This is a genomic window from Actinotignum stranguriae (genome assembly GCF_051265215.1).
In the GTDB taxonomy this organism is placed as follows: Bacteria; Actinomycetota; Actinomycetes; order Actinomycetales; family Actinomycetaceae; genus Actinotignum; species Actinotignum schaalii_C.
Genome location: NZ_JBOZCJ010000009.1, coordinates 1 through 57671 on the forward strand (window position 1 = coordinate 1; position 57671 = coordinate 57671).

General features: G+C 58.3%; 48 protein-coding genes and 2 tRNA genes. 13 read left to right on the forward strand and 37 right to left on the reverse strand.

Annotated features, from left to right (window positions below):
- From ACRQEG_RS04515 to ACRQEG_RS04525, 3 genes are all read right to left on the reverse strand, one after another.
- Positions 1–832 (reverse strand): MFS transporter (locus tag ACRQEG_RS04515; protein WP_435733793.1); only part of this gene is annotated, 832 nt, incomplete at its 3' end.
- Between the two features lie 269 nt (positions 833–1101).
- Positions 1102–3258, reverse strand: a complete 2157-nt coding sequence (gene malQ / locus ACRQEG_RS04520) for a 4-alpha-glucanotransferase (RefSeq protein ID WP_016442400.1) — start codon at positions 3256–3258, stop codon at positions 1102–1104.
- Between the two features lie 243 nt (positions 3259–3501).
- A complete protein-coding gene (locus ACRQEG_RS04525) occupies positions 3502–4854 on the reverse strand; it encodes an MFS transporter (protein WP_320757890.1) in 1353 nt (450 codons plus the stop codon).
- 337 nt (positions 4855–5191) lie between these two features.
- On the opposite strand from ACRQEG_RS04525, the gene ACRQEG_RS04530 reads away from it, so the two are divergent.
- Positions 5192–6847 (forward strand): SulP family inorganic anion transporter, encoded by a 1656-nt coding sequence (locus tag ACRQEG_RS04530; RefSeq protein WP_435731008.1) that lies wholly within the window; start codon positions 5192–5194, stop codon positions 6845–6847.
- 23 nt (positions 6848–6870) lie between these two features.
- Here the strand turns inward: ACRQEG_RS04530 and ACRQEG_RS04535 are convergent, their stop codons facing one another.
- Complete coding sequence (locus ACRQEG_RS04535; protein WP_320757888.1) at positions 6871–8124, reverse strand: MFS transporter; 1254 nt, start codon at positions 8122–8124, stop codon at positions 6871–6873.
- A gap of 90 nt (positions 8125–8214) precedes the next feature.
- Here ACRQEG_RS04535 and ACRQEG_RS04540 point away from each other — a divergent pair, with 90 nt between their 5' ends.
- A complete protein-coding gene (locus tag ACRQEG_RS04540; RefSeq protein ID WP_320757887.1) occupies positions 8215–8913 on the forward strand; it encodes a TetR/AcrR family transcriptional regulator in 699 nt (232 codons plus the stop codon).
- On the opposite strand, the gene ACRQEG_RS04545 is transcribed toward ACRQEG_RS04540, so the two are convergent.
- Positions 8910–9887 (reverse strand): LPXTG cell wall anchor domain-containing protein, encoded by a 978-nt coding sequence (locus ACRQEG_RS04545; RefSeq protein ID WP_435731009.1) that lies wholly within the window; start codon positions 9885–9887, stop codon positions 8910–8912. The two genes, ACRQEG_RS04540 and ACRQEG_RS04545, sit on opposite strands and share 4 nt — an antisense overlap.
- On the opposite strand from ACRQEG_RS04545, the gene ACRQEG_RS04550 reads away from it, so the two are divergent.
- The 3 genes from ACRQEG_RS04550 to ACRQEG_RS04560 all read left to right on the forward strand — a co-directional run bounded on the left by ACRQEG_RS04550 (position 9768) and on the right by ACRQEG_RS04560 (position 14246).
- Positions 9768–10061, forward strand: a complete 294-nt coding sequence (locus ACRQEG_RS04550; protein WP_320757886.1) for a hypothetical protein — start codon at positions 9768–9770, stop codon at positions 10059–10061. The genes ACRQEG_RS04545 and ACRQEG_RS04550 overlap by 120 nt on opposite strands.
- A gap of 488 nt (positions 10062–10549) precedes the next feature.
- Positions 10550–13300 carry a class I SAM-dependent DNA methyltransferase gene (locus ACRQEG_RS04555; protein ID WP_320757885.1) on the forward strand — a complete coding sequence of 917 codons (2751 nt, stop codon included), beginning with the start codon at positions 10550–10552 and terminating at the stop codon, positions 13298–13300.
- A gap of 1 nt (position 13301) precedes the next feature.
- Positions 13302–14246 (forward strand): acyl-CoA thioesterase, encoded by a 945-nt coding sequence (locus tag ACRQEG_RS04560; protein WP_016442392.1) that lies wholly within the window; start codon positions 13302–13304, stop codon positions 14244–14246.
- A 290-nt stretch (positions 14247–14536) separates the two neighbouring features.
- Here the strand turns inward: ACRQEG_RS04560 and istB are convergent, their stop codons facing one another.
- From istB to ACRQEG_RS04575, 3 genes are read right to left on the reverse strand one after another with little or no spacing between them, the layout of a single operon-like run.
- Entirely contained in the window at positions 14537–15319 is a 783-nt protein-coding gene (gene istB / locus ACRQEG_RS04565; RefSeq protein ID WP_435730871.1) for an IS21-like element helper ATPase IstB, read from the reverse strand.
- 10 nt (positions 15320–15329) lie between these two features.
- Positions 15330–15890 carry a Mu transposase domain-containing protein gene (locus ACRQEG_RS04570; protein ID WP_320758249.1) on the reverse strand — a complete coding sequence of 187 codons (561 nt, stop codon included), beginning with the start codon at positions 15888–15890 and terminating at the stop codon, positions 15330–15332.
- A gap of 41 nt (positions 15891–15931) precedes the next feature.
- The gene (locus tag ACRQEG_RS04575) at positions 15932–16498 is read right to left on the reverse strand and encodes a hypothetical protein (RefSeq protein ID WP_435730885.1); all 567 of its coding nucleotides are present in this window, start codon (positions 16496–16498) and stop codon (positions 15932–15934) included.
- Between ACRQEG_RS04575 and ACRQEG_RS04580 the strand changes: the two genes are divergently transcribed.
- From ACRQEG_RS04580 to ACRQEG_RS04590, 3 genes are read left to right on the forward strand one after another with little or no spacing between them, the layout of a single operon-like run.
- Complete coding sequence (locus tag ACRQEG_RS04580) at positions 16401–16628, forward strand: hypothetical protein (protein ID WP_320758247.1); 228 nt, start codon at positions 16401–16403, stop codon at positions 16626–16628. The genes ACRQEG_RS04575 and ACRQEG_RS04580 overlap by 98 nt on opposite strands.
- 35 nt (positions 16629–16663) lie before the next feature.
- Complete coding sequence (locus tag ACRQEG_RS04585; RefSeq protein WP_016442391.1) at positions 16664–16894, forward strand: hypothetical protein; 231 nt, start codon at positions 16664–16666, stop codon at positions 16892–16894.
- Entirely contained in the window at positions 16872–17513 is a 642-nt protein-coding gene (locus ACRQEG_RS04590) for a hypothetical protein (protein WP_016442390.1), read from the forward strand. Before ACRQEG_RS04585 ends, ACRQEG_RS04590 begins: the two co-directional genes overlap by 23 nt.
- Before the next feature lie 226 nt (positions 17514–17739).
- Here the strand turns inward: ACRQEG_RS04590 and ettA are convergent, their stop codons facing one another.
- The 6 genes from ettA to ACRQEG_RS04620 form a co-directional block, all read right to left on the reverse strand.
- Positions 17740–19419: an energy-dependent translational throttle protein EttA gene (ettA, locus tag ACRQEG_RS04595; RefSeq protein WP_016442389.1), complete on the reverse strand. Its 1680-nt coding sequence runs from the start codon at positions 19417–19419 to the stop codon at positions 17740–17742.
- A 133-nt stretch (positions 19420–19552) separates the two neighbouring features.
- The gene (locus ACRQEG_RS04600) at positions 19553–20122 is read right to left on the reverse strand and encodes a single-stranded DNA-binding protein (RefSeq protein WP_320758245.1); all 570 of its coding nucleotides are present in this window, start codon (positions 20120–20122) and stop codon (positions 19553–19555) included.
- 187 nt (positions 20123–20309) lie between these two features.
- Positions 20310–24032 (reverse strand): YobI family P-loop NTPase, encoded by a 3723-nt coding sequence (locus ACRQEG_RS04605; protein ID WP_320758244.1) that lies wholly within the window; start codon positions 24030–24032, stop codon positions 20310–20312.
- Between the two features lie 257 nt (positions 24033–24289).
- Positions 24290–24490 (reverse strand): hypothetical protein, encoded by a 201-nt coding sequence (locus ACRQEG_RS04610; protein ID WP_320758243.1) that lies wholly within the window; start codon positions 24488–24490, stop codon positions 24290–24292.
- Positions 24491–24550: 60 nt separating this feature from the next.
- Positions 24551–25966 carry a GTP-binding protein gene (locus ACRQEG_RS04615; protein WP_435730874.1) on the reverse strand — a complete coding sequence of 472 codons (1416 nt, stop codon included), beginning with the start codon at positions 25964–25966 and terminating at the stop codon, positions 24551–24553.
- Positions 25967–25986: 20 nt separating this feature from the next.
- Positions 25987–27531, reverse strand: coding sequence for a GTPase domain-containing protein (locus tag ACRQEG_RS04620; protein WP_320757947.1), 1545 nt, complete (start codon positions 27529–27531; stop codon positions 25987–25989).
- Between the two features lie 102 nt (positions 27532–27633).
- Here ACRQEG_RS04620 and ACRQEG_RS04625 point away from each other — a divergent pair.
- Both ACRQEG_RS04625 and orn read left to right on the forward strand, forming a co-directional pair.
- Positions 27634–27706, forward strand: a tRNA-Arg gene (locus ACRQEG_RS04625).
- A gap of 173 nt (positions 27707–27879) precedes the next feature.
- Positions 27880–28545 carry an oligoribonuclease gene (gene orn, locus ACRQEG_RS04630; protein ID WP_320757946.1) on the forward strand — a complete coding sequence of 222 codons (666 nt, stop codon included), beginning with the start codon at positions 27880–27882 and terminating at the stop codon, positions 28543–28545.
- On the opposite strand, the gene ACRQEG_RS04635 is transcribed toward orn, so the two are convergent.
- The 18 genes from ACRQEG_RS04635 to ACRQEG_RS04720 all read right to left on the reverse strand — a co-directional run bounded on the left by ACRQEG_RS04635 (position 28546) and on the right by ACRQEG_RS04720 (position 48776).
- Positions 28546–29814, reverse strand: coding sequence for a ferrochelatase (locus ACRQEG_RS04635; protein ID WP_320757945.1), 1269 nt, complete (start codon positions 29812–29814; stop codon positions 28546–28548).
- Between the two features lie 74 nt (positions 29815–29888).
- Positions 29889–30617 carry a hydrogen peroxide-dependent heme synthase gene (gene hemQ / locus ACRQEG_RS04640; RefSeq protein WP_155875828.1) on the reverse strand — a complete coding sequence of 243 codons (729 nt, stop codon included), beginning with the start codon at positions 30615–30617 and terminating at the stop codon, positions 29889–29891.
- A gap of 289 nt (positions 30618–30906) precedes the next feature.
- Complete coding sequence (locus tag ACRQEG_RS04645) at positions 30907–32082, reverse strand: hydroxymethylglutaryl-CoA synthase (protein WP_320757944.1); 1176 nt, start codon at positions 32080–32082, stop codon at positions 30907–30909.
- Positions 32083–33186, reverse strand: a complete 1104-nt coding sequence (locus ACRQEG_RS04650; protein WP_274735112.1) for a hydroxymethylglutaryl-coenzyme A reductase family protein — start codon at positions 33184–33186, stop codon at positions 32083–32085.
- A gap of 5 nt (positions 33187–33191) precedes the next feature.
- Positions 33192–34085 (reverse strand): amino acid ABC transporter ATP-binding protein, encoded by an 894-nt coding sequence (locus ACRQEG_RS04655; RefSeq protein ID WP_320757943.1) that lies wholly within the window; start codon positions 34083–34085, stop codon positions 33192–33194.
- Positions 34082–34879 carry an amino acid ABC transporter permease gene (locus ACRQEG_RS04660; RefSeq protein WP_320757942.1) on the reverse strand — a complete coding sequence of 266 codons (798 nt, stop codon included), beginning with the start codon at positions 34877–34879 and terminating at the stop codon, positions 34082–34084. Before ACRQEG_RS04660 ends, ACRQEG_RS04655 begins: the two co-directional genes overlap by 4 nt.
- A complete protein-coding gene (locus ACRQEG_RS04665; RefSeq protein WP_320757941.1) occupies positions 34863–35522 on the reverse strand; it encodes an amino acid ABC transporter permease in 660 nt (219 codons plus the stop codon). The genes ACRQEG_RS04660 and ACRQEG_RS04665 overlap by 17 nt, the downstream gene beginning before the upstream one ends.
- Before the next feature lie 95 nt (positions 35523–35617).
- Complete coding sequence (locus ACRQEG_RS04670) at positions 35618–36541, reverse strand: transporter substrate-binding domain-containing protein (RefSeq protein ID WP_016442376.1); 924 nt, start codon at positions 36539–36541, stop codon at positions 35618–35620.
- A gap of 1336 nt (positions 36542–37877) precedes the next feature.
- Positions 37878–39023, reverse strand: a complete 1146-nt coding sequence (gene fni, locus ACRQEG_RS04675) for a type 2 isopentenyl-diphosphate Delta-isomerase (protein ID WP_320757940.1) — start codon at positions 39021–39023, stop codon at positions 37878–37880.
- Positions 39020–40123 carry a phosphomevalonate kinase gene (locus ACRQEG_RS04680; protein ID WP_320757939.1) on the reverse strand — a complete coding sequence of 368 codons (1104 nt, stop codon included), beginning with the start codon at positions 40121–40123 and terminating at the stop codon, positions 39020–39022. The genes fni and ACRQEG_RS04680 overlap by 4 nt, the downstream gene beginning before the upstream one ends.
- Positions 40120–41094, reverse strand: coding sequence for a diphosphomevalonate decarboxylase (gene mvaD / locus ACRQEG_RS04685; RefSeq protein WP_320755940.1), 975 nt, complete (start codon positions 41092–41094; stop codon positions 40120–40122). Before mvaD ends, ACRQEG_RS04680 begins: the two co-directional genes overlap by 4 nt.
- Positions 41091–42071, reverse strand: coding sequence for a mevalonate kinase (mvk, locus tag ACRQEG_RS04690; RefSeq protein WP_016442369.1), 981 nt, complete (start codon positions 42069–42071; stop codon positions 41091–41093). Before mvk ends, mvaD begins: the two co-directional genes overlap by 4 nt.
- Before the next feature lie 289 nt (positions 42072–42360).
- Positions 42361–43008 carry a DAK2 domain-containing protein gene (locus ACRQEG_RS04695; RefSeq protein WP_435733794.1) on the reverse strand — a complete coding sequence of 216 codons (648 nt, stop codon included), beginning with the start codon at positions 43006–43008 and terminating at the stop codon, positions 42361–42363.
- Positions 43008–44015 (reverse strand): dihydroxyacetone kinase subunit DhaK, encoded by a 1008-nt coding sequence (locus ACRQEG_RS04700; protein WP_026428449.1) that lies wholly within the window; start codon positions 44013–44015, stop codon positions 43008–43010. The genes ACRQEG_RS04695 and ACRQEG_RS04700 overlap by 1 nt, the downstream gene beginning before the upstream one ends.
- 26 nt (positions 44016–44041) lie before the next feature.
- Positions 44042–45112: an ABC transporter permease gene (locus tag ACRQEG_RS04705; RefSeq protein ID WP_320757938.1), complete on the reverse strand. Its 1071-nt coding sequence runs from the start codon at positions 45110–45112 to the stop codon at positions 44042–44044.
- Entirely contained in the window at positions 45109–46158 is a 1050-nt protein-coding gene (locus ACRQEG_RS04710; RefSeq protein WP_274733482.1) for an ABC transporter permease, read from the reverse strand. Before ACRQEG_RS04710 ends, ACRQEG_RS04705 begins: the two co-directional genes overlap by 4 nt.
- Positions 46155–47663, reverse strand: coding sequence for a sugar ABC transporter ATP-binding protein (locus ACRQEG_RS04715; protein ID WP_320757937.1), 1509 nt, complete (start codon positions 47661–47663; stop codon positions 46155–46157). The genes ACRQEG_RS04710 and ACRQEG_RS04715 overlap by 4 nt, the downstream gene beginning before the upstream one ends.
- 78 nt (positions 47664–47741) lie before the next feature.
- Positions 47742–48776 carry an autoinducer 2 ABC transporter substrate-binding protein gene (locus tag ACRQEG_RS04720; RefSeq protein ID WP_320755944.1) on the reverse strand — a complete coding sequence of 345 codons (1035 nt, stop codon included), beginning with the start codon at positions 48774–48776 and terminating at the stop codon, positions 47742–47744.
- Positions 48777–49109: 333 nt separating this feature from the next.
- Between ACRQEG_RS04720 and ACRQEG_RS04725 the strand changes: the two genes are divergently transcribed.
- Positions 49110–49883, forward strand: a complete 774-nt coding sequence (locus tag ACRQEG_RS04725; RefSeq protein ID WP_435733795.1) for a DeoR/GlpR family DNA-binding transcription regulator — start codon at positions 49110–49112, stop codon at positions 49881–49883.
- 238 nt (positions 49884–50121) lie between these two features.
- On the opposite strand, the gene araA is transcribed toward ACRQEG_RS04725, so the two are convergent.
- From araA to ACRQEG_RS04740, 3 genes are all read right to left on the reverse strand, one after another.
- Positions 50122–51636, reverse strand: a complete 1515-nt coding sequence (araA, locus tag ACRQEG_RS04730; protein ID WP_320755946.1) for an L-arabinose isomerase — start codon at positions 51634–51636, stop codon at positions 50122–50124.
- A 75-nt stretch (positions 51637–51711) separates the two neighbouring features.
- A complete protein-coding gene (locus ACRQEG_RS04735) occupies positions 51712–52407 on the reverse strand; it encodes an L-ribulose-5-phosphate 4-epimerase (RefSeq protein WP_320755947.1) in 696 nt (231 codons plus the stop codon).
- The gene (locus ACRQEG_RS04740; RefSeq protein ID WP_320755955.1) at positions 52404–54062 is read right to left on the reverse strand and encodes a xylulokinase; all 1659 of its coding nucleotides are present in this window, start codon (positions 54060–54062) and stop codon (positions 52404–52406) included. Before ACRQEG_RS04740 ends, ACRQEG_RS04735 begins: the two co-directional genes overlap by 4 nt.
- A gap of 314 nt (positions 54063–54376) precedes the next feature.
- Between ACRQEG_RS04740 and ACRQEG_RS04745 the strand changes: the two genes are divergently transcribed.
- On the forward strand, positions 54377–55405 hold the full coding sequence (locus ACRQEG_RS04745) for a LacI family DNA-binding transcriptional regulator (RefSeq protein WP_320755948.1): 1029 nt from the start codon (positions 54377–54379) through the stop codon (positions 55403–55405).
- Between the two features lie 212 nt (positions 55406–55617).
- Positions 55618–56997: a sugar porter family MFS transporter gene (locus ACRQEG_RS04750; RefSeq protein WP_320755949.1), complete on the forward strand. Its 1380-nt coding sequence runs from the start codon at positions 55618–55620 to the stop codon at positions 56995–56997.
- Positions 56998–57170: 173 nt separating this feature from the next.
- Here ACRQEG_RS04750 and ACRQEG_RS04755 read toward each other — a convergent pair whose 3' ends face one another.
- A complete protein-coding gene (locus ACRQEG_RS04755) occupies positions 57171–57395 on the reverse strand; it encodes a hypothetical protein (protein ID WP_320755950.1) in 225 nt (74 codons plus the stop codon).
- A 132-nt stretch (positions 57396–57527) separates the two neighbouring features.
- Positions 57528–57603, reverse strand: a tRNA-His gene (locus tag ACRQEG_RS04760).
- Between the last annotated feature and the right edge of the window lie 68 nt (positions 57604–57671).

The window sequence follows — 57671 nt, forward strand, 5'->3', positions numbered from 1 at the left end:
CGCCGGCGATGCCGGCCGACTGGAGCAAGGACGGTGCGTAGTAGAGCACCGCGTTGGTACCCGCGAACTGGGAGAAGAAGGCGATGAGGATCGCCATGGTGATGGGGCGGGCGGTGCGCTTGGAGAAGAAAGGCTCGGTTGCCGCGGCGTGCGGGGCAGCATTGTGCATATTTTCCATCACCTGGGCGGCTTCGTTCTTACCCCACAGGTCTTCCATGACGCGCAGTGATTCGGAGTCGCGCCCGCGGGTGTAGAGCCAGCGCGGGCTTTCCGGGATGAAGTAGCACACCGCGAGGAAGATAAGGGAGGGTACCGCCTGAATACCGAGCATCCAGCGCCAGCCCAGTTCCACCGGCATCATCTTGACGATGATGTAATTGGAGAAGTAGGACACCACGATGCCGATCACGATATTAAGCTGCACCGTGGCCACCAGTTTTCCGCGCCGTGCCGCCGGGGAAATCTCCGCTGTATACAGCGGGGCGATCACCGAGGATGCCCCCACCGCGATTCCGCCGAGCATGCGGAAGATGAGGAAGAATACCCAGCTATTGGCCACCGCCACGCATACAGAGGTGATGAGGTAGAGGGCCGCCACACCCTTGAGGACGGGGCGCCGGCCCCATTTATCGGCCGGGATGCCACCGAAAAGCGCCCCGATAATGGTGCCGATAAGGGCGCAGGAAACTGTGAAGCCCAACTGCCCGGCGCTCAAATCCCATTTATCTTGGAGGGCTGCCGTGGTTCCGGAAATCACCGCGGTATCGAAACCGAAGAGGAAGCCACCGAGTGACGCGGCGGTGGCCGAAAATGGTACGAGATGTTTTTTCATGTTCTCTCCTCACCGTTGAGAATGCTGATCGTGGCTGGCGCTGCGATGGCGGGAACGGTGCGCTTCCGTTGCGCGCCGTACTCCTTGCCCCGCGCCCCGTTTCCAGTTCAGGAAAGGGGCAGACCGGCCGGTGCATTCACTCTAAGAAGAAGCGCTGGGCAACAGGTAGGCCTGTCTCCTAAAATTTGCGCAAATTTTAGGAGACAGGCCTACCTGCGTCGTCGTACCTTTAAAAACAGCCGCGAAGCCGCTTGTTCCCGCAAGCCACCTTAGCCGTGCGGATGGCAGCGCTCGTATTCCGCCGTGTATGCGGCGATAAGGGAGCGCAGCCGGGGGTGCTCACCCAGATCCTCAGTGAGGACCACGGATTCGGTGCCGTCGGCCAGCGGGATCTTCCAATTCGGGTACTCGGTATCGGTACCGGGCTGGTTTTGGGTGCGTCGCTCACCCACCGCGTCCACCAGGGCAATGGCCTGGAGCTGGGCAGGAGTGCGGGCAATATAGCAGTGCATCGCCTCGATGAGCTCACGTTCGGTGGGATCGTGGCTCTCCAACAAACCGCAGCCGCACAGGGTATCAATAAGCACGCTACGCTCGCGGCGGGCTTCTTCGCGCACCTGCTCCACCGGCTCCACCAAGATATTCAAGGAGGCGCGCAGGTCCACATGTTCGCCGGCCAGGTAGCCGGCCAGCGGGGGCAGGTCGTGGGTATCCACCGTGACCAGGGAAGCGCTGCGGTAGTGTTCGGGGGCCCGGAAAGCTTCCCCTTCTTTTTCGAAGAGCATGACGGAGGTGCCGAAAATCCCGCGTTCGGTGAGGAAATCACGCACCCAGGGTTCCACGTTGCCCAGGTCTTCCCCGATGAGGAAGGTGCCCGAGCGCACCGCTTCCAGCATGAGCACGCCGATGAGGGCTTCGTGGTTGTAATAGACGTAGGTGCCGTCCACCGGCTTATTGCCCGCCGGGATCCACCACAGCCGGAAGAATCCCATGACGTGGTCGATGCGCAGCGCGCCGGCGTGGCGCATGACGGTGCGGGCCATATCGCGCACCGGTGCGTAGTGCTGGCGGTCCAGCTCCACCGGGTTGAAAGGCGGCGGGGACCAGTCTTGGCCGAGCTGGTTGTACATATCCGGCGGGGAGCCCACGCTCACTCCGCTGGCGAAGGCATCCGGATTGGCCCAGGCATCCGCCCCGCAGGCCTGCACCCCCACCGCGAGATCGTGCACCACGCCGATGCCCATACCGGCATCGCGGGCCACCTTCTGGGCGGCTTCCAGCTGCTGATCCATGACCCACTGGCACCAGCAGTAGAAATCAATGCGTTCGCTTAGCTCAGCGCGTTCGCGGCGCGAGGCGAGAGTATCGGGCCGTTCGCATGCGGCGGGGAAATGCTTGCCGTAGCGCTCGTACATCGCGCACCAGAACGCGAAATCTTCCAGGCCCTGCCCTTCGGCGGCGCGGAACGCATCGAAATCGGCCTGGCGGGCGTGACTGCGCGGTTCGCGGTAGATCACTTCGAGGGCGCTGCGTTTAGCTTCCCAGCAGGCGCTGCGGTCCAGCAGGGTATTGTGCAGCGAGGATTCCTTGGGGGCCTGCCCCGCCCACGTGACCATGGAGCGCTTGCCAGAGTCCATATAGGCGACTTCGCGGATGTCTTCCGGGCGAATGTAGAGAGGGTTGAAGAAGCGGCGCGACGTCGGCAAATACGGCGAATTCGTGAGCTGCCCGCACGGTTCAGCGGCATGCAGCGGGTTAATGAGCACGAATTGCGCCCCCAGCCCGCCGAAAAGCGAGCCGAGTTCGGCCAGATCCGCGGTGTCCCCCGTCCCCCAGGAGTCGCGCGAGCGCACCGAGTAGAGCTGGCTCATCACGCCCCAGCCGGCCACGCCTTTTTCTGCCGGGGCGGGCAGGCGCGCCGGCACCACGATAAGCGCCCCGCTATGCCAGGTGGCGGCCTCCTCCCCCACTGCCGGCGGGGTGACCTTGGCGCGCACCGTATGGTAGCCCAGCGGTAGATTGCCCGGGATAATAAAGGCGGCGCGGCCGATCATGGCACCGTCGATGAGGCGCGGCAGTTCAAAATCTTCGGCCTGCACGGCGCGGAGTTCCCCGCCGTCTTCTAGTTCGTAAGTAAGGGCCACGGCCGCGCCGTGGGGCACGTGCACGCGGATAATCTGCTCATTACCTTCGCGCACCACCGTGGTGGCGGGCAGCACGTGGCGCCATTCGCGGCTATCCACCGTCTCCAGCGCCGCCTGCGCCGCTTCCGGAGTGGAGGTGTCAATTCCCATGGCCGCGAGCACCGCGACGAGCGTATCGGCGTCAACCGTCACGTATTCGCCCGCGAAACTCCAATAATGCGTTGCCACTCCGTATGCATCAGCGATGCGGTTGAGCATATCCTGCGGTGGTGAACCCGCCATGGTTCCCTCCTTGTTTCTCCCCGTGTATCCCCGGTTGCTCGCCTCCGGTGGCAAGCCCGGTTACTAGAATATCTGCTCCGCTGCCTTTGCGTGGAATCCGGCGCCGTGGCGGAAATGGTACGACGACGACGGCGCAGCTGGAGGGGGCTGCCCCGCCACGCGCCGTTGGCACCGGGCCGAGCACCGTTACCACCCCACAGCTGCGGAAATTCACTCCGTGGCTAGATATGCCCTTCGCGTGGGCTACGCGGTATGCGCGGGATGCGTGTGCCGGAGGTAACCGAAAGAGACAAAAATGCTCACCGCGATAAGCAGCCACGTTATTCCGTAGGGCAGCGCAGAAATGCCATCTCCCGATGTGAAAGCCAAGGCCACGATGGAGGTGGTGAGCGGAATAAACATTGTGGATGCCAGGGATTCCACGATCACAGCAGAACTTGCCATAGTTTCAATGGTGATGCCGTCGGGTTCATCCGGGTCGTCGAAGAAAATATTGAGAGTGTCCAGGTACGCGATGCCTATGCCTATCCCGGCAAGGGTCCACGCGATGCAGAAGACAGGCGTAGCTGATGCCGGGCGCCACCCGGAGATAATCCATGCCGCGAAGAAGAGCGCCGCGAGCGCGATGAAACCGAGGCCGAAAATAACACGGAGCTGATATCCGCGCCGGGTGGTGGCCGGTTTAATACCGCAGACCACGCCCACAACGGCCCATCCGAGGCCACCGCCCATAATAATGACGCCCAGGGCATCCGGGCCTGCCTGGTAGAGGTCGTGCGCGGTGAGGGAGACCAGTTCATTTCCCGCAAAATAGCCGCCGGTCAGGAAGAGCATTCCCACCAGTGCGGCGCGGCGGGGTGTTTTTTGGGTGAAGGTGCCCTGCGGCATAAGGAGCACCGCCACGCGGCCCAGTACCGCCACCCCGGTGCCCATGAGCACGATCTTGAGCGCACCCGCCGCGGGGATAATCGTTATTCCCACCCCCGCCACGATGAGGAAAAGTGCCGTGTAGGAGAAAGGCGATTCTTTGCGTTCCCCTGCGGTTGTGAGGTTGAGGGCGATAACGAAACGGGCTACCAGAAGCAGCGGGAGGTAGAGAAGCATGGCCCAGCGCCAGGACAGCAGATGCGTCACCCACGCCGCGTAAGCCGGGCCCACCACGGAGGAAACCACCCAGCTCGCGGAGGAAAAAGCTAGGGTGAGGCGCCGGGCGCGCCCGGAAAGGCCGAGTGCCACCGCACCGATGGAGGTCATCGCCAGGGTGGAGCCGGCCAGGCCTCGGATCACCGCCCCGAGAAGATATATCGAGATATGGGGCGCCGCGGCGCTGGTGCAGGCACCCAGCACTAGAAATACGGTGGCACCCATGAGGAGGCGCGGTAGCCGCACCCGGTTCATTAGCGCCGCGCCGATAGGCAGCCCCGCCATGGAGGCAATCGCGGATACTCCCATAATCACGCCGTAGAGGTTTTGCGCGTGCAGGTCCTTCGCCAGGATCGGCAAAATCAACTGGTTGAGATAGGTCTGCATTCCCCCGATAAGTTCGAGGATAATCACGGCAATCGCGATAACCAGCCCGGCGCTTCGTTTTTTCATGGTTTTACTGTAGCCGGGCCGGAAGTCCCAAAAAATACCGAATCCTTCAGAAGGCGCCACCTCAAAAATGCCGCGTCAAAATACCACTTCCACAAGCTACCCCACAGCGCCCTCCCACACTACCGTCTCAAAATATGGACAAATATGCTAAGGTGGCTTCGTTCGACCAAGCACGCATCTTGACGCCCACCGCTATACAACAGCGCGATCCGGTGCGAAACAGCACTATCAGCTGAAAAACAGCACGAACCCGTGTTAAATAGCACTATTTGAGCGCCAAAATCTCCACATATGCGCGATACGGCCTGTTCAGATGCTGAGATTGTGAAAGGTTTCTGTGCCCACTTTTGTCACGCATCTGCGTTCGCTGCTGCCCTGCGCCACCGATCTGCGCGCCATCAAGAAGTATTGGCGCCAGGATATTGCCGCGGGAGTCACGGTGGGGATCGTGGCCCTCCCCCTCGCCCTCGCTTTCGCTATTTCCAGTGGCTTGAGCGCGGAGGCCGGCCTCATTACCGCGATCGTGGCGGGAATCATCGCGGCAATTTTCGGCGGCTCCAATTACCAAATATCCGGACCGACCGGCGCCATGGCGGTCATCCTAGCTCCCATCGTCGCCGTGCACGGTGCACGGGTGGTGCCGCTCCTGTGCCTCATGGCGGGGCTCATAATTCTGCTAGCCGGGGTGCTGGGCCTGGGGCGCGCCGTCTCCCTCATCCCCTGGCCGGTGATCGAAGGTTTCACGGTGGGTATCGCCGCCATTCTTTTCTTCCAGCAGGTCCCGAATATTATCGGCGTGGAGGCCCGCGCCGGGCTGAGCACCCTGCCGGCCGCTTTCGACTCACTCACCCGCATAGCTCCCGCAACGGCGCTCACCACGGGGCTGCTCTGCCTGGCCGCCATCGTCATTATTGCGGCGTGCACGAAGATGTCGAAGAAACTCCCCGGTTCCCTCATCGCGGTACTGGTGGTGAGTATCATCGCCTGGGCCGCCGGCCTCACGGTGCCCACCATCGGCGCGATTCCCTCCGCTCTCCCCGCCCCGGTCGTTCCCGAAATCTCCGTGGGCCTGCTCAGTGCGCTGGCGCCGGGCGCGCTCGCGGTGGCGGCCCTGGCGGGTATTGAGTCGCTGATCTCCGCGCGGATCGCGGCGGGGATGGTGCGCGGCGGCAGCTATTCTCCGGATCGGGAGCTGGTGGGCCAGGGCCTGGCTTCGGTGGGCTGCGGGCTGTTCGGCGGGATGCCCGCCACTGGCGCCATTGTTCGCACCGCCGTGAATGTGCGCTCGGGCGGGCGCTCGCGCCTGGCCGCGATTATTCATTCCTTGGTGCTCATCGCCGTCGTGTATCTGGCCTCCGCCGCGGTCTCGGTTATTCCGCTCTCGGTTCTTGCCGGCGTGCTGGTGGTGACCTGCTACCGCATGATTAATCCCGATACGGTGCGTCAGGTCATGCGTTCCAATCGCTCGGACGCTTCCGTTTTCGTTATCACGGCGATTATCACGGTGGGTCTAGATATTATTTGGGCAATTACCGTGGGAATTATTATTTCTGGGATTTTGGTGTTGCGGCGCATGGCGAACCGTTCAGGTATTTTCCGTGAGGATCTTCCCTCCGATCCGAAAATTGCTATTTTGCGGGTGGACGGCACCATGTTCTTCGGTGTGGGTGACCGGATCGAGCGTGAAATCCCGCGCCTGGCGGGCGTGGACGTGGTGATCTTGCGGCTTTCCCGCGTCGGAATCGTGGACGCCACCGGGGTGCGAGCCCTGGCGCAGGTGGTGGATCGCCTGGTCGATGCGGGCAATACCGTGCTGGTCAAGGGCCTACCCAAGCAGGTGCAGGAGATGGCCCAGCGCATGGAACTGGGCCAACTCAGCATCGACGATTATCTTTTCGCGGATATGGACAGCGCGATGGCGCAGGCCCGCCATATCGTGGCCGCGAACGGTAGTTCCGGCGCCACCGGCCGTTTCCGTGCGGTGGAAGAATAGGTACGACGACGCCGCCTCCCCCGCTACCGCCTAAACGAGGGATGCACCGCACTCATGAGAATGCCCAATGCCAGCAGCACCACGCACACCGCAATCGGTAGCCACGGTGCGATGCCGTAGAGCGCCGTGGAGGCAACGGGGGCCAGCACATAGGCCATACCGTTATTGGCGTTGATGAGCCCGGCCATGCCGCCTTGCTCATGCGGCTCCATTTTCAAGGTGGGCGCAGTGTTATAGCCGGGCATTGCTAAGCCGGAACCGAGCCCCGCCAAAACGCAGGCCAGCACGAAAATCCACAGCTGGGTTGGGTAGAGCAGCAGCGCCATTGCCACGAAGAAAATCACGAGGCCGCGGCGGAAGAGCTGCACCGCGCTCCAGCTGAGCCGCGGTGCCAGAGCGGCCTGGGCGATAATCATGACCACTCCCATAATGGACATGCATAACGCCGTAAACCCGGCGGTGGCGGCCGCTTCCAGTCCCAAGGCATCTTGGAGCAGGAAGCCAAATACTGTCGTCAGGGTGGAAAATACGGTGAACATGAGGAAGCCGCAGGCCAGGAAGGCGAATGCCCGCGGGTCGAAGTAGCTGACTTTGGCGGGTTTCTCCACCCGCTTGTCACCCCGGGTGGGTTTGAAGGTCACCAGCAGCACCACAACCCCGGCCAGGATCATGAGCGGCATGACCACCAGCGGCAGCATAAAGCCGCCGAGGGCCGCCAGGCTCCCACCTACCAGCGCGCCGAGGATGGTGGCAAAGCCTTGTGCGGCGCCCAGCATTCCCACGCCTTTAACTCGCTGCGCCTCGCTGTAGGTGTGGGTGATGATATAGGTCTGGGCGGCGGGCGTGATGGCGGCAATGGATCCTCCGTACAGTAGGCCCCGGGTGAACACCACGCCGATAACCAAGGCGCTTCCCACCAGTGCGCCCTGCAAGCCAAACCAGGCCACTACCGCGAAGGCCGCGAGCGCCGTAGCTGCACCCAGCATGCCGGTCACCAGGATGGGGCGGGTGCCCCGCCGCAGGGATACTCTCCCCCACGTGGTTGAGCTGAGCGAGAGCACAATGGCTGCCAGGGAGATCGTCGCCCCGATATGCCATTCTTGCAGGCCAATTTCGCGCGAAAGCGGAGCAATAATCGGGTTGAGAATCATCTGGCCCATATATGCCAGCAACACCGTCAAAAATAGTGGGAACAGGCCAGGGATCTGACCCTTCTTGGAGCCAGTCTCCAATTCCGGTTCCGCTGCCGGTTGCGGGTGAGTATTCGCTTCGGTCATAGCGCTTCCTTGTCAGAAGTTTTGGTGAACGGCTCACACACTAGAACACTGTTCTAGTAATGTCAATGCTGGGGGCGATATGCTGGGTGTATGCACGCTAAATCCGTGAACACCGGCCGGCGCGTCGGTCTGACCCAGGATAAGATTCGCCACGCCGCCCAGGGCCTCTCCCGTGACCGCGGCATCGAAAATTGGTCGATTCGGGATTTAGCACTCGAACTCAAAGTCTCTCCCTCGGTGATTTACCACTACTTCGCTAACCGGGATGCCATCGTTGATGCCGTCATCGCGCATCTCATCGGCTCCATCGCCCTGCCTGAAAAGAGCTTGGAGTGGAAAGAGTGGTTCATGGCGCTGGCGCAGAACGCCCGCCCGGTTCTGCTCGAACATCCGGGGGTGACGGAGCGGATGATGCACGGCAATTTCAGTGCCGAGATGCTCCCCCTCCTTGAAGCGTCGTTCGAAAAACTACACGAGGCCGGTTTCCGCCATCACGCCCCGCAGGCCTACACCATGATTATCAATACGATTCTGTGGGCTATCACGGCGCGTAATTTGCGCAGCCCCACCCGCCGCGAGCAGCGCCATGACCTGGGCCGTATGGTCGCCCAGGCCCAGCCCCTGGCCGCTACCTCCGCCGCGCTGACCGATATGCTCACCAACTACCTGCTGCCCCTCACCGATCCTCAGAACGAAAACCAGATGAGCCAGGAGTACTTCACCATCATGGTGGAAGCACTCCTGGTCGGCCTGGAACAAACGCTCCTCCCCCGCGAAAGCAGCAACTAACACCTGCGGCGCCGGGCTCCTAATACTCCGCCCGCGCCAAGAACCACAAGAAGGGCCGCGAGGAAGGCAGCCCGGGAACTGTGAGAGGCTCCGGTTGCCGGCAAAGCTTGAGCCGGCGTTCCGCTTGCGTGCGGCATTGGGGTGACCGTGGATGTCGGAGTGGGTGGAGGTGTCTGGCTCGGCTCCGCTGTAGGAGATGAAGGAGTTTCTGTCATTGAGGGCGTCGGAGAAGGCGTCGGATCGATGACGTCTGCCGGCGGGCATAGATCTTTCTGCTCCAGTGTGAACTGTGCAGCAACATCACTACCGTCCGGTCCTATTGCGATGACTTTGACAGTCTGCCCCGCTTTAGCATCAGGAGCGGGAATCTTCATATTCACATCCCCCGATGCCACCGGGCGCTCAAGAAGCGGCCGGTCCTCCAAAGTGACTTGATACATCGGATCCAGGCTCGTTAGGTGCGGAGTGTACGTAGCGATCGAGCGCCAATGATCCAATCTAGTTTCCCTACCAAACACCTCAACTTTCACAGCATGTTTCTCCGAATCCGGATCGCGACTAAGGTTCACCTCACCCTTACAGTCAAAACCGTAAGCCCCGCCAAGTACGACCTTCGGATTCCCCTCCATATCCGTTACTAATAGCCGATTGCCCGGCATGAATCTGCAATTAAAACTGTCATTAACACGCAGCTTCAAAAACGGCGAAGCGAAACCCTGAGACGCCATGTCGCCCGTAACGCGGACCTTGACCGATAGATCAACGCGGTATCTCGCTTCCGTTTCCGCAATCGTTATCTGTGGTTTGCCCACCACACATTGCGAGCTAATGGAAATCTTCGAGGACTTCTCGATGTGCCCACTGCCAACTTCCCGCTCTATCTCTGCGCCCGTCGCGTGCGCGGCGGCTCCGAAACCACACATCCCACCAGCTACAACGAGCGTGGTGACTATTCGTTGCAAGATCTTTTTCATGGCGATTTAGCGAGGAAACTAGCCCAAGAATCACCCCCCCCCCGCAAGGGAGGCGATCCCGAGGATCACACTCTTTTTTACACTATTGAGAAAGAAATTCGCAATATGTTTCTAAATATCTACACGTATGAACTTATTGATAGCGCGCGGGCAGTACCGGAAAACTTCGGGTGAATGCCCGACTGCTTGCCTCTATACTGCCGAATGCCGCGTCACACTCCCAGACAGCGCCACTCGCCGGTGAAAAACTGAACAAGCTGACCATAAAAGATACCCCAGTAGTGCTCGTTCCGATGTCTGGCATTGGTGTCTCCCCAGACCATCCGAGAACTCCGTGCACTATTGGTCATACGGATAAAAATTCCGTTTAGAATCCAGGATCTATTGATTCGACTCAAATGCGTAGGTATTCTCTCTTACGACAGGACTCCCCGCACCTCTCACTGAAGTGTCCCAGGGGAGACGTTTTTTATCTGGGAGTTACGGTCTATAGGCCGAACCGGAACATCTGGGTCTCCCCGCAGCTTGGGTGAACTGTTATCACCAACTGCTCTCGTCGGGAATTCACATGTATCCACCCCGTCGAAACGCACCGCCTAAGATAGTCCCATACCACCCCGGCCGCACCCGCGTGCCCGGGCCCGCCGTGAAAGGAGCCGCGCGTGGCACTGACCCTATCCACCATCGAGGAAAGCGTGCGCGCGCTGGCGGGCCAACCCAGCTATACCCGCGATTTCTTCTTTGACCTGCTGCGCGCTTACGGTATCTCAAAATCTTCCATCGCCCGCCTGCGGTCCACCACCGCCAGCTCGATCAACGTTGCGGCCGACCGAGAACACGAAATAGCGTGGAAAAACAAGCTGTATATCCGTGAAACCACCGGCGACCTCGCCGCCGCGGCCCTCGACCTCAAAACCAGTGACACCGCGATCCGCTACAACACCCGTTTCGTCATTGCCACCGATTACGCCAGCCTCGCCGCCTTCGATACGAAAACGGGTGATTCCCTCATCACCCCGCTCGCGCAGATCGACAAAAACATCACGTTCTTCCTGCCGTGGGCGAATATGGAGCGCCGCGATTTCGCCTCGGATACCAAAGCGGACCGCCGCGCCGCCGAACATATGAGCAAGCTCTACGACGACCTCCTCGAAGCCAGCCCCGATATGCTCACCGACGCCGCGTCCCGCCACGGCCTCAATATTTTCTTCACCCGCCTCCTTTTCTGTTTCTTCGCGGAGGACACCGGCATTTTCGCGCGCGGCCAGTTCACCAGCGCCATCGGCTCCTTCACCGCCCGCGACGGCTCGGACACCGCGGAATTCCTACGCACGCTCTTCCGCGCCCTCGACACCCCGAACGCTGCGGACAAACCCGTCTACCTGCAAGACTTCCCGTACGTCAACGGTCGCCTTTTCCGTATTAATAACGACGACGACGCCTCTTTGGCGGTCCCCCACTTCACCATGGCGGCCCGGGACTCCCTCTTGCGGCTCGGCACCCTGGACTGGTCAGAAATCAACCCGGATATTTTCGGTTCTATGTTCCAGGGCGTGGTCGATAAGCAGCAGCGCGCCAACCTGGGCCAGCACTACACCTCGGTTCCAAATATTCTCAAAACCATCCGCCCGCTCTTCCTGGACGAGCTGGAAAAGCAATACGATGCCGCCGCTAACTCGGTGAAGAAACTGCGGGATCTGCTGGCTCGTATCCAAAGCATTAAGGTATTCGATCCCGGGTGCGGCAGCGGAAATTTCCTGGTTATTGCTTATAAAGCGCTGCGCCAGCTGGAGCATAGAATCCTGGAGCGTATCGATAGTCTTTCCACCTCGGGCTCCTGGTCGCTGCTGGGGATGGGTGAGGAGGAAAAGCTGGGTGCGGCTACCCTGGGTTTGGCTTCTTCGGTTATCAATATTGAGAACTTCTACGGCATCGAAATCGATGACGTCTCGGTGGAGATGGCAATTCTTTCCCTGTGGATCGCTAAGCACCAGATGAATGAGGAATTCGCGGAGAAATTCGGCGTGGATATTCCCCTCATCCCGCTCAAGGAAACCGGGCATATTGTGCACGGGAATGCCACCCGCCTCGACTGGAATGAGGTCTGCCCCAATAATGGAACAGATGAAATTTACATTATCGGAAATCCACCTTATGTAGGAAGTACGTACCAGACCAAGGATCAAAAAGAGGACTTCGCCTATGTTTTCGATAGCGCGAAGTACCCGAAGAAGCTCGATTACGTTGCCCTGTGGTTCATTAAGGGTGCCAATTATATTCGCGGTACCCGGGCCAGGCTCGCTTTCGTGACCACGAATTCCATCACTCAGGGCGAGCAGGTTGCCTTGCTCCACCCCCATGTCTTCACGGGCGGTATAGAGATCGGCTACGCCTACACCTCCTTCAAGTGGAGCAATAATGCCTCCCATAATGCCGGGGTAACCGTGGCAGTTATTGGCCTGCGCAATGAATCCTCCGAGCCCAAATACCTCTTCACCGGCCTCGTTCAAAACAGGGTGGAGAATATTAACGCCTACCTTATCAACGGGCCGGATATTTGTGTCCCTTCCCGGCGTACAGTCCTTTCACCCACATTGCCGAAAATGACCAACGGTTCAAAACCTACTGACGGAGGAAACCTCATCCTCTCCCCTGATGAGACCGAAGAAGCTTTGACAACAAACCCTGAACTCGACCAAGTTATCAAAGCGTTTGTAGGGGCTGATGACTTCATTAACGGGAAAGATCGCTTCTGCTTCTGGATCGAGCAAGAAGATGTCCCGAAATTCGGCGACATCGCTTTCGTGAAGAAGCATCTTGATCGCGTCGCGAAATTCCGGTTGTCAAGCAGGAAAACAGCAACTCAAAATCTCGCTAAGTACCCGTGGAAATTTGAATTCACGAGCTACAAGCCAACCGACTCAATCATCGTTCCACGGCATTCTTCCGAACGGCGATCCTATGTACCCATCGGATATCTTGATTCGAACACTGTCATCTCCGATGCTTCCTTTGCTGTTTATGATGCTGAGCCGTGGTTGTTTGCGTTGCTGACCTCGAAGATGCACATGGCCTGGCTACGCGCTGTTGGCGGTCAGCTCGAAACCCGGCTACGTTACTCGAATACCTTGGTTTATAACACTTTCCCCGTGCCAGAGTTATCGGCGTCGTCGAAAGAAGAACTCACGAAACGTGCGCTACGCGTACTCGATGTACGCGAATACCACTGCGAAAAAACCTTAGCCGAGCTCTACGCTCCAGACCTCATGCCGCGCAACCTCCGCGAAGCGCACGAAAAAATTGACGAGGCAGTCGATAGACTTTATCGCAACAAGCCCTTTGCCTCTGATGAGGAGCGGCTGGCCGTCCTATTTGAGAAATATCAGCAGCTAGTTGCGGCGGAGGGGAAGTAGCGTGGCGCGCGCCGCCGGGAGTGAGGAAGATATGCACCGCATCGATATACCGGAAACGCACACCGAGCCCTTGGCGTCGATTCTCAATAATTTGCGGCTGGAGCGCTGCGGGACGGGGCGGTATCGCGGCCAGAACCTGGTGCAGATCACCGGGAAAGTGTATGGCGGGCAGGTGCTCGGGCAGGCCACGATGGCGGCGGCTGATGATGTGCAGCGCTCGCTCGGCATCGGTGAGGATGAGCGGCTAGCGCATTCCATTACCGCGGCGTTCCAGCGGGCCGGGCACCTGGATGAGCCTATCGAGTTCCAGGTGGAGGAGATCAACGATCTGCGGTCCTTCTCTACCCGGAATGTCACCGCGTATCAGGGTGACCGTTTGATTTTCACGGCTCGGGTGTCGTTCCAACTGCGCCAGCCCGGGCCTACCTTGGCTTCCCCGATGCCGGATGTTCCCGGGCCGGAGGGGCTGCCTTCGTCGGTGGATTTCTTCGGGGCACTCGATAATGTGTTCGCGAAGGTGATGTCGTCCACGAACGGGATCGATATGCGGCGGGTGGAAGGCGATATCTACCTGCGGCCGGATCCGGGGCGGTCCCCGCGCCAGCACCTGTGGCTGCGGGCGCGTTCGCCGATGCCGGAGGGAACCTCACGCACCCTCCAGCGGGCGATGCTCGGCTATTCGGCGGATCAGTTCATGTTGGAACCGGCCTTGCGGGCCCTCGGCTTGGCCTGGCTTTCCCGCGGGATTTCGGTGGCAACCCTTGATCACGCGATCTGGTGGCATCGCAATTTTGATATGTCGGAGTGGATTTTGGCGGAGATGGAATGCGTTTCCGCGCAGAACGGGCGCGCCCTGGTGAACGCAAAGTTCTTCCAGGACGGCCGCCATATTGCCTCCATGAGCCAAGAAGGCATGGTCCGGGTGCCGCTACCGGCCCTCAACTAAGGAAAGCAATACACCTGATTCCAGGATGGCCTGTCGTAATCTCGCGCCTTGAGGGGAGAACATCAGGAGGCAGGTGCCGGCTACGCGCGATATTTCGCCATATTCGCAGCGAAAACACTACGAGCTCCCTCCTTCCCTAGCTGTAAGCAACGGCGTAGAAATTATCCACAAAATCGGCTCACGTTGCGCTTTTCCACAGGTCGGTAAATAGCTCTTTTTTGTGGCTCTGTGCCATTGTAAGCAGCGGTCGAAAAGTAGCCCAAAATTTTTTGGTGTCGTCAGTATAACCGTCACTCACGCCCAACGGCTACCGACGGGATAACGCCCTCCCGACCGGTAAGGCGATAACTAGTGCCCTTATGAGTGAAAATCTCGGCGTGATGAACGATCCTGTCAATCATCGCTGCTGCCACGCTCACATCACCGAAACACTCACCCCACTGCGAAAACGCTAAATTCGACGTCAAAATCAAGGAAGACTTCTCGTAACGAGCTGACACAAGCTGGAAAAACAGATTCGCTGCGTCAGCCTCGATAGGAAGATATCCCACCTCGTCAATGATCAACAGGTCATAACGAGAAAGTCTGGCCAACACCTGGTGAACACGCCCCTGGTCATGAGCACTCCCAAGCCGATGAACCCAGCCAGCGGCCGTGTCAAAAAGAACCCGGTAGCCCTGCCGGGCAGCTAAAACCCCTAAAGCTATCGCAAGATGCGTTTTACCCGTCCCGGGCGGGCCAAGAAAGACCACATTAGACGCATTCGTAATCCAAGCCGAGGTCTCCAACCTCGCAATCCGCGCCCGGTCAATCCCCGGCTGGCTTGAAAAATCGTAGTCCTCAATAGTTTTCAGGTGCGGGAATCCCGCCTTTTTCACTCTCGCGTTAGCCCCTGATTCCCGACGCGCGGAAGACTCCACGGACAAGACCGCGGCTAAATATTCCTCATGACTCCAATTCTGGGCGCGAGCCTGGTCGGCGATCACCTGATAGTTATCCCGAATCCGCGGTGCTTTCAACACGCGAGTGATATACGCCAACTCTGAATCAATCTCTTTATGTTCTTTAACCACTATCTTTTCCCTATCTCGTTAGGCCGTCATAAACACTCAGATCGGCTTGTTCAACGCCCTGAGACAGCTGGACAGGCCGGGCAAGCTCTTGACGCATACACTTGGCCATTTCAAGGTGTTTAGCGTCCGTGATGACCTGGTTTCTTCCCCAGTTACGGGCATGAGTGGCAAGAACAAATGACGTATTATCAACAACACGCACCGTTTCCAGGTCTGCTTTGACTGTCACTAAACGCCCAATAGCTTTCGGGTTGACGGAATACCTGTTCGTGTCAACAGTCACATAGTAGTTACGTGGCAGGCGTAACTGGGTATGTAACCCGACGGTCGGCGCACAGGGCGGCAGTCCCCGCATTGCTTCATGTTCGATTACCCACCGGTCTACCGGGCGTTCCTTGAGGGTCGCGTGTTTCCTACGGTTAGCGACTTGCTCAATCCATTCATCTAACTGGGATTGAGCATCATGAGGATCATCGAAATGCCGTCCGGGGAAAAACGAGGTTTCCAGGTAGCGGTTATGCCGCTCAACGATTCCTTTGGTTTCCGGGTCTCTTGGTGGGGCTTGTTTCACCCTGGTACCCAACGTTCCTGAAAAGCTAACGACCTGGTCGGTTAGGCGTTTTGCCCGATACCACTTTCGTGGTCCCATAGTAAGTGCTGGGGCACTGCTTGGAAGTGGTGTTCTAAAAGGTGCCACATCCCGGCGACCAGGTCACCTGTCGTCTTCGTGGGTAATACGCGAGCGGCCATGAAACGTGAGTACGAGGCCACCATAACCAGGACCGGGAAAGCTGCGGGTGTGCTGTATCCGTCGTTGATCCCGCCGGCCGGGAACATTAAATCGCATTGGATTTGCTCGCCTGGTAGATGCTTGAGGATATCCACCGGGTCGTGGGGCTTGTATTCGGGACGGATTTTCCTCAGATTTTCCCGGAACCAGGACATAGATCCTTGCCAACCAATCCGTTGAGCTATCACGGTGGCAGCCAGGTCGGGCGTGGCTTGGAGTATCTGGCGTACTCTTGGTTCTACTCGCGTGAACGCGTTAGCTTGAGACTCGCGTTGCTGGTAGGCAGGTGGTGTGTTCGAGGCTAGTGCTCTCTCCACTGTTTTCTTCGCGCATCCTACCGTGGATGCGATTTTACGGATTGATAAACCCTCTTTGCGTAATATCCTGATCTGCGCCCAGTTTTCCATCGAAATCACCCATCCAATTCTTCTCGGTTGGGCTACTTTTCGACCGTTGGTTCTGGGCTACTTTTCGACCGCCGCTAACAGCCATGCAAGAATGGCGGAAAAGGAGAAGTAACCACTTCGCCACTAGGCGATTGAGGGAGTGACACTATGAGTTTTGATAGGGAACGTAAATTGTTTCCAGATCTAACGTTCACATCGCTTGAAGATGTTCTCAAGCGCAAGGAAGAGATCTTGCAGGAGGTCAGAATGACCCGCGAAGAATTCGACCTACGCGCTGATAACTACCAGCTCGGGCCAAAAGAAACTAACGCCTACTTCGAAATGGTAGGTCTGGATCGCTTCGAGGAGTTGTACCGTGGTGAACGCACGATTGGATGAGCGTGCTAATGAATTTGCCGCACACTTACAGCGGATCGGGGAGCTGATTGAGCCCGGGTTCTCGCTGTCGAGGCAATCGGTCGCAAAAGCAGCCTTTCCGGCAATAAGACTGTCGGGTGATATTCACGTTGCTCATTTGCTCACTATCCGTTTCGATTACGAAGTTTTCCTCAATCAGGAAACCGGTTTACTAGCTGTCAATGAGTCCACGTTCTCGGTGATTCATGGCAGGGTTGGAAAAGAGCCCCTGGTGCGCTGGGATTATATTCGCTCACCACGCTCAAATATCCCCTGCGCACATGTCCAGGTACATTCCCACCGCGATGAATGGACGCACGCTTTACTCCTGGGTGGTAATCATTCTCGCCGCTCACGCCGGCGTACTAAGAATAATGCTCGCACTCCGCGTATTGCTGATGTTCATTTCCCGGTGGGTGGGCGCAGGTTCCGGCCCTGCCTGGAAGAAATCATCCTTTTTGTTATTGATGAATTCGGAGCAGCGTGCACGCCGCAAGCACGCAAAGCACTCCAGCATGGTATCCAGGAATGGGATGAGAACCAGCTGAGAGCCGCGGTACGCAATAACCCCACCATCGCACTCCAAGCCTTCGAAGCATGAACCACCCGCACTTAAATCGATACCTGACCATAACAGCGAATGAGGTAGCTGTTCGGCTATCACAATAACCGAACAGCTACCTCATATCCGTATATTTATCGCTGCTAACCGGCGAAACTAATCCGCGCGCTCCCGCCTGCATCCAGCAGGCTCCTACGCATTAGTGTGGCGCGGGACTCGCCTGCGTCGCACGCTATCTGCGAGCGGGCCGAATAGCAGCTAGATTTTAGCGCGTCAGCTTACGATGAGCACCGGCACCCGGGTTGAGTGCGGCTTCACCCAGGCGTTCCACCTTGTTCTTCTCGTAGCCTTCGAAGTTGCCTTCGAACCAGTACCACTTCGAGGGATCCTCATCGGTGCCTTCGTAAGCGAGGATGTGGGTAGCCACGCGGTCAAGGAACCAGCGGTCGTGGGTGATGACCACGGCGCAACCCGGGAACTGCAAAAGCGCGTTTTCCAGGGAGGACAGGGTTTCCACGTCCAGGTCGTTGGTCGGTTCGTCAAGGAGCAGCAGGTTGCCGCCCTGCTTGAGGGTGAGGGCGAGGTTGAGGCGGTTGCGTTCACCACCGGAAAGCACCCCGGCCTTCTTCTGCTGGTCCGGACCCTTGAAGCCGAATGCGGAAACGTAAGCGCGCGAAGGCATTTCCACCTGGCCGACCTGGATGTAATCCAGACCGTCAGAAACAACCTCCCACAAGCTCTTCTCCGGGTCGATACCGGCGCGGTTCTGATCCACGTAGGAGATCTTCACCGTTTCCCCGATCTTCAGCTCCCCGCCATCGAGGGGTTCGAGGCCGACGATGGTCTTGAAGAGGGTGGTTTTACCCACGCCGTTCGGGCCGATAATACCCACGATGCCGTTACGCGGCAGCGAGAAGGACAGCCCATCGATAAGCACGCGATCCCCGAAGCCCTTCTTGAGGTTCTTCGCTTCGATAACCACATTGCCCAGCCGCGGCCCCGGCGGAATCTGGATTTCTTCGAAGTCGAGCTTGCGGGTACGTTCGGCTTCCGCTGCCATTTCTTCGTAGCGTTCCAGACGTGCCTTCGACTTGGCCTGGCGGCCCTTCGCCGAGGAACGCACCCACTCAAGTTCATCCTTGAGGCGCTTGGCGAGCTTGGCGTCCTTCTTGCCCTGGATTTCCAAACGATCTTTCTTGGTTTCCAGGTAGGTCGAGTAGTTGCCCTCATAGGGGTAAAGGCGGCCGCGGTCCACTTCCGCAATCCACTGCGCCATATTGTCCAAGAAGTACCGGTCGTGCGTGATGGCAATAACCGCACCCGCGTAAGACTTCAGGTGCTTTTCGAGCCACAGCACGGATTCGGCATCCAGGTGGTTCGTCGGTTCGTCAAGGAGAAGCAGGTCCGGGGCTTCCAACAGGAGGCGGCACAGGGCCACGCGGCGGCGTTCCCCACCGGAAAGCACGGACACCGGGGTATCCCCCGGAGGGCAGCGTAGTGCGGCCATGGCCTGCTCCAGCTGGGAGTCCAGATCCCAGGCGTTGGCGGCATCAATTTCCGTTTGCAGCTTGCCCATTTCTTCCATGAGGGCATCGAAGTCCGCATCCGGATTCGCCATTTCTTCACCGATGGCGTTGAAACGGGTGATCTTCTCCAGAATGTCCTTACGGCCCAGCTGCACGTTTTCCAGGACGGTCTTATCCTCTTCGAGGGGAGGTTCCTGGAGGAGGATACCCACCGTGTAGCCCGGGGAGAGCCGTGCTTCGCCGTTGGAGGGCTCATCCAGCCCGGCCATGATCTTCAAGATTGTTGATTTACCGGCACCGTTCGGACCGACCATGCCGATCTTGGCTCCGGGGAAAAACGCCATGGTGACGTCGTCAAGGATGGTCTTATCCCCCACACGCTTGGAAGCGTGGATCATCTGGTAAATGTATTCAGCCACTTATCCCGTCCTGATTCGCGATTCAGTGCCGCGCATCGCGCTAGGTGTTGCGCGAGCGGCCCAGACCAGTGTACCGAGCCGCCCGCGAAAAGTCCCCCCGATGTGACTGGAACCGGGAAGGAATGGGATTTTCTCAGACAGAAGAACGTTGCGCGGCCAGGGCTTCGAAAACGTTCACGCCGATGCTTTCGTCTGGAGCTTCATCCGGTGATAGCACTTCGGCAGGATCGGAATTCTCGATGAGCCAGCGGCTATCCCCCGGAGTGCTTTCCCCGGCCACTGTATCCGCGGAGCTCACCGTGCCAGCGGTTCCGCCATTCGTTTCCGCAGCCGGATCGGGGCGAACTTTAACGAAGCTGGCCCGCCCGGTGGTGAGCTCGACTCCCACAGCATCGGCAAAGAGAGTGAGACCGCGCATGGTGGAACCGTCCTTACCGGTCCATTCGCGCATATCGAGCCGCCCGCGCACCAGCAGCGGAGTGCCGGTAGTCACCGATGTTTGGATATTACGGCCGAGGGTACCGCGCGCCCGCACCGTGTACCAAATAGTATTGCCGTCCTCAAAGCGGTTCGTTTCCCGCGAGAAATAGCGCGGGGTCACCCCAAGATTGACCGTGGTGACATCCCCACTGGTGGCATTCTCATAAACTTTCGGGTTGCCACCGGCATATCCACGTACCGCGACGATGGTGTCATTAACCATGATGCTGTCCTTTCCACCGCCCCGGGCGGGCGGTGGACACCATCATGACCCGCTCACGCTCGCCCGGCGAGCACCCTTGACTTGGCTGTGGATAACCGCTGCGTTTCGGCAAGGTGTGGATAATTCCTCAAATAAGACTGAATCGGATCCGAGAAGCAAGTAAGACCCCGTCGCAAAACATTTAGCGTTACTTACTCTTACGTTTACGGTTAACTTTGATCTTCACTTCATCTTTACTCAATGTGTATGTGTTAACAATTCCATGTTCTTTCAAGCCGTCGAGAAGTGCGCGATCTGCTTGGGTATTTGGGACGCGGACAACCTCCGCGCCCACAGACGTCAATTTTGAGTATTCCCCACCTAGAGCATCTAATATCTCAAAAAGATCTACACGTTCAATAGTCTGGAGATGCGATTCAAGGAGGACCACGATGTATTCCGATGGGACACCTCCCGCTACCATCGTTGTTATGACATCTAACGGAATCCGCTCCTCGTAATCGACAGCACATCGCGCGATTTCAACCAGCGCCTTTTCATCCGCCACTTCGACGTAGTCTTCGGCTTTCTTGACAATCGCACGCTTGATTACCTCTGGAATACCGTCATCCTCGAGAATTCTCGTCAGGTCTCCCTCCACCAATCGTGGCGTCATATAGTTTTCAAATTCAGACGAGTCGCAAATGATTAGTTTCCGCGTTAGCCAATCTGTTGACATAAGATGCTGATAGACCTCCGCATTGTCTTCTATGACGTCGTGTTTGACTAGCAAAGCAAATAACTCGCCCTTCTCCGCGGTGATTTCTCCGATATTGAGATGGGCGTTGAATCTTAGACTCACGACCAGATCCACGCGCAGTTTAGCGTCAAGCAATTGCTCTCTCGCCTCAAGGAATTTGGTAGCTAAAGTAACCTTATCCTCTTCATCCACGGATTCCGTTTTACTAATTTCACCCGCTCGAGAAAGCAACAAAGAAAGCGATTCATCAATGCCCTGCGAACCAACATACAGGTTCACGTTGCTGAACGTTGCGGGGAAACGCTGATCCTGCGCCAACACTGGCCACAAACGCTCTGGGACACTACCAAGTTCGGCGATTTGACAGGATGAAGAAGCCCGCTTAATTACGGTATCTAGAAGAGGAAGTTCTTGTTCACTCAAATCCTCAAGCACTATGCCAAACTGTTCACAATCATCAATCGTCGCAGACGAATCAGCCACCGCATCCAGGTAAGCATGAAGATTATCAACGACGTAACCGTAAACATTTCTGTCTACATCGCGGATGGTATCGAGGCCCACTGTTTCGTCATTGTTAATGACAATGCTCAGATTCTCATGGGTAATTTCGTAGAGATTCCGCGATATGAAAGACGTACGGGCACTAGCTGACAGAGATTTCAGATTAGGGATCACAATATTTTTCGCAGCAAAAAGCTCGGCAACCCGCTCTGCCTGGTCGGGCTTCCCATAGTCAGTAAGCACGGGGAATTCTACACAATGCGCTTGCAGATAGTTAACGACATTCGCATCAGTATCTTGTACATCTGAGGAGAGATTTGCCAACGCAGTATCTACGAGCTCGATTTTCAAAGTCTCACTCAGTTCTAGCTCTGTTCGACTGAGAAGATACAAAAGCACCCGTTGAGACAGCCTTGCAAAAAGCTGGACAAGCTGTAATGCGTTCTCGCCAATACTCAAATATGTATCCAGGAACTGGATCTGACGCTCCTCAAGCTTGTCGAATGAACGAATCATGATATCGGCTGCCCGACTAGTCCCCGCATCAGTGTTGTACCCCGCGAGAAGATGATCAAGGATCGAAATATTATAGAATGCTGGCTTTTCCAGTTCTTCTATGCCGCATTCCTCCACGATGGCGTCAACATCACTCGCTTCGAGATTAAAGTGCATATCCATCAAATCTCGTTCGACATGGTGGATAATGAAGTTAGTCGCCACTGAACTCACTCGATCACCATGGAAAGTTGACGTATACAGAGTGAAGTTCCGATTGATATATCCTGCGCGAATAAGCTTATATGCGAGTCCACAGCCCAGAAGTTCCTCGGCCACGGAATCTAGTTTGCAAGCTTTTCCTTTATAGTTAACGGGAAACTTTGGTTGGGCCAGAAGGTCTACAAGATCGGCGTTGCCCAAAAAATCAATGTCCCTGGTATTCTGCGTGAGCCTTTCGTTGAGCACAGCCTCATCCTCAGCATCCAAAACATCGCGAATCAATCGGTCTCGAAAAGCTGCCACGATGTCACTCCGAATAAATGTAAACGTCCGCCCCCATTGGGGTCGCATGTTCCACTTGAGCTCAGGGTCCCCGGGGGCATTAAAGAAGCTCTTCCAAAACTCTGCATCCGAAATGCTATCGAAGGTTTCACCATCAAATTCGAACGATCCCGTTGACGTTGGATCATCATATCCGATAGCCCTCGCAGTCCTCAGCATATGCCCAAGCAACCATTTACCGAGCTCTTCACTATGATTTTTCACCCCATCTATCTGATCGAGTCGATATCGTAGGAGCCAGCAATCAGTCTCGATTTGCTTGATATTCTCAGCTACCAGGTTACGACTGAGCTCGTAGAGAACATCCAGATTGCTCTTACCGAGCCGGATATTCTCGAAGTCTGTGAGATGGGTGCTCTTGTAGAGCATCATGGCGAAAAGCTCTGTTTCGCTGAGGTCAAGCTCTTTCCCCTCGCCGGAGAAGATTCGGTCACGAAAAACGATAAATTCGTTGCGGATATTCTTCAGGAGTCGCATATCAGGAACATACTTGGATGCCAGGTCAAGCAATCCCTGATCTACTTTGTGGTCAATCTGCGCCATCACCTGGGTCGCTAGATCCCGCGCACTGCGATGCGTGATGAATGGAACCACCGGAATCACGAGATCGAAGAATTTAGTTCGATTGGCACGCACCGCCTCCGCAAGAGCTGAATCCTCAGTTGCAGATGGACTCGTTTCAAAATCACGACCTTCTTCTTTCAACCAAATTCGGTCGAAGATACTATCCCTAATGGCATAGATGAAGCGTATTGGCTCCTTGATCTGAGGCGAGGTGTTTAACAAATTATTGAGAGTCCGTAGTGTCTCAAAGATGTGTGAATCGTTGAATCTGTCAATATCTTCAAAGATCACAACATCAAGATCCGATGCCTCGAAGAAGTAGACGATCTCATCGAGGTACTGATCAAAATAAGAAACAGACGTATCGTCAAGAGTGACCGTCGCGGCGCCTGCTGTGAATTGCTTGATGCGAAGCTTCCCATAACAAAGTCGACGAGTACTTAGCACCACTCCAGTAGCTACAGCCCAGACCCCCAAATGCACCCAAGCGTTTAAACCAACCAGTGCAGGAATGGCCGAAACTATTTTGGAAGTCCACCCGGTCAGTAGAAAGATAATGGCAACAACGAAACCTAATAGTGCGGCAATGCCAGCTTCTCTCCACCAGTGGAAAGTCTCTATACGGCGAAATCTTGAAGCTGGAGTCTTCCGAGGATCTTCCCGATAGAGGAGCTGTTTAACGATCTCTTTTTGGATCCGGTTGGTTGGGGTTAGCGCCTGAGGGGGTACCTCCACATCATCCTTCGAGACTTTCACGGGAGCGAGCGTTGATAGCGAGAGCTCGACAACGCGACCGTCAAGGCGCCGTCCAAGTTCACGCAAAACGCTGCTCTTTCCAACGCCATAGTTCCCAGATAGCGCGATATTGCGGATAGCTCTGTTTTCCAGCGCGTCCTCAAGTGCCTCAACGTAGACGCCATGCTCAGCTTCGAGATATTCCGGCGTAAGCGGAATCAAGTTCCAGGGCTGCTTAGCGGGCTCCCGCTTAGCTGAATCATTCGCAGCAGAAGCTTGCTGGGCTGATTTCTGATCGGCTTGACTCATAACTATGAGGCCCCCTTAGCAAAACGCACTTCGTAGGTCAACGCACAACCCAGCACCGGGCACCATAAAAGCCAAACCTAACGAACAAGCATGATCGTCCCAGCGTTTGGGTAAACATTGTCCTATGGGCCATGATAACTAATCGAAATTATCACCTAAACCCGAGGCTCCCGTGATACGCAGGCTGGCACATCCGGAACTGGCACCTCCCACCCGAGGAGAGGGAAGATGGATTCTCTCAATCCTAGGTGCAGAAGCTAATCTTCCAGCTCAAGTGAACGCATAACCTCGCCAAAAGGTATAAGGCGTTCTTTACCAGACTCAATATCAGCCCATGCGTTTTCCGCTTCGACAACATCGAGGATATCTTCGATAGCTTCCTGCGCCGCGACGGTCACATAATCGCCCGCAAGCTCGGCAGCGCGCTCACGGGTTTCATCAACGCGACTCACACTCATAGCCCAACCCTACTGCCTAGCCCACTCGTGGGGAAGCTTTAGCTAAACGCACTGCTGTCGCTACTCCCCGCGCACCACCTGGCGCACGCGCGCGTACTGGTCAAGCACCTCCCGCGCCGGAGCAACGCAATGCTTCTCCACCACCGCGCCCAGCTCCTTATTCACCGCGCGCTGGTAGGCCCGCGCCCGGGCAGCTGCGCTGCGGCGTCGTGCCCACCATCCCAGGGCGAAACCGCACAGCACCGCAACCACCGCACCAAGAACCGCCCCCCACCACGGCGCCAGCGCCGCGACGCCCGCGCCAACGCACACCGCGGCAAGCAGTATCCCGGCGAGCACACCGCCCAGCAGGGCCCCGCGCCCGCCACCGCGCACCGGAACGGCGCGCAAAGCACCACCAATGGCGCGGCGTAGGGACGCGGCGTCGCTCACCTGCTCATCCACGCGGCGCGCCCACAGCTGGGGCAGGCCGCTGCTCGCGTGCGCGAGCCAGGCCTCGCGATGCGCATCCACCACCGCGGCGGCGGGCTGTTCGGGCGGCGCCACCGCGCGGGCATGCCAGCCCACCCCGGCAATCGCCTCGGCCACCGCCGGCACCCCGGAAGCCACCGAGAGCCCGCGTGCGATCTCCTCGGCCTTTTCCGCCTCCAGATGCACCGGCGCGGCCTCGAGGCCCTCCCCCAGGCGCGCCCCGATCTCGTCAAGATACGCGGAGGTGGTCTCCAGCGCGGCATTGGTAATCCCAGCTGCCTTCTCCAGGGCGTCGCGCAGCGGCTCCAGCCCGCGCCGGTGCAGCGCCGAGACCGGGAAAATCGGGACAGAATCAGCGATGCCGTCCGCGCGCAGCAGCTTGCGGATATCCGTGGTGATGGCCTCCGTGCCGCCCTCCGGGAGGGTGTCGATCTGGTTGAGGACCACGATCATGCGGTCGGCGCGCTCACGCATCGCTGCGATATAGGAATCGTGAATGAGGTGATCGGCGTATTTTTGCGGGTCGAGCACCCACACCAGCACGTCTACGAGCGGCAAAATGCGGTTGACGAGCGCGGAATTACCCAGGCTTACCGAGTCGTGATCGGGCAGGTCAAGGAGCACCAGGGAATCAAGCTCGCGCTTCGAGCTGCTCAACAGCGAATTATGGGAAATGGTGCGCTCCGGTTTCACGCCGAGCGCCTCGAGCACGGGGCGGGCCGCCGCGGACCAGACGCAGGCCGTGATATCCATGGTGGTGGGCCGCACGTCCCCCGCGTCCGCGAAATTGAGCTCGGTAAGCGCATTGAAGAGCGTGGACTTCCCCGAACCGGTGCCACCCGCGAGCGCCGCCACCGTCAGGCCGAGCCCAGCTTCCAGGCGCCCGGAGATTTCCTCCAGTTCCCGTTCGGCGCGCTGCAGCACATACGGATCGAATAGATCTTTTCCTTGAGCGACGACGCCGCGCAGCTGCTCCAAGCGCGCGGTCACGGTGGCTGTGTCCATGAGCTTCTTCCCTTCCTCCACTAGAACCTGTCTTTAAATTCGACGGCACGCAGCCGGAGCGTGCGCCCCGAACCGAGCTCCACATCGCCAAGCTGGTTACGAAATACTTCCGTGACCTCGGTGATTGCCCCGTCGAGGAGCCGGGCTAGTTCTTCGCGGGCCTCGCGCACAGCCCCGCCCCGGTAGAGCCCGTCGGCTAGGCTGCGTGCCCCGTTCACTCCCCCGGCCGCGGCCCCGAGTACCGCGGCCATCCCGGCGGTGCCGAACCAGCGATTCTGCGGTGCGGCCTGCGCGGTAGCCTTCAGGTAACTCATCCACGCGGAGAAGGCCCGGAAACGGATGGCATCCAGATCGAGGGCGGCGCGAGCGCTTGCCGCGAGTTCGCGAGTGTCAATCACCCCGCCCGCCCAAGCGTTAAGAATTGCGTCGCTGGCATCGCTGAGCTGCTGGGTGAGGGTGACATCCGCGGCGGTGCGGACCGCTTCAAACACGGTGGTCATGGCGGCGTCGCGGGCCCCGATACGCCCGCGCGCCCCCAGGCCGGGGCTGGCGGCCGGGTTAATACCTGCTAGTGGCCCACCGCTGGAGGCGGCGGAAAGCCAGGCGGTGGTGGGTGCCCCGGCTCCGAAGCGTCCGCTGAGGGCGGCTTTGCGCAGGGCCTCGCGCGGGGCGGTCGCGGACTGCTCCACCACGGAGCGCAGGTGTTCCACGGCTTCCGCCTGCATTTCCACCGCGGCGGCGATGTGCTCCAGGCGTTCGCCCATATGCGGGAACATGGCGGCATCCGCCCGGGTGATGAGGGCCTGACCGAAGCCGGTTTCGGACATGGATTCGAGCCACTGGCGCAGCTCGGCCACGCTAGCGGGGGGAAGGAGCCCGGCGGTGGGGCCGTTATCGGCCACGATGAGGAGCGGGGAGTCCCCCAGCCCGGAGTTTTCCATCCGGCGCGCCAGGTCCGCGCGCACCGTGCGGGCAGCACTGGCCGGGACCCTGTTAAGTACCACCGCGGTGGTCACCCCGCGCCCGTGCGCATCGGTGAGCACCGACCAGGCGGTGGCATCCCCGTAGCGGGAGGCGGTGGTCACAAAAATCCACAGGTCCGCGCTATTGAGGAGGGTACGGGCCAGTGCGCGGTTATCCGCGTCCACGGAATCAAGATCGGGGGCGTCTACCAGCACCAGCCCGGGGATTGCGCCGGCACTTTCACGTACCTCAGCCAGGGTGGTGAGCACATGGCCTTCCAGGAGCGGAGCATCATCCGGGTGCACGGCGATCACCGGGGTGCGGGTGGTGGGGCGCAGCACCGAGGCGGCGGAGAGTTCCTCCCCGAAAAGCGAATTGAAGAGAGTGGATTTCCCGGCTCCCGAGGAGCCGCCAAGCACCACCACTGCAGGGGTGGCTTCCCGTTCCATCCGCGGGAGCACCCGGTTTTTCAGCTGGGTGATGAGCTGGGTGCGCTCCGCTTCGATATCGCGCGATCCGGGCAGGGCAAGGGGAAAGCGCGCTTTATCGAGCGCGTCGATAGTGCGAGCGATAAGACGAGGAACATCACGATATTGAGCCACCCCTCTATTGTTCACCATTTTGACGCGGGCGCGTAGTTTTAACCCCGCCGCCGATTCGGGTACATTAAGAGCGCCGCTTCTGCGCCAGGCGCAGCGCGCCAGGCCCCTGTAGCTCAGTGGATAGAGCACCGGACTTCTAATCCGTCGGTCGAAGGTTCGAATCCTTTCGGGGGCGCTTTTGTTTCGGGCTGTTCCGCGGCACCACCCGGCAGCACCGGGTGACCGGGTCGCCCGGCAGCACCGCCCGCGTGGCCACAGTCCCCGCTGCCAGCTGGCGGCGTCGTCGTGCTATCCCATCCCACGCGGACCGCATCCGCCCGCTCGCACGCGTGTGCTTAGAATGGAGGGGTGAGTTACCACGATCTAAACGATCCGATTGTCTGGATCGATTGCGAAATGACAGGCTTGGATCCCCGCGTTGATGAGCTGGTGGAAATTTCCGTTGTTGTGACGGACGGCAACCTCCACCCGGTGGACGCGGGCATCGATATTATTATTAAGCCCTCCGCTGCGGCGGTCGCGCAGATGAACGATTTTGTGCGCGATATGCATACCTCCTCCGGTCTCATCAAGGAATGGGAAACCGGGGTGAGTGTGGCGCAGGCGCAAAGCCAGGTGCTTGCCTATCTCAAGGAGCGGGTGCCGGAAGGTAAGGCGCCGCTGGGCGGTAATTCGGTGGGGACCGATAAGACCTTCCTCACCGCATACATGCCTGAGCTGGTCGATTACCTCCACTATCGCATTATTGACGTCTCCTCCATTAAGGAGCTGACGAAGCGCTGGTACCCGAAGGCGTATTTTGTGTCGCCGGAGAAGTTCGGGCACCACCGGGCGCTCGGTGATATTTACGATTCCATCGACGAGCTGCGCTACTACCGCGCGGTGCTCTTCCCGGAAAGCGTGGACACCGAGGTTGCCCAGCAGGCCGCACGCCAGGTAGAAGGCGAAACGAAACGGCTGGCTGCCGGCGATAGCTGCGCTACCGGTACCGCAGCAGCCGAGGCCACCGAATAATTACGCGTCCACGCCTTCCCCGATAAAGCCGCCAATGGCGCGCAATTCGGGCAGGTGCGGATTCCGGCACGAATGCGCCGGGCACAGATCGAACCACGGGCCCATCTCAGTGAGGTGGGCCCGCTGCGCGCGCGGACGCCCCTCCAGGCGTTCCTCCACCAGATCCGCCAGACCGGCCACGAAAGCCGGATGCTCTTCCGGGGTGGAAACCCGCGCGAAAGCTAGGCCGCACTGTTGCGCCGTCGCCCGGGCCTCATTATCGAGGTCCCACAGCACTTCCATGTGATCGGATACAAAACCGATAGGAACGACGACGACAGCCCGCCGCCCGCGCCCCGGCAACGTTTCAATAACATCATTAATATCGGGTTCCAGCCACGGAATATGCGGCGGGCCGGAACGGGACTGGAAGACCATCTGCCAGCTCAGGCGAGCCCCCACCTGATCCTCCACCGCGCTACGGATGGCATCGCGCACCGCTTCGTGCTGGCGCAGGTAGAGCCCACCGCCCAGTTCGGGCGGGCCGGAAAGCTCATTGGCGCGGTTGGGAATGGAATGCGTAGTGAAGAGGACTTCAATCTCTTCCGCCGCGAAACCGCGCTCCCGCATCTGCGTATAGGCAGCCGCAAGGCCCTCAATAAAGGGCACCACGAAACCGGGATGATCGAAGAACTCCCGCAGTTTATCCACCCGCATATCCTCGGGGATCTGCGCGTATTCGAGCGCGTCCGCGAAATCCTCCCGGTACTGGCGGCAGGAGGAATATCCCGAATACGCCGAGGTAGGCACCGCCAGCAGGGTGCGGTGGCCATCCTCGTATGCCTCACGCACCACTTCCCAAATATAGGGTTCCCAATTGCGGTTGCCCCAGTAGACGGGAATATTGTGGCCGCGCCGGGCAAGTTCGCTTTCCAGGCGGGCACGCAAGGCCGCGTTTTGCCCGTTAATGGGCGAACTGCCCCCGTTGAGCCGATAATGCACCGCCACTTCTTCGAGGCGATCATCGGGAATGCCCCGCCCTGCCGTGACATTGCGGAGGAAGGGCAGTACGTCTTCCTGACCGTTAGGCCCGCCAAAGGAAGCGAGCACGATGGCGTCATAGGCGGTGGGTTCACTCACCCAGTGCTCCCCGCGCGCGGCGGCGTGCTGCACGGCGGGGCTTCCCGCCAAAATATGCTCGCCCGGAGCGCGGGTGATGCGCGTGGCACGCGGAGCTTTCCGTTCGGCCACCAGGGCGGCGCTGGTCTGTTGACTGGCTTGGTAGTCCATGAATCTCCTGTGTAAGCGCTGCTTATCCGTGCACGTTCCGCGGTGGTAAACACCGCTCACGGAATAAGCACTGTTTAGGCTTCGTAGCGCAGAATCTTGGCGAGCTCGCTGGTTTCGCAGCGGCGCCCGAAGAAGAAGGGTGTTTCACGCTTCATCCAGCGCCGCGCCTGGGTGTAGCGCATGGCGCGCATGAGGTCCACAATCTGGGTGGGATCTTCAGCTTCAAAAGCGAGCATCCACTCGTAATTCGACATCCCGAAGCACGCGACGGTATTGGCGAGGATGCCCTCAAATTTCGAGGCGGCCATGCCGTGTTCACGCAGGTGCACGGCGCGTTCCTTGCCGTCCATGAGGTACCACTCCGCGTGCCGCACGAAGGGATAGGTACACAGCCAGCTCAGCGGCTTATCACCCACCAGGAAGGCCGGGGCGTGCATGCGGTTGAATTCCGCGGCCACGTGCACACCGGGAACCTGCCAGGTCACATCAAGATTCTCAAAAAGCGGAGTGGTGCGCAGGTCCCGCATGAAATCCTGGAGCGGGGCAAGGTCTTTCCCGTGCACCCACACCATGAGATCGGCATGCTCGTGCAAATTGGACAGATCGTAGAAGCCACGCAGGGTGACTTCCGGGTGCGCGGCAATAACTTCATCAATGCGCGCCGTGGCATTGGAAAGATCCGCGGGGGCCGGGCTACCGGCCGGGCGATGAACAACTGTGTAAATCGTGTATTCGGTATCAGGATGGTGGTCGCCGCCGGAGACGCTCCAGTTCGGTTCCACATCTGCGGGTCGTTGAGTCATGTTCCCCATCGTACTGTCTCCTAAGTCTTTCGTCACTTGACACGCGCAGAAAAACTGTATCAGATTTCGGAGACTCCCGAGTTTCGCCCGGGGTGGTGCGGGTAGCTCACCTCCAGTATGGTCGACTTTCACTACGGCATACGATTATTTTGCGGGGTGCCGTACATGTGGGTGTCGCCATCTTGGTACGACGACGCTGCCCCGCTCCACTCCCCACTGCCCAGCGGTGTTCACGTGGCGCGCGGCTCCGCCCTGATTTTGAGCGCCGGCTTCGCCCCGGCCTGGCGTATTACCCCTCGGCCCGCACCTCGTACTGGCGCACCCCGCAACTCACCCCGGCGAAGCGGAAAGGTGCGGTGGTCTGCGGCGGCGTCGAAAAATCGGCGGAATCCGTGCGCAGAGCACCGTGTAAAACCCGGTAGGTGGGGAAATCGATAGTTTCCCGCGCGGCGAGCAGCGCTGCGATTCCCGCGGCATCCGCCCCGGTTTCCCGCAGCCGCTCCCGGTAGCCGGCCACCGGGATACCGGCGAAGAATTCCGCCACCGCCCCCGAGCCGTAGGAGAAGAGCCCGATGGGGGTATCGGTCAGATCGGCCGGGTCGGTACCGAGGAGGGAAAGGATGCCAATATAGAGGGCGGCTGTGTAGGAGTTGCCGATCTGGCGCCCGTAGGTGAGGCCGGTTTCGATCACCTCATCTCCGCGCGGATCGTTCGTATGGGCCATAAGACGGGCGTGGGCTTTGCGAGCCATTTTCCCGAAGGGCTGGTGGTGCACGAAACGAGCCAGCTGAGCTGCGGGGATGCCGCCTTGGGCGAGGTAGTCATCATAGGCCCCGGTGAGGGCATCCATATAGGCATCCATGGAGAGGTGGCCGTCTACCAGCGGGGTGCTGGAGTCATTCGGGCGCCAGAAATCGTTGATATCCGCGGTGTAAACGCCGCTCACCGCGGGGATAGTCAGCAGGCGCGGCTGCGCGCTCACCAGGAAAGCCACGGCGCCGGCTCCCTGGGTGGGTTCCCCGGATCCGCCCGCCGCGTACCGCGCGATATCCGCGGCGATAACCAGCACTTTTTCTTTCGGGTGGCGCGCCACAATACCGAGGGCGCTTTGTAGCGCCGCGGTCCCCCCGTAGCAGGCTTCTTTCATTTCCACGGTGCGCACATGGCGCGGCAACCCGAGGAGCGCGTGCAGGAAAACCCCGGCAGATTTCGACTGATCCACCCCGGATTCGGTGGCGAAAATGACGGTGCGGATTCCCTCCGTGCCGGTGGCGGTCAAAAGGCACGCCCCGGCCTGGGCCCCCAGGGTGACGGCATCCTCATCGAGGGCCGGGATGCTCATATGTTCTTGGCCGAGCCCCACGTGGTACTTGCCCACGGGCACGTCCAGAGCCTCCGCCATATCCGCGAGCGGTAGGCAGTAATGCGAAGTAGCGCAGGCAAGTGCGTCAATACCGATATTCACTTAGTTCTCCTTAACGCGTGGCTGCTGCTGAGCCGCACGGGGCGCGGGGGCCCCGCCGCGTTCAAATTTACGGTGCGCGTGCATGAGCTCACCCGGATTCGTTTGCGCAGCCAGCAGGGATAGCTCCCCGCATAGCACGGTGGCGGCAATCATGGCCGCCAGGCGCCGGGAGTTCTCCCCGGCCGGCCGGCTCCGATCCGCCAGATCCATACGTTCCATGACCGCTTCAATACCTGGCAGGTCCTTGCCGTTCCCCACAGTTCCCACGATGAGATTCGGGAGGGTACAGGATACATAGAGCCCGCCTGCGCGTTCTTCCACGTGGGTGAAGCCCTGGGAACCTTCCACAATATTGGCGGCATCCTGGCCGGTGGCCAGGTACACCGCCAGCAGCATATTGGCATAGTGGGCATTTGCCGAACGCACCGCCCCGGCGAGCGTGGAGCCCACCCAGTTCTTGCGGTAATTCAGCTCGGCAATCCGGTGCGCGTCACTGCGCAGCCGCTTGGCGATCACCTCATCCGGAATGAACATATCCGCGATGGTGCGCCGCCCGCGCCCCAGAATCCCGTTGACGGCGGAGGGCTTTTTATCAATGCAGTAATTCCCGGAAATGGACCCGTAGGTCAGCTCCGGGCACACCGCTGATATTGCACCCATAAGAGCTTCAGCTGCCTGGGTGGCCATATTGTGACCCGAGGCATCCCCGGTGGAGAATTCGAAACGCACAAAAAGCAAATTCCCCACCACTTCCGGGTGGATATCCAGCAGGCGCGCGAAGCGCGACTGCCCGGCCACCACCCGTTCCCACTCGGAACGCCGCGCCGCGATGTCGGTGACCGCGCGGAGAGCCGCTGCGGCGTCGTCGGCAATAAAAAGCACCGAGCGAGACATGCGCTCATCGGCCACGCACACGCGGATGCCACCCTCCACCATGCGCGAGACATCCGCGCCGCGGTTGCACGAAGGCCACAGCGGTGTTTCGTAGGTGGCGAGCGGAACCTCCACGGCGCCGCTGAGGACGGGGCCGGAGATGTGAATAGGGCCCACCCATTTAGTGGGGATGGGGGTCTGCGAGTCCGGGGTGATTCTCGAGTCAGTCACGCCGCTCAGTCTACCGGCTCAAAAACGAATGTCTTGAGGAAGGCACGGGCGCGCTCCGAGGCGGGGCTGGTGAAGAAGCGCTCGGGGCTATCGATTTCCACGATTTTCCCGGCGTCCATGAAGACCACGCGGTCCGCGATCGCCCGCGCGAAACTCATTTCGTGGGTGACGAGCAGCATCGTCATCCCGCCGCCGGCCAGCTCGAGGACCACGTCGAGTACCTCGCGCACCATCTCCGGGTCCAGCGAGGCGGTGATTTCGTCCAGGAGCAGCACCTCCGGCTCCATCATGAGCGCGCGCACAATCGCCACCCGCTGCTTTTGCCCGCCGGAAAGCTGACTGGGGCGCGCATCGGCCCGGTTCGCCAACCCCACTCGTTCCAGCAGTGCCAGGGCGCGTTCACGCGTGGGTCCGGCGGGCGCTTTGCGCACCACCCGCGGGGCCAGGAGCAGATTATCGAGGACGGACAGGTGCGGGAACAGTTCGTAATTCTGGAAAACCATCCCGATGCGGGCGCGCGCCGCGGTCCAGTCCGTGCCCGGTTCCGCGAGGTTCTGCTCACCGTAGGAAATGCTTCCGGATTGGATATCCTCCAGTCCGTTAATGGTGCGCAGCAGCGTAGATTTGCCGCATCCAGATGGGCCGACGACGACAACAACTTCGGAAGGCGCCACCTCAAGCGAGACCCCTTGCAGGGCATGCACGCCATTCGGGTAGGTTTTATCAACGTCCACTAAACGCAGCGTTTGTGCGTGCCCGGCCGCGCCACGCAAAGCGAGCGGGCTGGGGGCGGATGCGCCGCCTAGGGCGCGCTGGCCGGGAGCGGATGTGGTGCCTAGGGAGCGCGAGTCGGAGGCGAGTTCAGGGTCGAGGGGCTGGGAATATGCCGGGCTTGTCATAGTGCTAGTTTCCTTTCCAAGTGGCGTGAATAGGCGGAGATCGCGTAGCAGACCACGAAGTAGATGAGGAAGACCGCGCCGTAGATCCACAGGGCGGCATCCGGGTAGTCGAAGCGTTCCCGGTCGATAATCGACTGGGCAACTTTGAGGATTTCGATGACGCCGATGAGGGAAACAAGCGCCGTCGTTTTAATCATGCGGGTTGTGAGATTGACGGTGAGGGGGATGAGCTGGCGGATCGCCTGCGGAAGAATCACGTGGCGCTGGAGCTGCCGAGTGGACAGCCCGAGCGCGTGGGCCGATTCGTATTGGTGGGCGGGTACGGCGGCAATGGCGCCGCGCACCAGGTCCCCCATCTCCGCCGTCCCCCACAGGGTGAAAACGATAATCGCAGCGAGCTCGCCGGACATATCGAGGTGGAAGGTACGGGTGGAATCGAAATAGACGATGAAGAGGAGCACCACCTGCGGGATGATGCGCAGCACCTCCACGTAGGCGCGGGTGAGGAAACGGACCAGGCGCGAACGCACGTCCATAACCAGGCCCAGGAGTGTGCCAAATACAAGGGACAGCGCCATCGCGATGAGGGCGATGCGCACCGAGACCCACAGACCTTGGAAAAGGAGGGAAAGATTCTCCGGATCGAGGAGTGGGCGCCAGCCTTCCCCGCCGCTAATCGGAACGGTGGGCGCGGGTGCGGAGGTGAAGCGAGCGGGCAGGGACGCGAGCGCGCCGTGCGTCGTCGTAACATATGCGGATACAGAAGCGAGGGTGACGTTAGCGAACGGCAGCATAGCGGCGCATCCTCCCTTCCAGCCAGCGTGCTCCGAGGGCGATGGGGAGCAGAATAATCGTGTAGCACACCGTAAGGAGGAACAGCGCTTCCTGCGTGGTGGATTGCAGGCCCATATGTTCGCGGGCCAGGTACATGAGGTCCGGAACGGCAACCACGTACACCACCGAGGTCTCCTTGATGAGGAAAATAATATTCGCGGTGAGTGCCGGCATCGCCACGGCGACGGCCTGCGGGAGGAGGACCCGGGTGAGGGCCTGGCGGCGGGTGAGCCCGAGGGCGAGGGCGGATTCGCGCTGGATGCGCGGCACCGAGTCCAAGCCGGAGCGGAAAGCTTCGGCCATATAGGAGCCGCCCAGGAAGGTCAGCCCGATAATCGCGCAGGTTTCCCCGGTGAGGGTGAGGCCGATTTTCGGGAGGCCGAAATAGAGGAAGAAAAGCTGGACAAGAAGCGGGGTATTGCGCGAGAGCTCGATGTAGATGGCCACGAGCTGGCGCGCGATAGGCACCCGGAAATGCGCGAGCGCCGCGCACACCCAGCCGAGGAGGAGGGAGGCGGCCACGCCAATGGCGCCGATGCGGAGCGTGACGAGCATGGCCTGCAAGTACAGGGGCCACGCTTCGCTCAGTACTGATAGATCCATAGGTATCCTCGCTTGATGTTCACTCTCCCCCGGCGCGGGCCGCCCGGGCGGCTAGCTGAGGCCGGGCGGCCCGCGCGTGAGGGAGGAGGGAACTGTTAGCGAGCCCCTCCCTCGATGACGAGTTCATCGGGAGAGATCGCGGTGCCGTAGACCGGGGCGAGGGTCTGCTCGAAGTCCTTGTGGAAGAAGTTCTCCTTGCCAAGATCCACGAGGTTGTTATTGATCCAGTCGCGCAACTCGGTATTTCCCTGCTGCACGGCGGCAGCGATGGTGGATTCTTCCCCGAAGGAAGCAATTCCGGTCACGAAATCCTTGTTCTGTTCGGTGAAGGCGAGGGCCTCGGTGTTGTCCGTGATCCACACGTCCCCGCGTCCGTCGGTAAGGGCATTGGTGGCCTCGGTGTATTGCTCGTACTTAGTCACCTTCCATTCCGGGTGGTTCGCGGTAATCCATGCATCCTGGCTGGTGCCCTTGACGATAATAATATTTTTATTCGCGAGTTCCGCTTCCGAACGCACCGGCTCCTTCGCGCTGGAAACGGCACCGAAGGAGACCTTCATGTAGGGATTGGCGAAGTCCACCTGCGCGGCGCGTTCGGGAGTCACCGTGAAGTTCGCGAGAATAATATCGACTTTTCCGGACTTGAGGAATTCCACGCGCGAGGAGGCATCCACCGGGACCCACTCGACCTTGACACCCAGGTCTTTGCCGAGGCGCTCACCGTAAACTATGTCGTAGCCTTCGTAGGTGTTTTTCCCGACCAGCGAGCCAAAAGGTGCCTTGTCCGCGAAGGTGCCGATGCGAATCGAGCCGGCTTCTTTGATCTGTTCGGGGGTGCGGGCCCCCACGGTGGCGCTCTCCGCACCGGCCCCGGTACCCGCGGCGGTACCGGGGGCGGAGTCACCCGAGCCGGATAGATCCGGGCTGGAGCACCCGGTAAGGGCCATGGTGAGCGCCGCCAGGGCGGACAGCCCGCCCAGGACGCGACGACGAATACGTGAGGTTTGTGCAATTGCCACGGTTCTTCCTTACTTGGTGTTGGGTTGACCGTGGATAATGCGGGATTTTGGGAACGAAACGCAAGGCCGTGCCACCGCGGACATCGCATTATCCACATTTGTGTTAGTCCCCGGGAATTGAACACCGGGGTACCGCTTGTCCGCGCTGGCTTATCCGAAAATGCCCGGTCTTCAGTATGGGGCAACTAATTTTTCGGGTTCCGCTGGCGAACTAGCGACAGCAACACATGCAACACATGGGGCACATGCAGGTACGCACGCAGGCACCGCGCATCGCGGTGTGCATCTGAGTGGTCCTGTTCGCCATGGGGATTACGTTAGGCGCTCATCGCGCAGAAATCCAGTTGATAAGAGAAGCACCCCTGTGGGACATCTCATAAGGCGGTGCGGGAGTGGGGTTATTAGGGCAGGTCAAGTGCGACTGCGGTGCGGCGTCGTTCTACACAGACACAACGCTCAGACGCGGTAACCTCACGTACCCCAACAATCACAGGAGCCCCTGCGGGAGACGGTATGTTTTTCACAGATGTACTTCACGTGTCGTACGAGCGCAGTACAGTTCCCGGAAAATACCGCAGGAAACGAGTAGCTCAGCGCTATCCACTACGGACGAGTCAAAGAGAAGATGATATGACGGCCCTCAAATTACCTGTTGATCTGAACGGATCAGTCGCAATCCTTATCCGCAAATCTCGACCTTTACTACTTTTTACATCTTATACATCTTCTACTTCTTATACATTTTAGGAAGGAAAATCATGAAGGTCAGCATCGACACTCTGTGTCCAAAGCGGCGCCTCTCCGGTCCAGGATCTGACGACCCGTCACACTTCACACAAGCATGCGAACCGCTTTAATCTTCACGCCGCCGAGGGAATCGTCGAGGGCGAATAATCACCCTACGGAACAAATACTTAGTTCGCTTCATTGCCTTCAACCGAGCAGCAATAGGTCGATTAGGAAGATATTGAAATTCCTCAACCTCGCCGGTCTGCTTGTTCACAAGAAAACGGGGCGGCCCTTTTGACGGATATTTAACGAATAAAATAGGACAATAATACTCGTCGTCTTCCAACCACCCATGAGAATAAATCGTATATCTCGGGTAATACTTACGCTTACGCTCAGCAGCGAGGCGTACCGCTTCCTTCCCCGTAATCACGTCGCTCATCCTCCCCAAACAAGGTATTCCACACGGGATCCGTCGGCTCACAACCAGCCAAACCAAACGCCTAGACAGAACCGGGATCCGCACCTTCATTTTGCTCCACTATATCCGGATTCAGGCCCGATGTGAGAAGCGATGAGCGATCAGCTCTGTTTACCGAGCTATTTACTAGGCCACGTTATCTGCCACAGGTCCACGCCGCGCATACGCCTCAAGATCGACGCCGCGCAGCCGGGCCCGTTCGGCCAGCTCCCCGGTAATAAACACCTGGCACTGCCGCGCCGCACTGACCGTCTGCGCCCCGAGCAGCGCCAGCAGCGCGCGCACCTGATCCCGCCAGGAACGCAAACCTGTCACAGCGGCTTCATCCCCCTGAACTGCCAGCTCAAGGAATTGGCGAGCCACGCCGGCCGCACGCGCCCCCAAAATAAGCGAACGGACAACATCCAAAGGATTGCGCACCCCGCCCGAAGCCAGCAGATCAAGCCCACTTCCCGCCTCCGCCTCAAGCAGGCACAGCGCGGCAGACTGCCCGAAGCCCGCTAAATACGAATATTCACGTGCTTCCCGCCGGGAGTTTTCAATGCGGGCGAAATCCGTGCCGCCCACTCCCCCAACATCAACCACCTGCACCCCAAGATCCGCGAGCACACACTGCGTTTCCCGTGAAATCCCGAATCCCACTTCTTTGACGATCACCGGCACGCCGGCCTGCGCCACGATTTCCTCCACCGAGGCGCGCCAACCGGAAAACTCCCGCTCGCCTTCCGGCATAACAATTTCTTGCCCCGCATTGAGATGCAGCTGGAGGGCATCCGCGTCCAGAAGCTCCACCACGCGCCGAGCATCCGCGCCGCTGCGCCCCACCCCAATATTGCCCATAACGAAACCGCGCGGATTTTCTTCCCGAATCACAGTAAACGAGGAAGCCGTAGCCGGATCATCGAGGGCCACCGAGGCCGATCCGCTGGCCATCGGCACGCCCACTTCCCGCGCCGCGATCGCCAGCACCCGATTAATGCGCCCGGTCGCTTCCGTCCCGCCGGTCATCCCGTTGATATAGAAAGGCACCGGCCACGTGAAGGTCCCGACCTGCGTGGACAGGTCCACCGCGGCGACGTCGCACGCGCCAAGCGCGTGATGAACCGGCGCCACACAATCAAAATCATTACGGCGGATCTCCTGAGCCCGCGCGAGGGCCACATGCTCATCTTTACGCGCGGCCCGGGAAGTGTCCTGCTGCGCACTGGCTCCATGGCCCATACCGCGCGAAGCGCTAGCCTCAGCCGCGCCGGCAGCATTCACCGTGCTCATCCTTCCACCACCGCGAGGTTCAGCGGTTCGACGCCGCCCGCGCACCAACCCCGATATACCGCGTCTTTATCCACATCGCTTCCCACCAGGGCAATCCCGCAGTCACCCCCGCCAGCTCCGGACGATTTGGCAGCTCCCCCCAGCTCGGCGGCGACGTCGCATAAATGAGTCAGGCGCTCGGTTTCGATGGTGATACCCGAGCTGGCGCCCAGCTGGCGCAGGAGCCGGCGCGCGGCGGTGATCTCCGCGCCGATGCGGCCCCCAGTGCGCAATTGGGTGGCCAGGCGTTCCACCACGTCCTCGTATTCGTCCAGGAAACCGGGGAAATAGGCGCCGCGCGAGCGGGCCTGCACCCCGGAAACCAGGTGCTCTGTGGAGGCGGGCAGGCCGGTCCAGCCAACCAGGAGTTCTTCGCGGGCGGGAGCGGGCAATGATTCCACCGCCCATGGATCCCAGGCCGGTGCGCTCAGGGTCTCGGTCACGCTGTGGCTGCGCGCGTATTCGCTCAGGCCCGCGCGGTCCGGGGAGCGGTAGTAGACCCAGCCGCGGTAGGTGGAAGCAGCAATATCACCGCCCGAAGCCCGCGGGGCCCGCTCCAGAACGGAAAGCAGCGCGATCTTGTAGCGTTCCTCCAGGGTGAGTTTGAGATCGTAAAAACGATTGAGCACATCCACGATGGCCACCGTCACCGCAGCTGAGGAACCCAGGCCGTATTTACGGCCGTCCTCTTCCACCAGGCCGGAGGTGATATCGAGGTTGTAGTGGCGGGCCTCCAGGCCGCGTTCGCTGCGCAGCGCTTCCACGGTGCGGATGGCATTGGCAGCGTAATCGGAACCAATATCATCAAAAACGGGAAGTGCATTTTCGTGGCGCCAGTAGAGCGGCGCGAAACCGTTGCCGTGCGAACGCACCAGGCCGGAGCCTTCCGCAGGGGTGAGGACCACGTCAATAAAACGGTTCACCGCGATAAGGATTGCCGGCCGGCCGGCTTCCACCACGGCGTACTCCCCCGCGATGTAGAGCTTGCCCGGCGCATTGGCGTGGATGCGCGCGGAGGCCTGCTCTGTATCTGCTCCGCTCAAGCTATCTGCTTCGCTCACAGCACCTCCCGGTGAGACTCCGGTTCCGCTACAAGGTAAGCACCGTTCCCCGCGTGAGCAATGTTTACTTCGCCGAGGGCTTCGGCGTGGCGTGCCACTTCGGCGGCGAGCTCGGGGCGGGTCAGGAGCACCACATTCGGGCCGGCATCCGCGGTGGCATACACATCCAAACCCACGCCGCGCAGGGTGCGGGCCAGCTCAAAAACGCGCCAGGACGCGGACGTCAGGTAATGAATGGGCGGTTCGGAGCTCATAATCAAGGCGTGCATGCGCAGCGCGGAGAGCTCGGTAAGCTCACCGATGCGCCGCATATCCCCCGCCTTACAGGCTTCCACCATCTGCGCGGCCATATCGCGAGTGGATTCCACCCAGCCGCGGTAGTACGGCGAGGTAGCGCGGGTGGTGACCATCGCTTCCCGGGAAGTAATTTTCTTGTGAGCAGTGTTGAGTACGACCGAGACCATGGCCAGCGGCGGTGCCGGAATCTCCTCAGCGAACGATTCTTCATCCGTTCCGGCATGCCAGAGCGCCACCCCGCTAATAACCGAACGCGAAGCCGATCCCGAACCGCGCCGAGCAAGGCGAGAGAGGTGAGCGGTGTTCACATCCATCCCGTATTCCGTGGCGGCCGCGAGCGCCAGGGCCGCGAATCCGGAAGCCGAGGAGGCCATTCCGGCGCCGGTCGGCGCTTCGTTATCGCTGATGACCAGCAGTTTTTCGCTGCGCCCGGCCTGTTCGCGGATAACATCGAGCACCCGCTCTACCCGGCGAAGCGCCTTTTCGCTCGCTTCTTGGCCGTTGAGAATGAGTCGGTCACGCTGGGCGGTGGGGGCGAGGCGGGCTGTCGTCGTCGTCGGAAAAATATCGAGGGTGAGGGAAACAGAAGGTGCGGCGGGAAGCATGAGCTCGTCATCCGCTTTCCCCCAATATTTGATGAGGGCGATATTCGGGTGGGCGCGCGCGGTGCTCATTTGCTGGCCTCCACCCAGGTGGACCAGGCGTTTGCCGCGCCCGCTGCGCTCAGCGCCGCGGCGATGTCTTTCGCGTGAGCACTGTTCTCTGCCAGGGCGATGACGCACCCGCCAATCCCGCCGCCGGTCATCTTTGCACCGAGCGCCCCGGCACTGTGAGCAGCGTTTACAAGAGTATCGAGTTCCGGGGAGGAGACGCCGAGCTGCGCGAGGGTCGCGTGGGCGCGCCACATATTTTCCCCCATGCTCGCCCAATCCCCCGTCGCGAGCTGCATTTCCGCGTCCGCCGCGTATCCGGCCAGCCGCGCGACCAGGGTCTCCACTTTCGCCGGGAACTGTTCACGCAGCTCCCGCACCGAGCCGACAGCCTGCCGGGTGGCGCCGGGCACTCCAGAATCACCGATCACCACGTGAAGGGGGCGCGCCACGATCAGCGGAGTGACGTCCGGCCGCTGGAATTTAATAACAGTATCGGCGACGACGCCGTGGGCATCCATGCCGGAGGGGCGACCGTGGGCCACCCGTTCGGCTACCTGGATGAGGAGGAAACGCTCGGCGGGTGAAAGGCGCACCCCCGCGGCGTCGGCAATGGCCGAAACAATCGCGGCAGCGACCGCGGCCGAGGAGCCGAGCCCGCGCTCATAAGGAATATCGGAATAAATCGTGACGTGGGCGGAGCTGCCCGGGGCCACGAAATCGAGCCCGGCATCAATAGCGGCGACCACGGGACTCAGGCGCTCCGGGGCGGAGGCGGCCGGACCGCGATAAAGCTCGGAACTAATCGTGGATTCGCCGGTGGTGATGGTGGCATTGGCGATAACGGGAAGCACATGAACAGGGAGAGAAATTGCCGGGGCCCCGTAAACCACGGCGTGTTCGCCGAATAGGATCGCCTTGCCGTGCGCGCGACCGACCCCGATTCGTACCTTGGGGATACGGGTTTGGGTATCGAACGCGAAGGATTGCGATTGGCTCAACTGTGCGGCTCCTTGTCACGGCCGCGAGCGGCCTACCTGTACTTGCCCTGCTGCGCGGGGCACGGCTCCGCGCTGGTCATTCCCCTATGGTACCGAGAATTTGGTGGCGTGACGGTGAGGATAGCGCGCGCCACGTTTTCCGCACTCTTTCACGCGGGGTAAGGCTCCACCTTGTTTATGTGGAGAACGCGTTGATCAAATGAGTTTCTACTAGAGAAGGCACGGATATCTGGCATCGAAAAAGTGGGGGCAGAACGACAATCGCTCCGCCCCCACCGCACTCGTATGTTTATTGCATGCGTGCCAAAGGCTCGGAAACTTCCCCGGCGATGGCATCACGCCAGGCTTCCAAAAGCCTCAGGAAGGCTGTAGCTCCCGGATCTTGAAGCCCGATTGAGCGGTCCTGCAGCCAGGATGCGCGGCCGCGGCGCGATTGCAAATCACGGGTTGTGACAACAGCTTCGGCAGCAGCTTTAATCGCTGCGTCCGTAGCATCCGCATCTTCCGGGCAATCGCGCACCGCATCGCACGCCGGAACAATGGCATCGAGGATCGTCTTGTCCCCCACCTTGCTCTTTCCGCGTTGAGCGATACTCTCCGCAGCAGCACGCATGAATGCTTCAGCATCGGTTCGCGAGATCTCTTCTTTATCGCCCCAGATCTTCGATCCAGCGAGAAGCCCACCGGCAACGAGCGCAGCCATAGTGGATTGGTTCGCATTCGCGAAAGCCTTGGCGCAGGTTCGTGTCACCTGCGAAGGCTTCTGATTGGGATCTGCCGATTCCAGTGCGCCAATGACGGCATTGGCACCGGCCGAAATCGTAATACCCAAATCGCCGTCGCCTAGCAGCTGATCAAGATCCCTTAATTCATCCGCAGAATTGATAAGCAAACCCAATGCTTCTTTGATAGTGGAGATAAGTTCGGGAGTTTTCATTAGTGTTCCTTTTGTTCGAAGAAGGGCGAGTGCGCAGGCGCGTCGAGGAGCTCGAGAATTTCATCATCGAGCTTGAGGAGTGAAATCGATGCTCCTGCCATCTCCAAACTGGTTGCGTATTCGCCGATGTACTTGCGTTCGATCACAACATCCTTGGCCGTCAGCTGCTGATGCACGCGGCGATAGAGAACATAGAGTTCTTCCAAGGGAGTTGCTCCCAAGCCATTGACGAGAACGGCTACCCGATCACCCGCTGTGATCTCCAGATCCGCGACAATAGCCTCGAGAATTTCATCGGCGATTTCGTCAGCGGTACGGAGCGGTTCACGCCGAATTCCCGGTTCACCATGGATCCCGATTCCCATTTCCATTTCCCCATCGGGGAGGTCGAAACTCGGTTCGCCCGTTGTGGGAAGAATCGTGGGAGACAGCCCCACACCCATAGTTGCGGTCCGGGACACCGTCTTCTCCGCGATTGCGGCGACTGTCTCAAGGTCATCGCCACGTTCGGCCGAGGCTCCCGCGGTCTTGTAGGCGAAGAAGATTCCCGCAACACCGCGGCGGTCTTCAGCCTTTTCTTTCGGCTGGGAAGCGACGTCGTCGCGACCGAGCACCGTTTTAATCTCGATATCGTCAAGCTCAGCTAAATCGGTAGCAAGATCGAAGTTAAAGACGTCTCCTCCGTAATTTCCATACAGGAAGAGCACACCTTTACCGCCGTCTACGGCCTTCGCTGCTTCGTAGCATTGCTGCGAGGATGGGGAGGAGAAAACGTTGCCGATGGCTACGCCCGAACACAGCCCCTTGCCGACGTACCCTTTGAAAAGCGGTAGATGGCCCGAGCCGCCGCCCGTAACAATTCCTACCTGCCCGGCGACTGGCGCATCTGCACGCACGAGAATTCGCAGATCATCGCCCGGGGTCTTCAGGTCTTCCGGCGCAGCTAAAAGGATGCCTTCGACCATTTCATCGACAAACTTATTCGGATCATTAATAATCTTTTTCATGATAATCCTTTGTGTTGGAAGGGGACTTAAACTTTCTTAGGGGTTGATCTACGGAAAACTTTCCTCCAGTCGATTTTGTCTATGACCAATACAGCAACCAGAATGACGCCCTGAGCAATCGCGTACTGGAATGGCGATAACCGCATAGCGGTAAAGCCAGAACGCACAATCTGAAGAGTGAGGGCCGCCAGGAAAACTCCGAAGACTGTGGCGTAGCCACCCGAAGGATTCGTTCCACCGAGCACCGCGATCACGATGACGAGTAGGACGTAGGAAGCGCCGTAATCTGCTGAGGCAGTTGGGTTACGCGCGATGAACACAACGCCCGCTAAAGCACCGATGAATCCGGTCAGCACATAGCTGCGCATCAGCAACGTGCTTGATTTGATTCCGGAATAACGCGCCGCAACCGGATTGGCGCCCTGCAGTTCAAGGCGCAGGCCCAGAGGTGTACGATTGAGCAAGAACCCTACAACCAAGGCAACGGCAAGGAAAACAAAGAACAATGTAGGTATGCCGGCAACCGCACTGACCCCGAAAGCTGTTAGTGCGCTCGGTGAGCCGTACAGCGTTTTACCGCCAGTCCACACCACCGCCAGACCGTTGAAGATCTGCATTGTCCCCAGTGTTGCCAGAATCGGAGTTACTCCGATCTTCGCAATGAGGAACCCATTGAAAGCACCAGCTGCCACACCAACCAAAATTCCGAGCAAGATAATGAGAATCCCCAGATTCTCAGCCATAGCTGGATCACTATTCGCCACCGCCGTGAACGTCGTTGAGATAGTGATCGCGGTGAGGTTTGCGATGGACACCAGCGAAAGATCGATTCCACCCGTCACCATAGAAATCATCATCGCAATGGACAGCAGCCCAATTTCTGGAACGGCAAGAGCCATATTCTGGACGTTCACCAGGGAAAGGAACGTTTCCGGGTTCGCAATAGCAAATACCGCAAAGGTTCCCACCAGCAGCAATAGCATCTGAGTGGTAGATCGGTTCATACGGAACGTCGAGTGAAATCTCTTTGTTGACCGGTCGATCTTTTCATTGAGCGACGAAAGCTTATTCGTCGGATCCTTAACTTCTGTCATCATTTCACTGTCTCTTCCGGAAGAACACCAACCTGTTTCCGCGCGCGCTTAGCGGAGATGGCCTGGATGCTCACACCCACGATGAGGAGAACACCGACCGCTGCACGCTGCCACGCACTTGGAACACCCACGAGGATGAGGGAGTTATTGATGAGCTGCACCAGCAGCACGCCGAGAACGGTGCCCTTGACCGATCCGTATCCACCAAAGATTGACGCGCCGCCCAGAACAACAGCGGCGATAATATCGAGCTCACCGCCGATGAGTTCTTTCGGACTGGCGGAGCGCCCCATAACCATGTAGATAACGCCCCCGATCGCGGCCATCACGCCAACGATCATGTACACCCGCATCTGAACACTCTTGACGTTAATACCTGCTCGCCGCGCGGATTCTTCGTCACCACCAATGGCGTAGATAAACCGTCCGAACATGGTTCTGTTCAGGAGCCAGCTAACCGCCAGAGTGAGTACCACCGCCGGAATAATCATGACGTGGAGTAACGCCACGCCATTTGCAGTAGGCAGGGTAACAAGGTTAACCGTGGAGGCACTTGCCATTCCCGCAGGAAGATCGGCAATATACCGCGAGCCCACATAAGTCATGAGGACACCTTGGAAAATGCCCTGCGTGCCTAGGGTTACGATGAGAGTTGGGAGCCGGAATTTCGAGATGATGTAACCGTTGACGAGCCCCAGCAAGGTTCCGAGCACCATCGCGAAGAGGAAAGAACCAATCAGACCGAAATCCACCGCAAAGGTCAGCTGCGCAGTCACCGTCGCATAGGCGGAGAAGACCGCAATCGCCGCGAAGGACACGTCAATCCCGCCCGAGATAATAACGAGCAGAACGCCGAGCGCGAAGATGAGTGGAACAATCGACGATCTGATAATCGCGAAGAGTGTTGAGATTTGCAGGAAATCCCTACTCACAATTGACATCACGACGACGAGGACGATGAGAACAGCAAGGAGAATGCCCTCGTTATTCTGGCCCCGTAGCTGCGACCAGATCGGAGTTTTACCCGCTCGTGTTATTTGTTTTCTCATGCGACTACTCGCTCTCTGATCGTCTCAACCGTCACCTCATCGCCTACGAGCTCGCTGCTGATGCGCCCCGCCGTCGTAATAAATACGCGGTTACAACACGCAACGAGTTCTGGCGCGTCGTCGGAAATAATGATGATCGCGATTCCGTTTTCCGCCTGTTCGCGCAAAATCTGAAGGATCTCAGCCTTGGAACCAACGTCCACGCCGACCGTTGGGCCGTTGAGTATAAGAACCTTTGGCTCCCGCGCAAGCCATTTCGCTACGACGACGCGTTGTGCGTTACCACCCGAAAGTGATCGAACCGGGGCCGCAACATTCGGAGCCTTGATCTTCAAGGACTTGAAGTATTGGCCAATCGTTTCGCGAATATCTTTTTTCTGAAGAGTTCCTGTCTTCGATGTGTGGCGATCAATCGACGCCGCGATCATATTGTCGGAAATGGGTTTATCTAGGAAGAGGCCCTCCGTGAGTCGGTCTTCAGGAACATATCCGATCTGGGCTTTGAGGGAATCCTGAATCGAGGTGATTTTTACAGGCTTCCCCTCAACCGAAATCTCCCCGGAGTCATGGGGAAGAATGCCGAAGAGAGCTTCGGCGATCTCGGAACGCCCGGAACCAAGAAGACCCGTGAAACCGACGATCTCCCCGGCGCGCACGTCGAAGGAAATATCCGCGAGCCGGCCCGGCGACGACAACCCGCGAACCCGCAGCATCGGTTCGCCTTCTTTGGGAGTAACCACATGCCGGGAAACATCGAGGGTCTTGCCGGTCATGTATTCGGCGATTTTCTCGTTATCGAAATCCTCGACGGCGCTTTCGACGACGTTCGCACCGGATCGCATAATGGAAATCCTGGATGCGATCTGAGTTACTTCATCAAGCTTGTGCGATACGAAGACTAACGCAACGCCCTGGGAGCGCAGATTCTCCACCACCGCAAAGAGTCTCTTCACCTCGCGTTGCGTCAATGCCGTGGTTGGTTCATCCATGATGAGCAACCGGGCATCCGAACACAGCGCTCGACAAATTGCCGTCAGCTGGCGATCCGCAACGGACAAAGACTCCACTTCGGCATCGAGATCGAGGTGAACCTTCAGGCTGTCGATAACTTCTTTGGCTCGAGCCCGAGCGGATGACCGGTTAAAGATCTTCCTACGCTTCGATACCGAGCGGGTTACGACAATGTTTTCCGCAACTGAAAGATTGGGGAAGAGCGAGAAATCTTGATAAATAACCTGGATTCCCAACTCCATCACCTCGAGCGGTGTCAGCTTGCTGTACGAATGCCCTTCGACAACAATCTGCCCGCTATCGGGTGAGAGAACTCCAGAAATGACCTTGATAAGAGTGGATTTACCGCAACCGTTCTCGCCAGCCAAACACAGTACTTCACCGGATTTCACTTTCAACGAGACACCGGCGAGTGCAGTAACGCCATCGAAGGTCTTCACTATGTCTCTTGCCTCTAAGAAATAAGAAGCATCAGACTGAGCTGAAGTGTTCACGTACACTCCTCCTAGTGAGGTCGCAGGCCGAAGTAACTTCCCGAAGAAACTTCGGCCCGCGACCAATTCGATTAACTTCTAGAACTTGAACTGTTTAGCCTTCTCGGCATCGGCCTCGATTGAGGCATCACCAACCCAAACGTTGTCGTACCCTTCGAGCTTCTTGAGGGAGCGATATCCCTCAATGCCCAGATCGGTACCCGTTTCAATGGTTTCGCCATTCGCGAGCCGCTTGGCAATTTCAAGCTGGGCCTTACCAGCAAGAGCGGGATCCCAGAAGAAAATCTTGTCAATAGAGCCGTTAGCAAGGTACTTCGAGGCAGCGGAAGGAATGGACGTTCCCATCACGCACACCTTGTCCTGAAGACCAGCTTCCTCTACCGCGCGCGCGATTCCGGGCACGTCATTACCCGCAGAGCCCTGGAACGCCTTGATATCCGGGTACTTACCAAGAATTTCCTTAGCCTTTTCGTATGCGGCGGTTTCGTTGTCGGTACTCTCGATAGGAGTCTCGACGCGCTGCATATTCGGGAACTTCTCCTGCTGGTACTTATAGGCAGCCTCAACCCATTCCATATGAGTCTTAGCCGTCAGCCCGCCAACGAACTGAACGTACTTGCCTTCGCCACCGGTGCATTGCCCGATGTTTTCCATGATCTGTTCGCCGTAGCTCACGTTATCGAAGGCTTCGATGTCAATATCAACATTCTGAATCCCGGTGGCTTCGTGGGCGACCACCTTAATTCCTTGCTGCTTAGCCTGCGCCAAAACAGCTGATAGAGCTTCGGGGGAATTCGGAACGACGGTGATCGCAGCGGGTTTCTGCGCAATCAGGTCCTGGATCACCTGGATTTGTTTCTCAGGACTGACGTCGTCGCCACCTTCGGTGCGGGTATCGTAACCGTTTTCCTTACCCCACTCGACGACACCTTCATCCATGCGATCAAACCAAGCGATTCCCTTCACCTTGACAACGGTGACCATCGTCTTGTTATCCGGGGAGCCAGCACCGGCATTCCCTCCAGAATTATTCCCCGCTCCGCCAACCGAGCCACAAGCGGACAAGAACAGACTGCCCGTGGCAAGCATTGCGAGACATGTACGGAGCTTCATGTGCACCTCCTAATTTTGGTGGAATCACTTGATTCCAACGGATCACGCCTTTATGACCTCAATCGATGCGCGCACCACTGCGCACGGTTGTCATATTACAACAGCTTTTTGCCCGTTACCAGCTTTTTATTGCGCGATTTCGTGCACGTAATAGTTCGTTTTCCTGTAGAATTATCGACGTGATCCGTTTCCGTACCGTTAGGGCGGATATGATAGATACGACGTACTACTTCCTCCGCGTGGCGGTACGTTCCCGTTAAAAAACGTTAAAACATAAGCGAGGTGCGCGGAAATGGAGTTTTTAGCACCTCACCATTCATTTTAGGAGGCGCTATGGGTCGACGAGACCAGATCCTGCGAATTCTCCAAGACACGGGTTTTCAATCAGTCGCTTCGCTCGCAAAACGTTTTCACGTTAATGTGTCGACAATTCGCCGTGACCTTGACTGGCTTTCCGAACATGGCAAAATACAACGCACGCACGGGGGCGCGCTACCTGCCATGGATGATTCTGACGACGATATCCCCATTGCTCACTTGCGAGAGAAACGCGCTATTGGCCCCGCAATGGCCGAAAGGCTTCTCGAGGGGCAAACGGTTTTCATTGACACGGGAAGCACCTGCCTGGAAGTCGCGAAAGCACTGCAACATAGAAATCTGACCGTCGTTACCCACGACCTCCTGGTCGGAATGGAAATCCTCAAAAAGCCATCCCTCAATCTGGTTTTCATCGGCGGAGATCTCCTGCCCATGAAAACTCATATGTGGGGTCCCGTTGCCGTGGACCAGCTGGATCACATCCGAGTTAACGTTGCCGTTTTTGGGGCAAGCTCGGTGATGGAAAATGGAGTCTACGGAAATTCCAGCTACAATCTCGAACTTCTGCGGAAAATTCGGTCCATCGCGTCAGAAGCATTCTTCGTCGCAGATTCGACTAAGTTTGGGCGCGAAGCGCTTTACAAAGTTCTAGGTTTGGAAAGCTTTACTGCTGGCATCACGGATGCTCTCATGGATCCGCTCAAAGCGGCTTCTTATCCGATTCCACTTATTCGCGCGCCCTTCCCTCTCCGAAATGACGGAAAGGATTCACCCGAAAACGAGAAATAGGGTGATGAGGCCGAGCCCGCCACAGATATGAGCACGGACAACGAACGGCCATGGTGAAGTATGGATAAAAATGCTCACCATGGCACTTCATATTTCCCACCACATAACACGAAACCCGACTTCCTGACGCGACTCAATGGAGTCAGGTGCTCACCAGTTTGTAGCTTCGACTCATCTCATCTCTGCAGAAAACGGCGGGCGAACATTTCCGCCCGCCCGCCGTTACTTTGACTATGTGCTACGCCTGCAGATTTTGTTCGATTCGGTAGTAGACCGAGTTCCAGCGCAGGTGTTCGCTAAAGGAGTTGTACTTGGTGTTCTCATCGATCACCGCGAGCTCGACACCCGCGATCTTCGCGAAGGCACGCCACACATCGATACCGACCTGGGTGGTAAGCGCGGTATGGTGGGCCGCACCCGTCTCCAGCCAGCAACGAGTTGAGGTTTGGAAATCCGGAAGAGGTTGCCATACTGCCCGCGCAACAGGGAGATTAGGCAGGGGCTTATCCGGCTCAACAACCTTCACCTTATTCGCGACCAAACGGAAACGATCTCGCACATCCGACATCGCGATAACAACGCCTTCAGCCGGAGAAGCAGTGAAGACTAGCCGAACCGGGTCCTCCTTACCACCAATACCGAGCTCGTGGATCTCCAGCCTCGGCTTGTCGTTCGTAATACTCGGGCATACCTCGAGCATGTGGGCACCAAGAATTTTTTCCTGCCCACGAACCAAGTTATAGGAGTAGTCCTCCATAAGAGAAGCACCACCCGCAAGCCCGTACCCCATAACCTTCGCCAGGCGCACGAGAACAGCGGTCTTCCAGTCGCCTTCAGCACCAAAGCCATACCCGTCGGCCATCAAACGCTGCACGGCAAGGCCGGGAAGCTGCTTCAAAGCTCCTAGGTCTTCGAAAGTATCGGTGAACGCGCCAGCACCTGCTTCTTCCAGGAAGGCCCGCAATGCGATTTCCTGGCGAGCGCCATACCGGAGCGACTCGGCGCGTTCCCCGCCCGGACGCAACTGTGGATCAACATCATACGAATCAAGGTATTCCTCAATGAGTTCGTCTACATCGGATTCGCTGACCTTATCGATGGCTTCGACTAGCTCGTTGATACCCCAGGTATTAATCGAGGTACCGAAACGGATTTCCGCTTCGGTCTTATCGCCTTCGGTCACCGCGACGTTGCGCATATTATCCCCGAAACGCACCACCCGCAGGCGTTGTGCTTCGTTCCAGCCCACCGCGGCTCGCACCCAGGTGCCGACTTCTTCATGGACTTCCTTATCGGTGTAGTGGCCGACCACTGTTGTTCGAGCCACCCCCATACGGGTGAGGATGTATCCGAATTCGCGGTCCCCGTGGGCGGCCTGGTTGAGATTCATGAAGTCCATATCCATGCGTTCCCAAGGCATGACCTTGTCAATCTGGGTATGCAAGTGCAGGAGCGGCTTACGGGATGCTTCCAGGCCGCGTACCCACATCTTTGCCGGGGAGAAAGTATGCATCCAGGCGATAACCCCAACAACATTATCGTTCGCGCCGGCTTCAAGGAAAGTACGGAGAATATCCTCGGATGTTGTCAAAACTGGTTTCCACACGATTTTCACTGGGATATCCGGTGAATCATTGAGCGTATTCGCAATGGTTTGCGACTGGGATGCCACCTGATCCAAGGTCTCCGGACCGTAGAGGAATTGGCTCCCGGTCAGGAACCAGATCTCTTTGTTATCGAAGGGATTCTTCATCGTTACTCCTTTGTATCTGATTGGTATTGGTTAAAAACTCTTTCGTAGTTCCTTGCCACGATTTATTTGCCAGGTTTACTGTCCGTAGATGTTGGTATAGCGGTCATACAACCGATCAATATCCTCCCCCGCGATCACAACAGGCTCTCCCAAACTCCTAGCCACATGCACCGTCTTCGCTACTTCCTCAACCATCGCAGCAGCCTTCACCGCAGCCTCCGCTGTCACCCCGATAGTGAAAGGCCCATGATTCTGCATCAACACCGCAGGCGAACGCGAACCCTGGAGCGTCGCCACAATCCCACGCCCAATCGAATCATCACCAATAACTGCGAAAGGCCCAACCGGGACCGGACCCCCGAACTCATCAGCCATCATCGTCAACACACAAGGAATCTCTTCCCCACGCGCCGCCCACGCCGTCGCATACGTCGAATGCGTATGAACAATCCCCCCAACCTCGGGCATATGCGCATACACATAAGCATGAGCCGCGGTATCCGACGACGGCGCATAATCCCCCTCGACAAGGTTTCCTTCTAGATCACAGACAACCATTTTCTCCGGACTAAGCTCGTGATACCGCACCCCAGACGGCTTAATAACCAACAAATCATCCAGGCTTGGCTCCTCCCCCACAACGACTCTCTGGGACACATTCCCCGCCGTCCACACCACCAAATTCCAGCGAATCAACTCACCATGCAAATCACTAACAACCTTGCGGGTCACCGCGATTTTCTCTCTCACATCACTCGAAAACTGTTTCATGACAGGTCCCCTTCCTTATCAACCACCAGATCGTCCTCGCTTGCGGGCATCCAGGCCGGAAGATTACCTACCGCCGTGCCCACTATCGGCAAACCTTTCTCGTACAGGCCAAGGAACCTGGCAAAGCCTTCTACCTCAGCCCGCGCGGGTGCAATCGTGGAAGCAGTAGAAGAAGCAAATATTTCTTCGTCCAGGAAATCAGCAAGGTTCCCACCCCCACGCGCGGTAAACAAGGCCAGTAACGCCATCCCCCACGCACCACCCTCAGCCGCACCCTCACGCACAGTAATCGGGGTACCGGTCGCCGCGGCCAGCAGGCGTTGCATGACTAATTTCGTTCTGAACACTCCCCCATGAGCACACAAAACATCCAGCCCAGCATTCTCACCATCCAAAACCCGCAATCCTAGTGCCAGGGCAGCGAACGTGGAATACACCTGGGCACGCATGAAATTACCCAAAGTCAAGGCAGCTCCCGGGGAGCGGGTAACTACCGGGCGACCCTCATCCAACCTCACGATAGGTTCACCGGCCAGGTTATTAAAAGCGAGAACGCCCCCCGCGTCTGTTTCTCCTTCAAGTGCTGCACTCAAGACTGCTGCATACACGGCGTCGAGACTCGCATTCGGGGCATCGAGTTTGCGAGCGACCTGAGCGAACAACTCTACCCAGCGGGCCAGTTCATCAGCACCGTTATTACAATGCACCATCGCCACCGGATCACCCACCGGAGTAGTAACAGGATCAATCTCCGGGTGAGCAGAAGTAAGCGCTTGCTCAAGGACAGCCATCAAGAAAATAGACGTACCAACCGAAACATTCCCCGTGCGCGGGCGCACCGCGTTCGTTGCAACCATGCCCGTACCCGCATCCCCCTCCGGTGGAGCAAAACGAATACCAGGCTGGAGCACTCCAGACGGGTCAAGAAGCCGAGCACCCTCAGCAGTGAGCACACCGGCCACCTCACCGGCAACCAAAACACGTGGCAACAAGCCCGCTACATCAACACCGGTCGCGTCCTCAAACAAGCCCAAACACCGCCGGTCATAACCAGGCCTATCTGCCTTGCCTGCATCCTCGCTGCCGGTGATAGGAAACATTCCCGAAGCATCTCCAACACCCAATACTTTCTCACCAGTCAAGCGCCAATGCACATAACCCGCAAGCGTCGTCAAAAACGCAACCCGGTCAACATGTTCTTCCTTATCGAGGAGGGCTTGATAATAGTGAGAAATCGACCACCGCAACGGCACCGTCACACCGAAAAGACCCGTCAGCTTTTGTGCTGCCCGCCCCGTCGTGGTATCCCGCCAGGTCCGGAAAGGAACCAAGAGCTGATCGTTTTTATCAAAGGCGAGGTATCCATGCATCATCGCTGAAATACCAATAGCCACAAACCGCTGTGGCCGCACCCCAAATTTCCGCTCACACTCACCAGCAAGCATCGCGTAAGCACCCGCAATCCCCTCCCACACAGAAGCAAGCGGGTACGTCCAATGCCCATCCTTGAAATGGTTCTCCCAAGCAAAAACACCCTGCGCGATCTGACGCCCATCAGGCAACACAGCACACGCTTTAATCCTGGTAGAACCAAGCTCAATACCAAGCCCAACCTTGCCACCACGCAACAAGTCCTGGGTATCACGTTGTTCCATCACGCCACTCTCCTTCGAGTACGCAGTCGAGATTGTCTACGGATTTACTTCACACAAGTAAATCCAGCACGAGCCTATCCGGGGTGTCATCTATCTGCCACCACTGAATGTTATCGCTAACATCTTGCGGCTAGTCTAACGTCGCACACTCAAAAATAGCAAGGGCGATAATACTCTGGCGGCGATATAAACTGCATAAGTGCGATTACTCGCCATTCCATTGATCTTCGGACGTCACCCCGCCTGCCGGGGTGACAACGTAAGACACGACCAGTAATGGCGAATTCACCTATCAACATGCGAAGGAGAACCTCGTGGCTCAGATCAAACGGGCGCCATCAATGGCAGAAGTTGCCCAAATCGCGGGAGTCTCTCACCAAACCGTTTCCCGCGTGGTCAACGATTTCCCCGGGGTTCGCCCAGAAACACGCCAGCGCGTCCAGGACGCTATCACCACACTCGGCTACCGCAGGAACAACTCCGCACGCACTCTAGCCACCAACCAATCCTTCCTCATCGGGGTTATCGCCGTTGGCTCCTTCCTCTTCGGCCCCACCCACACCCTCGCCTCCCTCGAACAAGCCGCACGCCACCATGGCTACACCACACTGCTTGGCACCATCCGCACTGCCAACGAGAAGGAATTCGGCGAAGTCATCGACCAATTCCTCGAACGCTCAGTTGACGCCATTATTGTTATTGCCGCACGGGAATCCATGTCACGCTATGCCGAACAATTTGAGAACAACGTCCCCATCATCATGGTCGGCCCCGAAGTCGAAGGCACTGATTCACTATCAGCCTTGAGCGTTGATCAAAGCGGTGGCGCCCGGGCGGCTATCCGCCACCTGGCTCAGCTTGGCCACAACCACATCCTCCTCCTCAACGGCCCCGAGGACTGGACAGATGCCCAACTTCGGCGTCGCGCCGCGCTTTCGCAGGCAAGCGAACTCGGAGTGAAAATCCAGGAAACCGAAGGGGATTGGAGCGCCAAATCAGGCTTCCAAGCAGGAATCGCTCTCGCCACCCAAGAACCAGCAAACCGCCCCACCGCGGTCTTTTCCGCAAATGACGAGATGGCTCTAGGACTCCTGGCAGCCTTGCATAAATGTGGCATAAACGTCCCACGAGATATATCAGTGGTCGGATTCGATAACGTATCCGGAACAGAGTACTACACCCCGGCGCTCACTACAGTCGGCCAGGACTTCGCCACGCTCGGCCAACGCGTCATCGACGCAGTCCTGGACCTGATTTCCGGGAAAGAACCCGATGTTTCTCCGGTTCCCGCACGACTCATCGTGCGGGACTCCACTTCATCGGTAGTATCCCAGACGGACTAATCAATGCGAAACGGAGTCCGAATCAATACTGCTCGACGCGGACCGACGATAGCTAGCCTCCGTTACGCCAAAAGACCTTAAGCCCTTGACGAAGCATCCCCTACTCTCTTAGGCTGAAACCAGCGTAGACGTTAGCGCTAACATTCTGCATTCCTCTCGCCATAAGACATGAGCGGGACGTAGGGAGACTGCGTAGTCTCGGAGGGACTGTTATGACTACAGATAAAAAGATTTCTGGACGCTTCATTTATTTCTTCGGAGCATTCGGCGGGATTCTCTTTGGATATGACATAGGCGTTATGACCGGCGCTTTGCCATTCCTCCTTACAGATTGGGAACTGGCCGATTCCGCTTCTATCGTGGGATGGATTACCTCCGGCGTTATGTTTGGTGCCATTTTTGGTGGAGCTTTGGCCGGTCAACTTTCAGATCGATTTGGCCGCCGCAATATGATTCTCGCCGCTGCCGTTATCTTCTGTGTGGGCTCAATCCTCTGCGGTATCGCACCGGATGAAGGCGCCGTTTACCTCATCATCATGCGGATTCTCTTGGGACTCGCGGTCGGCGCGGCCTCCGCACTTGTCCCGGCATACATGTCCGAGCTCGCCCCGGCTAAATTGCGCGGCAATCTCTCAGGATTGAACCAGACGATGATCGTTTCTGGAATGCTCCTGTCCTACATCGTGGATTACTTACTCAAGGGGCTGGAACACTCTCTCGCCTGGCGGCTTATGCTCACCGCGGCAGCAGTCCCCGCAGTCATCCTTTTCTTCGGTGTCTTACGCCTTCCCGAATCGCCCCGCTTCCTTGTCCGCCGCGGAAAAATCGAAGAAGCACGGCAAGTCCTTAGCTACGTTCGCAACGCCGACGAAATCGACGCGGAAATTGAGCAAATCAAGAATACCGCAACCATCGAAAGCGCTAATGCAGCAGCTTCGAGCTGGGGAACGCTATTCAGCTCGCGTTATCGTTACCTCGTCATGGCCGGCGTTGGTGTCGCGGCGTTCCAGCAGTTCCAAGGTGCCAATGCGATCTTCTACTACATTCCGCTCATTGTCGAAGAAGCTACGGGAGTGGCCGCTTCTGATGCGTTAATGTGGGCAATCGTGCAAGGCGTGATCTTGGTCGCCGGTTCCCTGGTATTCATCGCCATCGCGGAGCGGTTTAACCGCCGTACCCTTCTCACGCTGGGTGGCACGCTCATGGCGCTCTCGTTCATCATGCCGGCCGTCATTAACTGGATCGCGCCAGGTGCGCATCCCATGATCATCGTCGCGTTCCTGAGCTTGTACGTTGCGTTCTATTCATTTACCTGGGCGCCGTTGACCTGGGTTCTCGTCGGCGAGATCTTCCCCTTGGCCGTGCGCGGCCGGGCATCCGGACTAGCTTCTTCCTTCAACTGGATCGGATCTTTTGTCGTTGGTCTCATCTTCCCGATTATGACCGCCAAGATGGCGCAGGAATATGTGTTCCTCGTCTTTGGAATTATCTGCGTCTTTGGTGTTCTCTTCGTGCGATTCTGCGTCCCCGAGACCCGTGGTAAGTCGCTCGAAGAGATCGAAAATGAATCAACAGTCCAGCACAGCCGCTAAATTTGCCTGTGTAAAACCGCCTGCCTAGCAGTGAGACTAATCTCACCCATACTGGCAGTAGAACTACGATACTCAGTTTCGGGTCTTAGAACTTCGCTCTTACAGCGAAGTTCTAAGAGCCGATTCTGTGTTTATTATATGTTTGTCAACCGCCACCAACAGCCACTTGCAAGCTATCTGTTACCCGTGCGTTTTGTATTGTTCCTGCGCTCCTCACTCCGCCCTAGCCAGGCGAAACACCCGATGCCAAGGAACCACAGCGGGAGGGTGTAGAGAATATAGCGGGAGCCATTATCGAAGAAAAACAACACAAAATCCGCGATGCTCGCGAGCGCGATGGCCAGGATTCCCACCCAGGTCAATACGCCGCCGCGATCTTTCTTCTTACGCTTCGCCATCAGGGCTCCTCTCTGCGCAGATAGGGCTCACAAGCAGCCCCAGAAACGGCATCTCCGCCATCCACTACCTGCGATACAACTCAGGCTCGTTTCGACTGCTTAGTACCAAACATTCAAAACGAGCCTGAACTCTGGGGTGGCCAACGGGGCTTGAACCCGCGACCTCCTGGACCACAACCAGGTGCTCTGCCAGCTGAGCTATGGCCACCATTTCGGCGAAAGAACGCCGATAAACAACTATAGCCGGTCACCGCGCGCAAAGACAATTCCGCGGCG

Coding starts and splice junctions, on each gene's coding strand:
- malQ (WP_016442400.1), bottom strand. CDS start 3,258: ATGGCGGGTTCACCACCGCAGGATATGCTCAACCGCATCGCTGATGCA.
- ACRQEG_RS04525 (WP_320757890.1), bottom strand. CDS start 4,854: ATGAAAAAACGAAGCGCCGGGCTGGTTATCGCGATTGCCGTGATTATC.
- ACRQEG_RS04535 (WP_320757888.1), bottom strand. CDS start 8,124: ATGACCGAAGCGAATACTCACCCGCAACCGGCAGCGGAACCGGAATTG.
- ACRQEG_RS04540 (WP_320757887.1), top strand. CDS start 8,215: ATGCACGCTAAATCCGTGAACACCGGCCGGCGCGTCGGTCTGACCCAG.
- ACRQEG_RS04545 (WP_435731009.1), bottom strand. CDS start 9,887: ATGAAAAAGATCTTGCAACGAATAGTCACCACGCTCGTTGTAGCTGGT.
- ACRQEG_RS04585 (WP_016442391.1), top strand. CDS start 16,664: ATGAGTTTTGATAGGGAACGTAAATTGTTTCCAGATCTAACGTTCACA.
- ACRQEG_RS04600 (WP_320758245.1), bottom strand. CDS start 20,122: ATGGTTAATGACACCATCGTCGCGGTACGTGGATATGCCGGTGGCAAC.
- ACRQEG_RS04605 (WP_320758244.1), bottom strand. CDS start 24,032: ATGAGTCAAGCCGATCAGAAATCAGCCCAGCAAGCTTCTGCTGCGAAT.
- ACRQEG_RS04610 (WP_320758243.1), bottom strand. CDS start 24,490: ATGAGTGTGAGTCGCGTTGATGAAACCCGTGAGCGCGCTGCCGAGCTT.
- ACRQEG_RS04615 (WP_435730874.1), bottom strand. CDS start 25,966: ATGGACACAGCCACCGTGACCGCGCGCTTGGAGCAGCTGCGCGGCGTC.
- ACRQEG_RS04635 (WP_320757945.1), bottom strand. CDS start 29,814: ATGGACTACCAAGCCAGTCAACAGACCAGCGCCGCCCTGGTGGCCGAA.
- hemQ (WP_155875828.1), bottom strand. CDS start 30,617: ATGACTCAACGACCCGCAGATGTGGAACCGAACTGGAGCGTCTCCGGC.
- ACRQEG_RS04655 (WP_320757943.1), bottom strand. CDS start 34,085: ATGACAAGCCCGGCATATTCCCAGCCCCTCGACCCTGAACTCGCCTCC.
- ACRQEG_RS04660 (WP_320757942.1), bottom strand. CDS start 34,879: ATGCTGCCGTTCGCTAACGTCACCCTCGCTTCTGTATCCGCATATGTT.
- ACRQEG_RS04665 (WP_320757941.1), bottom strand. CDS start 35,522: ATGGATCTATCAGTACTGAGCGAAGCGTGGCCCCTGTACTTGCAGGCC.
- fni (WP_320757940.1), bottom strand. CDS start 39,023: ATGAGCACGGTGAATGCTGCCGGCGCGGCTGAGGCTAGCGCTTCGCGC.
- mvaD (WP_320755940.1), bottom strand. CDS start 41,094: ATGAGCACCGCGCGCGCCCACCCGAATATCGCCCTCATCAAATATTGG.
- ACRQEG_RS04695 (WP_435733794.1), bottom strand. CDS start 43,008: ATGAAAACTCCCGAACTTATCTCCACTATCAAAGAAGCATTGGGTTTG.
- ACRQEG_RS04700 (WP_026428449.1), bottom strand. CDS start 44,015: ATGAAAAAGATTATTAATGATCCGAATAAGTTTGTCGATGAAATGGTC.
- ACRQEG_RS04705 (WP_320757938.1), bottom strand. CDS start 45,112: ATGATGACAGAAGTTAAGGATCCGACGAATAAGCTTTCGTCGCTCAAT.
- ACRQEG_RS04710 (WP_274733482.1), bottom strand. CDS start 46,158: ATGAGAAAACAAATAACACGAGCGGGTAAAACTCCGATCTGGTCGCAG.
- ACRQEG_RS04720 (WP_320755944.1), bottom strand. CDS start 48,776: ATGAAGCTCCGTACATGTCTCGCAATGCTTGCCACGGGCAGTCTGTTC.
- ACRQEG_RS04725 (WP_435733795.1), top strand. CDS start 49,110: ATGGGTCGACGAGACCAGATCCTGCGAATTCTCCAAGACACGGGTTTT.
- araA (WP_320755946.1), bottom strand. CDS start 51,636: ATGAAGAATCCCTTCGATAACAAAGAGATCTGGTTCCTGACCGGGAGC.
- ACRQEG_RS04735 (WP_320755947.1), bottom strand. CDS start 52,407: ATGAAACAGTTTTCGAGTGATGTGAGAGAGAAAATCGCGGTGACCCGC.
- ACRQEG_RS04740 (WP_320755955.1), bottom strand. CDS start 54,062: ATGGAACAACGTGATACCCAGGACTTGTTGCGTGGTGGCAAGGTTGGG.
- ACRQEG_RS04750 (WP_320755949.1), top strand. CDS start 55,618: ATGACTACAGATAAAAAGATTTCTGGACGCTTCATTTATTTCTTCGGA.
- ACRQEG_RS04755 (WP_320755950.1), bottom strand. CDS start 57,395: ATGGCGAAGCGTAAGAAGAAAGATCGCGGCGGCGTATTGACCTGGGTG.